We start from the raw sequence: 57,015 nt of genomic DNA on the forward strand, positions 1-57,015 counted from the left end.
TGTCCTGGCTGTCCACCAGCAGCTCCCCGGCCTGGTGCCGGTTGAAGCCGGCGATCAGGCGCAGCAGGGTGGATTTGCCCGACCCCGAAGGCCCGAGCAGCGCGAAGAACTCGCCCGGCTCGATCTTCAGGTTCACATCCCGCAGCACCGGCGTGGCGCCGTAGCTGAGGCTGATGTGGCGGCATTCGAGGGCGACTTTGTTCAGGTGCATGGCGGGTTCATCCTTGCGCTTGGGGTGCGGTGGCGCGCTGGCGCTCCACGAAACGGTGCGAGAAGTACGTGCCCAGGCCGACGACCACGACGGCCAGCACGCCCAGGGCGGCGCCGGGGCCGCGCCCGGAGATGCTCTGCATGTACAGGTAGATGCCGTAGCTCATCGGCGCCTGGCTTTCGGAAGACGCCAGCAGCAGCGTGGCCGACAGCTCGACGGCCGCGGTGATGAAACTGGTGACGAAGCCCGCCAGGATGCCGCCGGCCATCAGCGGCACCATCACGCGCCGGATGGTGGACAGGCGCGAGGCGCCCAGGCTCTGCGCGGCCTCCTCCAGCGAGATGTGCACTTGCTGCAGCGCCGCCATGCACGAGCGCAGCGCGTATGGCAGCCGGCGCACGGCATAGGCCAGCATGATCAGCACCCAGGTGGTGACCACCGGCGTGTCGGTGAACGGCAAGGTCACGCCCTTGAACAGGCGCAGGTAGCCGATCGCCAGCACCAGACCGGGAATGGCCAGCGCCGCGGAGGCCAGGTAGTCCAGCCACTGGCGCGCCGGCAGTCGGGTGCGCAGGATCAGGTAGGCGATGGCGGTGCCGATCACCACGTCCAGCCCCGCCGACAGCACGCAGTACAGCAGCGTGTTGCCGATCATGCCGCCCGCGTCCTCGAACACGGTGGCGTAGTGCTCCAGCGTGTAGGCGTCGGGCAGTACGGAAAAGCTCCAGACCTTGGAGAACGACATCAACAGGATGCCCAGATGCGGCGCCAGCGTGATGGCCAGCACGAACAGGATCCAGCCATAGGCAAGCACCGACTCCCAGGCGCCCAGGCGGCGCTTTTGCAGTGCGGCGCCGCCCTTTTGCAGGGTGGCGTAGTCCTTGCCCTTCATCACGCGGGCGGCCAGCCACAGCGCCAGGATGGAAAAACCGATCATGATCACGCTGATAACGTAGCCCAGCGGGTCGTCGATGCCCACCGAGGTGATGCGCAGGTAGGCCTGCGGTGCCAGCATGTTGGTCACGCCCATGACCAGCGGCGTGCCCAGGTCGTCGAACACCTTGACGAATACCAGGGCCGCGCCGGCCAGGTAGCCCGGCATGGCCAGCGGGAAGATCACCCGCCGAAACAGCCGCCAGCCGCGCGCGCCCAGGTTCAGGGCAGATTCCTCCATCGCGCCGTCGATGTTGCGCATGGCCGCCACCAGGTTCAGCAGGATGAACGGAAAGTAGTGGATGCTCTCGACGAAGGTCACGCCCACCAGCCCGTCCATGATCGGGACGGTGAAGCCGAGCCACTCGTCCAGCAGCAGGTTGACCGAGCCGCTGCGCCCGAAGATCAGCTGCAAAGCCACCGCGCCGACGAACGGCGGCATGATCAGCGGCAGCACGCCCAGCGTCTGGATCAGCAGGGCGCCGCGAAACTCGAAGCGCACCGTCAGGTAGGCCAGCGGCACCGCGATCAGGCTGGCGAAGAACACGCTGGCCAGCGACACCGAGAGGCTGTTCAGGAACGACTCGCGGAACACCCCCTGGCCGAAGAAGTTGCCGAAGTGCCCCAGGGTGAAAGCGCCCGTCTCGTTGATGAAGGCGGTGTAGATGACCATGCCGACCGGCACGACCAGGAAGCACAGCAGGAAAGCCAGGATGAGCCCGAAGGCCAGCCAGGGCCCCAGGCCGGTCGCGCTGCGCCAGGCAGCGCGCGCAGGCGCCGCCGGCAGCCCGGCCGCGCCGGATTGCGTGGTAATGCTGGACATGAGGAAAAACCTCCGAGAAGGGCCCGCCAGCGCGCGCATGGCGCGGCGGCGGCGGGCAGGAACCGGGTCAGTCAGCGCCGCCTGGCATCACTTGGCCAGCGCGCGTGCCTCGCCGGCCAGCTTGGTGGCGCGCTCGTAGTTGGCGCGTGCCTTGTCGGCCCACAGCTGCTCCAGGCCGGTGAGCTGCTTGGAGACCGCCACGTCGCGGCGGTTCTTGCGGAACAGCTCCAGGAACTCCTCGTCCCGGACGTTCGCCTCGCCCACCAGCGGCGTGTAGGCCAGGCTGCGCGCCTGGGCCAGCAGCTCGGCGCCCTTGGCGTTGGGCTTGGCCTTGAGCGCGCGGTCGGCTTCGTGGATGGCCTTGGTTGCGGCCTGCAGCTCCTTCAGGCGGAAGGTGACCATCTGGTCGAACAGGCTGATGACCACCTGGTAGCGCGCCTCGGACAGCTTGGCGTCGAACTGCACCTTGGCGCGCGCGGCCACCTCCTGTGGCACCGGATAGCCGGCCGGGGCCTTCAGCTGGCTGTAGGGCAGGATGGGCAGGCGGCTGATCTTCGGATCGAACAGCAGCTGCTGGCCCTGCGCCGACATGGTGAAGGCCATGAACTTCTTGGCCTCGTCGGCGTTCTTGGCGCCGGCGATCAGAGCGATGTTGGCCGGCACCACGGCGGTCATGGTCGGGTAGACGAAGTCGACGGGATAGCCCGAGTACTTGCCCGCCAGGCCGAAGAAGTCGATCACGATGCCCACGCCGTACTGGCCGTTGTTCACGCCGTCGGGCACGGCGAAGCTGCGGTCGGTGACGGCGGCGGCATTGCCCATCATGGCCAGGATCTGCGACCAGCCCTTGTCCCAGCCCTCGCCCTGCAGGATGGTCTCCACGGTGAGCTGCGTGGTACCCGAGCGCGATGGTGACGAGATCGCCACATGGCCGAAGTATTCGGGTTTGGTCAGGTCGCTCCACTCCTTCGGCGCGGGCAGCTTGTGCGCCTTCAGGTAGCGGGTGTTCCACATCATCCCGTAACCGGCCAGCGCCTGGCCGTAGTACAGGCCGTCGGGGTCGTTCAGCGGATAGTTGCCGATCTTCTTGGGCGCGGCCGGGTTCAGCGTCTCGGGCGCGGGCTGCAGCAGCTTGTTGCGCGAGAGGACCTCGAAGGCATCGGGCGCGCTGGCCCACATCACGTCGGGGCGCTGCCCTTCCGGCAGCTCGCGCACATAGGCCACGGCAGCGGTGGTGTTCTTGTTCAGGATCTCGACCTTGACACCCGGGTTGGCCGCCTCGAAGGCCTTCTGGTAGGCCGAGGTCAGCTCCTTCGGAAACGAGGTCAGCACGGTGACCGTGCCGGCCTGGGCGGCGATGTGCCCCAGCAGGGCAGCGGCGCCGAGGGCGGCCGCGAGAAGGCTGCGTCGCATAGGGTGTCTCCTGTATCGCTTGTTGTGGTGCGGGCCACTGTAGGGCGTGGTGCCACGGGCGGCCAATCATGGTTTCTGATGGGGGCCATCAGCCCCGCGGTCCGTCGGGTTAACCCTGGCGGTCCTGCACGTTCCGGGTTGGCAGCTGCTGCAGGCCTTGGTTAAGGTCGGACCTTCGCCACAGTGCCCACCTCTGTTCACGCCGCCATGTACCAGCCTCACCGCGCACCGCGCGTCGAATCCGTTCCCATCCGCACCCTGCGCTACCAGACGCGCGTGTGGCCCGCCGAGCGTCCGGACGGCAAGGCGCCGCCGCTGGTGCTGCTGCATGGCTGGATGGACGTGGGCGCGTCGTGGCAGTTCGTGGTCGATGCGTTCGATGCGCCGTTCGCCGCGGCGCGCACCATCATCGCGCCGGACTGGCGCGGCTTCGGCGGAACGCGGCCGCCCACGCGCTGCGACCATTACGTCTTCGCCGACTATCTGGCCGACCTGGATCAGCTGCTGGATCACTACGCCGGCGACCGGCCGGTGGACCTGGTGGGCCACAGCATGGGTGGCAACGTAGCGATGGCCTATGCCGGCGCGCGGCCTGCGCGCATACGCCGCCTGGTGAACCTGGAGGGCTTCGGCCTGCCGGCCACGCAGCCGGCGCAGGCGCCCGCGCGCTACGCGCAGTGGATGGAGCAGCTGCGCCAGTACGAGCGCGGCGAGATGGACCTGAAAACATACGCCAGTGCCGACGACGTGGCTGCTCGCCTGCGCAAGACCAACCCGCGCATTTCCGCCGACAAGGCTGCCTGGCTGGCGCGCCAGTGGGCCGCGCAGCAGCCGGACGGCCGCTGGGCCATCCAGGGCGACGCAGCGCACAAGATCGTCAATCCGCAGCTGTACCGCGTGGACGAGGCACTGGCGCTGCATGCCGCCATCACCGCGCCGTTACTGTCGGTGCACGCCGCGGGCGACAGCGCCAGCGGCTGGTGGCAGGGCCGCTACAGCCTGGCCGAATACCACGAGCGTCTGCGGCATGTGCCCGATGCACGCAGCGCCGAAGTGCAGGACGCCGGCCACATGCTGCACCACGACCAGCCGCAGGCGGTAGCACGACTGATCGAGGACTTCGTTTTGGCATGAAAAGCGGCCCTAGCCCTTATATTTCCTGGGCCTGCAGCTATGCTTTTTGATATGACACCTGCAAGACCCGGGCAGCCCCGTCAGTACCTGCCTGCGCATCCGGCCGCGCCGGCACGCCATGAGAAAATCCCCGGTTGTTTCTCATTCCCTTCATAAACAGGACACGCACCATGGAAGCCGAACGCATCAACCAAATCGAAGCCACCCTCGAAGACCTCGCCGAGCGCACGCGCGAGTTACGGAGGTATCTTTGACTACGATGCCAAATACGAACGCCTGCGTACGGTAAACGCCTCGCTCGAAGACCCGAACGTCTGGAACGACCCGAAGAAGGCCCAGGATCTGGGCAAGGAAAAGAAGTCGCTCGACGCCGTCGTGCTGACGCTGCAAAAGCTCACCGGCGAGCTGGCCGACAACAGCGAGCTGTTCGAGATGAGCCGCGAGGAAGATGACGAGGCGGGCCTGGCCACCATCGAGGCCGAGACCGCCAAGCTGCAGCCGCTGATCGAGGAACTCGAGTTCCGCCGCATGTTCAGCCGCGAGGCCGACCCGCTGAATTGCTACATCGACATCCAGGCCGGCGCTGGCGGCACCGAGGCGTGTGACTGGGCCGGCATGCTGCTGCGCCAGTACCTGCGCTACGCCGAACGCAAGGGCTTCAAGGCCACGGTGGACGACGAGACCCCCGGCGACATCGCCGGCATCAAGGGCGCGACCATTCACATCGAGGGCGAGTACGCCTACGGCCTGCTGCGCACCGAGACCGGCGTGCACCGCCTGGTGCGCAAGTCGCCGTTCGACTCGTCCGGCGGGCGCCACACCTCGTTCGCCTCGCTGTTTGTGTATCCGGAGATCGACGACTCGATCCAGATCGACATCAACCCGGCCGACGTGCGCACCGACACCTACCGCGCTTCCGGCGCCGGCGGCCAGCACATCAACAAGACCGACTCGGCGGTGCGCCTGACGCACATCCCCACCGGCATCGTCGTGACCTGCCAGGATGGCCGCAGCCAGCACAGCAACCGCGACGTCGCCTGGCAGCGCCTGCGCTCCAAGATGTATGAGCTGGAGATGCAAAAGCGCATGGAAGAGCAGCAAAAGCTCGAAGACACCAAGACCGACGTCGGCTGGGGCCACCAGATCCGCAGCTATGTGCTGGACAACAGCCGCATCAAGGACCTGCGCACCAACGTCGAGATCTCCGCCACGCAGAAGGTGCTGGACGGCGACCTCGACCCGTTCATCGAAGCCTCCCTCAAGCAGGGCCTGTAACCCCGTCATGCCGCGCCAGCGCCCACTGGGCCTGGCGCGGCATGGTTGAAAGCTATTGCCATGATGATGAGAGAAGGACAGGCCGCCGCCACGGCCATCCAGCGCCTGGACTACACCGCGCCCGCGTACTGGATCGACACCGTCGATCTGACGTTCGACCTGGACCCGGCCAAGACCCGCGTGCTGAACAAGATGCGCCTGCGCCGCAACCCCGATGTGCCCGCGCAGCCGCTGCGCCTGCACGGCGAGGAGCTGAACCTGGCGCGTGTGCTGGTCAATGGCGCCGGTACCTCGTTCAAGCTGGAGGGCAGCGTCCTGGTGCTGGAGAACCTGCCCGAAGGCGCCGAGCCGTTCGACCTGGAAATCTTCACCACCTGCCAGCCGGCCAAGAACACCCAGCTGTCGGGCCTGTACGTGAGCGAGGGCACCTTCTTCACGCAGTGCGAGGCCGAGGGTTTCCGGCGCATCACCTATTTCCTGGACCGCCCGGATGTCATGGCCACCTACAGCGTGCTGCTGCGCGCGGACAAGGCGGCGTACCCGGTGCTGCTGTCCAACGGCAACCTGGTCGAGCACGGCGACCTGCAGGACGGCCGCCACTTCGCCCGCTGGGCGGACCCGCACAAGAAGCCCAGCTACCTGTTCGCGCTGGTGGCGGGCAAGCTGGTCGCGCGCCAGCAGAAGATCACCAGCCGCTCGGGCAACGAGCACCTGCTCGAGATCTACGTGCGCGCCGGCGATCTAGGCAAGACCGAGCACGCGATGAACTCGCTCATGGCGTCCATCGCCTGGGACGAGGCGCGCTTCAACCTGCCGCTGGACCTGGAGCGCTTCATGATCGTCGCCACCAGCGACTTCAACATGGGCGCGATGGAGAACAAGGGCCTGAACGTCTTCAACACCAAGTACGTGCTGGCCAGCCAGGCGACGGCCACCGACGTGGACTTTGCCAACATCGAATCCGTCGTCGGCCACGAATACTTCCACAACTGGACGGGCAACCGCGTCACCTGCCGCGACTGGTTCCAGCTGTCGCTGAAGGAAGGCCTGACGGTCTTTCGCGATCAGGAATTCTCGATGGACATGGCCGGCAGCCCGTCGGCGCGCGCCGTCAAGCGCATCGAAGACGTGCGCGTGCTGCGCACCGTGCAGTTCCCCGAGGACGCCGGCCCCATGGCGCACCCCGTGCGCCCGGACAGCTACGTCGAGATCAACAACTTCTACACCGTCACCATCTACGAAAAAGGTGCCGAGGTGGTGCGCATGCAGCACAATCTGGTCGGGCGCGAGGGCTTCGCGCGCGGCATGCAGCGGTACTTCGAGCGGCACGACGGTCAGGCGGTGACCTGCGACGACTTCGCCCAGGCGATGGCCGACGCCAACCCGGACAGCGAACTCAGCCAGCGCCTGGACCAGTTCAAGCGCTGGTACTCGCAGGCCGGCACGCCGCGCGTGCGCGCCGAAGGCCATCACGACGCCGCCGCGCAGACCTACACCCTGACGTTGTCGCAAAGCTGCGCGCCCACGCCCGGCCAGCCGGACAAGCTGCCCTTCGTCATTCCGGTGGCGCTGGGACTGGTGGCGCCGGACGGCAGCGCCCTGCCGCTGCAGTTGCAGGGCGAGGCGCATGCCACGGGCACCGAGCGCACCGTGGTGCTGCACGAAGCCAGCCACACCCTCGTCTTCACCGGCGTGGCCCAGCCGCCCGTGCCGTCGCTGCTGCGCGGCTTCAGCGCGCCGGTCATCCTGGACTGCGACTACACCGATGAAGACCTGTTGCTGCTGCTGGCGCACGACAGCGACCCGTTCAACCGCTGGGAGGCAGGCCAGCGGCTGCTGCTGCGCATCGCTATCGAAAACATAGCTAAAGGCCCATATGAATCAAGGGCTGGCGGCAGTTTTGAGCAAGAAATGCTGCCGCCGGCGGTGCTGCAGGCCCTGCAGGGCGTGCTGCGCCATCCGCAGCTGGATGCCGCGTTCAAGGACCTGGTGCTGACACTGCCGTCCGAGACCTACATCGCCGAGCAGTTGCCCGAAGTCGATCCGCAGCGTGTGCACGCCGTGCGCGAGGCGCTGCGCCTGGAACTGGCCACCCGGCTGCGCAGCGACTGGGAGTGGGCGTTCGAGGCGCACCAGGACAGCGGCGCTTATCGGCCCGACCCGGTCAGCGCGGGCCGCCGCGCCCTGGCCGGCACGGCGCTGTCCATGCTGTGCCTGGCGGCGCAGGCCAGCGGCGATGTGATCTGGCCCGGCAAGGCCTACCAGCGCTTCAAGGACGCGGGCAACATGACCGACCGCTTCAATGCGCTCTCGGCGCTGGTCGCAAGCCACCATGCGCTGGCGCAGCCGGCACTAGAGCGCTTCCACGCCCTGTTCCAGGGCGACGCGCTCGTCATCGACAAATGGTTCGCCCTGCAGGCCAGCCGCCCCGACCACGGCGGCGACGTGCTGCCGGCGGTGCGCCAGCTGATGCAGCACCCGGATTTTTCGCTGAAGAACCCGAACCGGGCGCGCAGCGTCATATTCAGCTACTGCAACGGCAATCCGGGCGGCTTTCACCGCGCCGATGGCGCCGGCTACGATTTCTGGGCCGAACAGGTGCTGGTGCTGGATGCCCTCAACCCGCAGGTCGCCGCACGCCTGGCGCGCTCACTGGACCGCTGGCGCAAGCTGGCCGAGCCCTACCGCGCCACCGCGCACGCCGCACTGCAGCGCGTGGCGGCCAAGGGCGATGGGCTGTCGAGCGACGTGCGCGAGGTGATCACGCGCGCGCTGGCCGACTGACCGGCTGCCTGACGGCCAGGGGCGCCGGTGCGCCCCGCATGGCCCTGCCCGTCGGGTGAAACCCGCGCGCGGGCTGTGCACCCGAGATTTTCAAGAAAGGGGGTTTTTCATGACCGAACGCATCAGCTTCACCCGCTATCTGGTCGAGCAGCAGCGCGACCACGGCCGCATCCCGCCGCAGCTGCGCCTGCTGCTGGAGGTCGTCGGCCGCGCCTGCAAGCGTATCGCCCTGGCGGTGAACAAGGGCGACTTGGGCGACGTGATGGGCACGGCCGGCAGCGAGAACGTGCAGGGCGAGGTGCAGAAAAAACTGGACATCATCGCCAACGAGACGCTGATCGAGGCCAACGAGTGGGGTGGCCACCTGGCCGCCATGGCCAGCGAAGAGATGGAGGGCATCTACCTGGTGCCCAACCGCTACCCGCAGGGCGAGTACCTGCTGCTGTTCGACCCCCTGGACGGTTCGTCCAACATCGACGTGAACGTCAGCATCGGCACCATCTTCAGCGTGCTGAAAAAGCCCGAGGGCCACCCTGGCGTGCACGAGAGCGACTTCCTGCAGCCGGGGCACCAGCAGGTGGCAGCCGGCTACTGCATCTACGGCCCGCAGACCACGCTGGTGCTCACCGTCGGCGACGGCGTCGCTATGTTCACGCTGGACCGCGAGCAGGGCTCGTTCGTGCTGACGCGCGAGAACATCCGCATTCCCGAGGACACCAAGGAATTCGCCATCAACATGAGCAACATGCGCCACTGGGACGCCCCGGTGCGCCGCTACATCGACGAGTGCCTGGCGGGCGAGACCGGCCCGCGCGGCAAGAACTTCAACATGCGCTGGATCGCCAGCATGGTCGCCGACGTGCACCGCATCCTGATGCGCGGCGGCATCTTCATGTACCCCTGGGACCAGCGCGAGCCGAACAAGCCCGGCAAGCTGCGCCTGATGTACGAGGCCAACCCCATGGGCTGGCTGGTCGAGCAGGCCGGCGGCGCGGCGACGAATGGCAAGGAACGCATCCTGGACGTGCAGCCGACGCAGCTGCATCAGCGCGTGAGCGTCATCCTGGGCTCGAAGAACGAGGTCGAGCGCGTCACCCGCTACCACCAGGAGCCTTGAGCAACTCGTTGCAGGGCCTGCAGCGCGGTATATAATCGCGGTCTTCGCCGGTGTAGCTCAGTTGGTAGAGCAGCTCATTCGTAATGAGAAGGTCGCGTGTTCGATTCATGTCTCCGGCACCAGGACCATAAAAAACCCCGCTATCCCCAAGGTAGCGGGGTTTTTTGTTTTTCACCCCTGCACGGTTCGCGGGACAGGCCACGCCACGGCACCGTGGCCACGGCCCTGGCCCTGGCCCTGGCCCTGGCCCGCGCCGTCAGTTCACGGCAAAACAGTACAGGAGGCCGGCGCTGCCGCTCATCTTGAGCTGCTCGACGCTGCAGCCGCGCGTGCCATGCGATGAGTTCCACGACGCGTTGGCGACCGGATCGGGGTTGGTGCCCTTGCGGTCATGGTGTCCCACGATGGCAGAGCCGCCTTCGCTCCTGGTCCAGTTGCCACAAGTGGTTTCCTTGCCCGGATCGGGTATCGCCACGGTACCGTCCGGACGCGAACCGGTGAGGATGTCATGGCGATTGACCGGGTCGCCGAAGCCGGAGACTTCCTCGCCCTTCTCGGTCAGCGAGGTGTCCTTGCCGAGCTTGGCATTGGCGCTGTGCAGGTCCTGCACGCTGGTGGCAATCACAACGCCTTTGGCGTTGGCCCAAGGTCCGGTGCCGATGCGGTCGCGCGCATGCACCGCTGGCTGTCCGTTCAAGGCGGCATTGCTCAGGTAGGCATGCCAGGTGCGGTTGCCGGCGCCGACGCCCGTGGCCAGCGCCTGGCAGACGCGGTCGGCCCCGGCCAAGCCGCCGAGGTCACCGCCCTTGCCCGGATTGGCGCTGGTGATGAAAAAGCCCATGGGGGTGCCGCCGGGGCCAGGGGATCCGGGGGCACTGCAACCGCCGATCAGGGCGACGGCTGCAAGGGTAGCGCTGGCAACGCGGCGACGGGTCATGGCGAGATCCTAGGCGTGGAAGAAGATGCGCAGGCTAGCGCAACGCCGTGCCGGCAGCAATGCACGCCTGGAACTTTTTTTCCAGCGCCCCGGCAGCACGGCATGCGGCCATGTGGTGCGGGTGCAGGGACTGTCCGGAAGGACGCAATGCCTTGCGCCAAGCGCGCCCCAAGAGCCTCAGGAGGTTCAGGCTGCGGCCGCTGCGCTGGCGTGCAGGCAGATCGCCGCCGCCGCCGCCACGTTCAGCGACTCCTCGCCTCCCGGCTGCATGATGCGGATGCGCTGGCTGGCCGCCTGCTCCAGCGCCGGCGACACGCCTTGCCCTTCGTGCCCCAGAACCCAGGCGCAGGGCCAAGGCAGCGTGGCGCGGTGCAGCCAGTCGCCTTGGTGCGAGCTGGTCACCAGCAGCGGCAGGCGCAGGCTTTCGATGAGAGCTGCTGCGTCCAGCCCTTCGACCACGCGCAGCGCGAAGTGCGCGCCCATGCCGGCGCGCAGCACCTTGGGTGACCACAGCGCCGCCGTGCCGCGCACGGCCGCGATCTGGGTGAAGCCGAAAGCGGCGGCGCTGCGCACGATGGAGCCGACGTTGCCGGCGTCCTGCAGCCGGTCCAGCACCACGGTTGGCGCGTCGGGCACGAGGCTCTGCCCGTGCGCCAGTTCCAGCACGAAACCCAGGTGCGCCGGGGACTCCAGCGCGGTGATGGCAGCCCACAGCGCATCCGCCAGCACTACGTTTTTGGTAGCTGCCTGCCTATATTCCGCTGGGGCTTGAGGCCAGAAAGACTCCGAAAACACCGCCAGCGCCGGCCGCTGTCCGCGCGCCAGCGCAGCGCTGCACAGGTGCTCGCCCTCGACCCAGACGCGGCCGGCCTTACGGTAACCCGTGCTGTCGTGCGCCAGACGGCGCAGCTCCTTGACCAGCGCATTGCTGGCGGACTCGATGAAGGTCGGGGCAGGAATGGATGGAGCAGGCATCAGGCGAACAGCGGGGTCTGGGACAGGGTGCGCGCCACCGGCGCGAACGAGCGCCGGTGCTGCGGGCAGGCGCCGTGCTGCGCCAGCGCCGCCAGGTGCTCGGCCGTGCCATAGCCCTTGTGCCCGGCAAAACCGTATTGCGGATATTGCGCGTGCAGCTCCTGGCACCAGCGGTCGCGCGTCACCTTGGCCAGGATGGACGCGGCGGAGATCGCCGCCACGCGCGCGTCGCCGCGCACGATGGCCTCGGCCGGCACGTCCAGCTGCGGCAGGCGGTTGCCGTCGACTTGCACGCGCACGGGTTTCAAGCGCAGGCCGAGCACGGCGCGGCGCATGGCCAGCAGCGTCGCCTGCAGGATATTCAGCCGGTCGATTTCCTCGACGCTGGCCTGGGCGATGCTGACGCAAAGCGCGTGCGCGCGGATCTCGTCGTACAGCCGCTCGCGGCGCGCGGCGGTCAGCGCCTTGCTGTCGGCCAGGCCCGCAATGGGGTGCGCGTCGTCGAGGATCACGGCCGCCGCCACCACCGGGCCGGCCAGCGGGCCGCGGCCGGCCTCGTCCACGCCGGCCAGCAGGCCGGGCGGGTACCAGTCGAGCGAGGCTTGGCGCTCAGGCGGCCAGCAGTTGGCGGACGGCATCGGCGGCTAGGCGCGGCGTGTCGCGGCGCAGGTCGTGGTGCAGCGCAGTGAAGCGCTGCTCCAGCGCGGCGATGCGCTGGGGGTCGTGTTGGCATGCCTCGAGCCAGCTGCCCACGGCGGCGGCCAGCGCCTGCGGCGTGGCGTCGTCCTGCAGCAGCTCCGGCACGACGAAATCGCGGCACAGGATGTTGGGCAAGCCGACCCACGGTTGCAGCTGTTTGCGGCGCATCAGGCGCCAGCTCCAGGGGTGCATGTGATAGCCGATGACCATCGGGCGCTTGAACAGCGCGGCCTCCAGCGTGGCGGTGCCGCTGGCGATCAGCGTCGCGTCGCAGGCGGCCAGGGCCAGATGCGACTGGCCGTCGAGGATGGTGACGGCCCGCTCCACGCCGCACTCGCGCACCAGTTGCTGCAGGCGCACGCGCAGCGCCGGCACCGCTGGCACTATCACTCTGATAGCTGGACGCGCTTGCCGGATGAGGGCCACGGCCTGAAAGAAGGGCCGCGCGATGTAGGCCACCTCGGCGGAGCGGCTGCCGGGCAGGACGGCCAGCACCTCGCCGTCGGCGGGCAGGCCCAGCGCCTGGCGGGCGGCGGCCCGGTCGGGCTGCAGTGGGATGACGTTGGCCAGCGGATGGCCGACGAAGGTGGCGGCAATGCCGTGGCGCGCGAGCAGCTCGGGCTCGAACGGGAACAGGCACAGCACGTGGTCGCACGCGGCGCGAATCTTGTCCACGCGCTCGGGCCGCCAGGCCCAGATCGACGGACAGACGAAATGCACGGTCTTGATGCCGGCGGCGCGCAGGTCGGTCTCCAGGCCCAGGTTGAAATCCGGCGCGTCGACGCCGATGAACACGTCGGGCCGGTCCGCGCCCAGCAGCCGCGCGCGCAACGCCTTGCGGATGCGCAGGATGCCCAGCAGTTTTTGCACCAGCTCCAGGCTGTAGCCGTGCACCGCCAAACGTTCGGACGGCCACCAAGCGTCGAAACCGCGCTCCTGCATGCGCGCGCCGCCGATGCCCATGCTGGCCACCTGCGGCCACTGCGCGCGCAGGCCGTCCAGCAGCAAGCCGGCCAGCAGGTCGCCGGACGTCTCTCCGGCCACCAGAGCGATGCGCGGTGGAGGGGTCTGCTGCTGCATGGCGCGGCGCGGGACAGGGTCAGCGGACGATACCGCGCCGCGAGGCGGCGACGAAATCGCGCAACTGGTGCACGTCGCTGCCGGCTTGGCCACCCGCTTCGTCGGCCTGTCGTGTCAGCGCGTCCAGCGCCCCGTCCAGCGTCAGGCCCTGGCGGTACAGCGCACGGTAGGCTTTCTTCAGCGCGCCCACGCGCTCGGCGTCGAAGCCACGCCGGCGCAGGCCTTCGGTATTCAGGCCGCGCACCGCCAGCGGATTGCCATCGACCATCATGAACGGGGGCACGTCCTGCGAGACGTGGCTGGCGAAGCCCGCCATGGCGTGCGCGCCGACGCGGCAGAACTGGTGAATGCCAGTCAGCCCGCCGATGATGGCGTGGTCGCCCACGTGCACATGGCCGGCCAGCGTGGCGTTGTTGGCCAGGATCGTCTGGTGGCCCACCACGCAGTCGTGCGCGATGTGCACGTAGGCCATGATCCAGTTGTCGTCGCCGACGGTGGTCTCGCCCCGGTCCTGCACCGTGCCGGTGTTGAAGGTGCAGAACTCGCGGATGGTGTTGCGATGGCCGATCACCAGCCGCGTCGGCTCGCCGGCGTACTTCTTGTCCTGTGGCGCCGCGCCCAGCGAGGCGAACTGAAAGATGCGGTTGTCCTCGCCGATATGCGTCTCGCCCTCGATCACGCAGTGTGCGCCAACGCTGGTGCCGGCGCCAATGCGCACGCCGGGGCCGATGACGGCGTACGGACCGACGCTGACCGAGCCGTGCAGCTGCGCGGCGGGGTCGATGACGGCGGTGGGGTGGATGCGGTTGCTGCTGCTCACGCGGCGCGTTGCCTGTGCGGAAAAGAAAAGGACGGGCTGGGTCAGGCCACGGTGCGCATGGTGCACATGATCTCGGCCTCGCAGGCCATGCTGTCGCCCACGCGCGCGCAGCCCTTGAACTTGTAGATGCCGCCCTTGATGCGGTCCAGCTCCACCTCCAGGGTGAGCTGGTCGCCCGGCTCCACCGGGCGCTTGAAGCGCGCGCCATCGATGCCGACGAAGTAGAACACCTTGTCGTCGCCAGGTGCCTCGCCCATCATGTCGAACGACAGAAGGCCAGCGGCCTGGGCCAGGGCTTCCAGCATCAGCACGCCGGGCATGACCGGGCGCGCTGGGAAGTGGCCGGTGAAGAACGGCTCGTTGATGGTGACGTTCTTGATCGCCTGAATGCGCTTGCCGCGCTCGAGCTCCACGACACGGTCCACCAGCAGGAACGGATAGCGGTGCGGCAGGAGCTTGAGAATCTGGTGGATGTCCATTGTGGTGGTGCGAGCGGCCTAGCCGCCCTTGTGAGTCTGTTCCAGGGCCTTGATGCGCTCGCGCAGCCGGTGCAGCTGGCGCAGCGTGGCGGCGTTCTTTTCCCAGCGGGCATTGTCATCCATGGGGAAGACGCCGGTGTACTGGCCGGGACGCGAAATCGAGTGCGTGACCACCGTGTTGGTGGAGATGTGCACATTGTCCGCCAACTCCAGGTGCCCGACGATGGACGCGGCCCCGGCAATGGTGCAGTGCGCGCCGATCTTCGTGCTGCCGGCCACGGCCGAGCAGCCAGCCATGGCGGTATGGCGGCCGATATGTACGTTATGGGCGATCTGGATCAGGTTGTCCAGCTTCACGCCGTCTTCGATCACCGTGTCTTCCAACGCGCCGCGGTCGATGCAGGTGTTGGCGCCGATCTCCACATCGTGGCCGATGCGCACCGCGCCCAACTGCTCGATCTTGACCCACTGCCCGCCCTCGTGCGCGAAGCCGAAGCCGTCGGCGCCGATCACCACACCGGGGTGCACGATGCAGCGCTCGCCCAGCCGGCAGCGCTCGCCCACCGTCACGCGCGAGGCGAGCCGTGTGTGCGCGCCAATCACCGCGCCGCGCTCGACCACGCACAGCGGGCCGATGCTGGCCGTGGGGTGTACCTGGGCTTCTTCGTGCACCACGGCGCTTGGATGGATGCCAACCGTCGCGCCCAGGCCCTGCAGCCGCTTCCACAACTGCGTCACGCGCGCAAAGTACACGTAGGGGTCGGGCGCCACGATGCACGCGCCGCGTGCCAACGCCGCGTCGCGCAAGGCCGGACCCACAATGACACAGGCCGCCTGCGAGGCGGCCAGCTGTGACTGGTAGCGCGGGTTGCTCAGGAACGACAGCGCATCGCCGCCTGCTGTCTCCAGCGGCGCCAGCCGCCGGATCTCCGTTCCGGGGCTGCCACCTTGCAGTTCACCGCCCAGCGCCTCGACGATCTGGCCGAGCCGCACGGCGCTCACGCGCTGGCCGTCCTAGCGGCCACACTGGCGAGCTTATTTGCCATTGCCGGCCGAGTTCATGGCCTTGATGACCTTTTCCGTGATGTCGTGCTTGGGGTTGATGTAGACGGCTTCCTGCAGGATGACGTCGTACTTCTCGGCCTCGGCGACCTGCTTGACCACGCGGTTGGCACGCTCGAGCACTTGGCTCAGCTCCTCGTTCTTGCGTGCGGTCAGGTCTTCCTGAAACTCGCGGCGCTTGCGCTGGAAGTCCCGGTCTTGGTCGACCAGCTGGCGCTGGCGCGTCACGCGCTGGCTCTCGGCCATGGTCGGCGCCTCGCGCTCGAACTTCTCGGTGGCGGATTTCAAGGCGTTGCCCTGGTCCACCAGCTCTTTTTCGCGGCGCGAGAATTCCTGCTCCAGCTTGGTCTGTGCCGCCTTGGCGGAATTGGCCTCGCGGAAGATACGGTCGGTGTTCACGAAGCCGGCCTTGAACTCCTGCGCCTGCGCGGGAACGGTGAACGCCATGGAGCCCAGCAGGACGGCCAAGGGAAAGTGACGGGCAAACGATTTCATTAGAAGGACGTTCCGATCTGGAATTGCAGTTTCTGGATTCTATCGCCGGCGAACTTGCGCACTGGCTGGGCGTAGGCAATGCGCAGCGGGCCCAGCGGCGAGATCCAGCTCAGGCCCAGGCCGGCGGACACGCGAAGGTCGCTCAGCTCCCAGCTCTCGTTCTCGCCATAGACATTGCCGGCGTCGACGAAGGTGAACCAGCGCAGCGTGCGGTCGTTGCCGGCGCCGGGGAACGGCGCCACCAGCTCGGCGTTCAGCGTGATCTTCTTCGGGCCGCCCAGCGATGCGCCGGTCACGTCGCGCGGGCCCAGGGTGCCCTGGTCGAAGCCGCGCACCGAGCCCAGGCCGCCCGAGTAGAAGTTCTTGAACACCGGGAACGGCCGACCGTTCATACCCTTGCCCAGGCCCAGCTCACCGTTGAAGGCCAGGGTGAACTGCTTGCTCAAAGGCACGTACTGCTGGTACTGGTAGTTGGCGCGCACATAGCGCGCGTCGCCCGCCACCGACCATTCCGAATTCAAGCGCTGGTAGCGACCCGAATTGGGCGCCAGGGCGCTGTCGCGGTCGTCGCGCGACCAGCCGATGGTCAACGGCACGGCGACGCTGGTAGCACCGAACTTCTCGGCGTACGACAGGTAGGCAGCCGGAATGTTCGTGCCGGCCTTGATCTTGGTCTGCTCGGCGCCGCCGCCGAAGAACACCGTGTCGGTCTCGCTGAACGGCACGCCGAAACGCACGCTGGCGCCGGCGGTGACGAGCTCGTAGTTGCCGCCCTGGTCCTCATAGGGCTTGGCGGTGCGGTAGTACAAATCCAGTGTGCGCGACACGCCGTCCTGGGTGAAGTACGGGTCGGTGGTGGAGAACACCAGCGTGCGGCGGTACTTGCTGGTATTCACGTCGATACCCAGGTAGTTACCCGAGCCGAAGACGTTTTCCTGCTTGATGGCGAAAGACAGCGAGATCTTCTCGGCGCTGGAGAAACCCGCGCCCAGCTGCAGCGAGCCGGTGGGCTTTTCCTGCACGTTCACCACCAGGTCCACCTGGTCGGGCGCGCCCGGCACTTCCTGGGTCTCGACGTTCACCTCGGTGAAGTAACCCAGGCGGTCCACGCGGTCGCGCGACAGCTTGATCTTGTCGCCGTCGTACCAGGAGGACTCGAACTGGCGGAACTCGCGGCGGATGACTTCGTCGCGCGTGCGGTTGTTGCCCGAGACATTGATGCGGCGCACATAGGCGCGGCGCGATGGCTCGGCGCGCAGCACCAGGGCCACGCGGTTGTGCTCGCGGTCGATCTCCGGCACCGCCTCGACGCGCGCAAAGGCGAAGCCGAAGTTGCCGAAGTGGTCGCTGAAGGCCTTGGTGGTCGCGGCCACCTGGTCGGCGTTGTAGGGCTCGCCCGGGCGGATGGTGATCAGCGACTTGAACTCGTCGTCGCGGTCCAGGTAGTTGCCCTCCAGCTTGACGCCCGAGACCACATAGCTGGGTCCTTCGGTCACGTTGACGGTGATGGAGATATCCTGCTTGTCGGGCGAGATGGCGACCTGCGTGGAGTCGATGCGGAACTCCAGGTAGCCGCGTGCCAGGTAGTACGAGCGCAGCGTCTCCAGGTCGGCGTTGAGCTTGGCACGCGAATAGCGGTTGCTCTTGGTGTACCAGCTGAGCCAGCCGCCCGTGTCCTGGTCGAACAGGCCCTTGAGGGTCGATTCGCTGAAGGCCTGGTTGCCGACGATGCGGATGTCCTTGATCTTGGCCGGTTCGCCTTCGGTCACGGTGAAGGTGAGGTTCACGCGGTTGCGCTCGATCGGCGTCACCGTCGTCACCACCTCGGCGCCATACAGGCTGCGGTTGATGTACTGGCGCTTGAGCTCCTGCTCGGCGCGGTCGGCCAGCGCCTTGTCGAAGGGCCGACCTTCGGTCAGGCCGACATCACGCATGGCTTTTTTGAGCGTGTCCTTGTCGAATTCCTTGGTGCCCGCGAACTCCACGTCGGCAATCGTCGGGCGCTCCTCGACCACCACCACCAACACATTGCCGGCTGCCTCCAGGCGCACGTCCTTAAAGAGGCCCAGCGCGAACAGCGCGCGGATGGCCGCGGCGCCCTTGTCGTCATCGTACTCATCACCCACGCGCAGCGGCAGCGACGCGAAGATGGTGCCGGGCTCGACGCGCTGCAGGCCCTCCACGCGAATGTCCTGCACCTTGAAGGGCGTGAGCGCCCAGGCGGCATTGGCGGCCAAAGCCAGTGCGGCGGCAGCCGCGGCAGTGCGAACGCCCAGGCGATTGATGGTTTTTCTCATGTGTGGAGTGAAGCTGGCACCGGCTGGCTGCAGCGCAGGTGCGGCAATGAAAGGTCAGCCAAAAAGCCGGGTGATGTCGTTGAACAGGGCGATGGTCATCATCATGAGCAGCAGCGCGACGCCGCCGCGTTGCAGGCGCTCCATCCAGGCTTCGGACACGCCCCGCCCGGTGACCCCCTCCCAAAGATAATACATCAGGTGCCCGCCATCGAGGACCGGCAGCGGCAGCAGGTTCAGCACCCCCAGGCTGACGCTGATCAGCGCCAGAAATGCCAGATATTGCGACAGGCCCATGCTGGCCGAGCGGCCGGCATAGTCGGCAATGGTCAGCGGCCCGCTCAGGTTCTTCAGCGACGCCTCGCCGATCACCATGCGGCCCATCATGCGCAGCGTCAGCACCGAGACTTCCCATGTGCGCTGTGCGCCCAGCACCAGGCCCTCTATCGGTCCGTAGCGCACCTGCAGCATCTCCGGCGCTGCGCCGACGTAGGCGCCGACGCGGCCGACGCTTGCCTCGCCCTCCTGCACCACGTCGGGTGTCACGGTCAGCTCCAGCGTCCGGCCTCCGCGCTCGATGCGCCAGGAGCTCGCCAGTGACTGGCCATCGCGCACCTGGGCGCGGATGGTCTCGCGCAGCTGCACCCCGTCGACAATGTCCACAGTGCCCACGCGCAGCACCAGGTCCCCGGACTGCAGGCCTGCGCGCTCGGCTGCACCTCCGGGCGCCACGCCCCCGATCACCGGACGGGTCCACGGCCCGGCGATACCGATGCGGCGGAACAGCGACGCGTCAGCCTCGCTCACGTCCATGCCGGACAAAGGCAGCACCACTTGCTGCTCGGCCGCGCCCGGGCGGCGCTGCACCGTCAGCTGCAGGTTCTCGCCATCCAGCGCAGCGCGCGTCAGCGCCCAGCGCAGGTCTTCGAACGAACGTACCGGCGTCACCTCCTCGCCTTCACCGCCCTGCGCCAGCACCAACTCCCCGCCGCGCAGGCCTGCCTGCTGGGCGATGGAGCCGGCGACCGGGCTGGCCAGCACGGCACGCGGCTCCTGCACGCCGCTCCAGTTGACCAGCGCGTACAGCAGCACCGCCAGCAGCAGATTGGCCAGCGGTCCGGCGGCGACGATGGCCGCGCGTGCGCGCAGCGGCTGGGTGTTGAAGGCCAGGTGCCGCTCGCCCTCGGCCACCGGCGCCTCGCGCTCGTCCAGCATGCGCACGTACCCGCCCAGCGGCAGTGCGCTGATGGTGAACTCGGTGTCCGAGCCGGGGCGCTTCCAGCGCAGCAGCGGCTTGCCGAAGCCGATGGAAAAGCGCAGCACCTTCACCCCGCACGCCACGGCCACGCGGTAGTGGCCGTATTCATGCACGGCGATCAACAGGCCCAGCGCGACGACGAAGGCAACGACGGTCAGCAGCATGTGCCTGCTCCTTCACCTGATCCGAGCCACCTGCATGGCAGCCCGTTTTTGTATCAAAAAGGCTTTCAGCCCTTATAGGTAAAGGGCTGGCAGCTCACTTATTGGAAGCGGCGCACTGCCTGCTCGGCGGCGGCGCGCGTCTGCGCGTCCAGCGCCAGCAAGGCATCGACGCAATCCGGGTTGGAGGGCAGCACCCCCTCCAAAGTTGCCAGATTCACGGCGTGGATCTGATCGAAGCGGATACGCCCGTCCAGGAAAGCCGCCACGGCGACTTCGTTGGCGGCGTTCAGCACCGCCGTGGTGCCGGGCGCGGCGGCCAGTGCCTGCCACGACAGGTGCAGGCCGGGGAAGCGCCGCGCGTCCGCCTCCTCGAAGGTCAGCGCCGCCAACTGCGTGAAGTCCAGCGGCGCGGCACCGCTTGGCACGCGTTCGGGCCAGGCCAGACCGCAGGCGATCGGCACGCGCATGTCGGGGGTGCCCAGCTGGGCGATGATGGACGCATCCACGAACTGCACCATGGAATGGATGATCTGCTGCGGGTGGATGACCACCTTGATCTGCTCGGGCGCCAGGTCGAACAGCCAGCGCGCCTCGATCACCTCCAGCGCCTTGTTCATCATCGTCGCCGAGTCGATGGAGATCTTGCGACCCATGGAGAAGTTGGGGTGCGCACAGGCTTGGCTCGGCGTCACGTCGCACAGCGTGGCCGGATCGCGCGTGCGGAACGGCCCGCCCGAGGCCGTCAACAGCACGTGCTGCACCCGGCGCGGCCAGGTGGCCGGGTCTTCAGGCAGGCTCTGGAAGATGGCCGAGTGCTCGCTGTCGATGGGCAGCAGCGTGGCACCACCCTCACGCACCGCTCGCATGAAGACTGCGCCGCCGACGACCAGCGCCTCCTTGTTGGCCAGCAGCAGGCGCTTGCCGGCGCGTGCGGCGGCCAGGCAGGGCGCGAGGCCGGCAGCGCCGACGATGGCGCCCATGACGGCGTCCACCTGCTCGTGCGACGCTATGGTTTCAAGAGCATCAGGCCCATGCAAAACCTGGACTTGCAGGCCATTGTCCTTGATTTTCTGCTCCAGTTCGCGGGCGTGCGCGGCGCTGGCCATGACGGCGTAGCGCGGCGCGAAGCGGGCGCATTGCGCCAGCATCAGGGCCACCTGCGTGGCTGCGCTCAGGGCGAAGACCTGGTAGCGGTCCGGGTGGCGCGCGATGACGTCCAGGGTGTTGGTGCCGATGGAGCCCGTGGAGCCGAGCACCGTGATGTGTTGTGTCATGCAGCAGTCTAGGAAGCCAGGCGTGTCAACATCAGCGCCAGCGGCAAGGTGGGTAGCAAAGCGTCGATGCGGTCCAGCACACCGCCGTGTCCGGGCAGCAGCTGGCTGGAATCCTTGGCGCCGGCGCTGCGCTTGACCAGGGATTCGACCAGGTCCCCCACCACGCTCATGGCGGCCATGAACACCACGCCGACCAGCAGCAGCCACCAGCCAGCGCGCGCCAGCACGCTGTAGAAACTCGGCACCTCGGCACCGCGCGTGCCGTCGGTCCAGACCCAGACCAAGGCCAGCAACAGCACGCCCGCCATGCCGCCCCACACGCCCTCCCAGCTCTTGCCCGGGCTGATGGACGGAGCCAGCTTGCGCTTGGTGAAACGCAGGCCGAAGGCGCGGCCGGAAAAATACGCGAAGGTGTCGGCCGCCCAGACCAGCGCCAGTACCGACAGCAGAAAGTTGACGCCGATGGCGCGTGCCTGCGCCACCGCCAGCCATGCCAGCCACAGCGCCGCCACGCCGCCGGCCAGGCGCAGTGCGCGCGGCACGCCGGGCCAGCCGGCCACGCCGGCGCGCAACAGCAGCGCGCCGCCCAGTACCCAGGCCGCGCCGCCGGCGATCCACAGCCCGGTCAGGGGCCGCTCCAGCCAGCCCGCGGCCCAGCTGGCGCCGCACAGCAGCACGCAGACAGCGCCCACGCCTAAGCTGGCGCCGCCGCCCAGGCTGTTCAGCCGCCCCCATTCCCAGGCGGCCGCCGCCATCATGACCAGCGCGAGTGCGGCGAACGGCTGCGGCGCCGGGTACAGCAGTGCCGGCAGCAGAATGGCCAGCAGGACCAAGGCGGTGATAACACGTTGCTTGAGCACCTGAACGCCCCTTTCGCTGGCGGTGAGGGGATTGGAAAAAGAAAGCCTGAGCCGCAGTGCAGCGCGTCAGGCGCGCAGTGCGACCGGCTGGACCTTAGGCGCAGGGCTGCGCACCTGTTCGGAGGTGCGGCCGAAGCGCCGCTCACGGGCGCCATAGCTGGCAATCGCCTCGTCCAGCGCGGCCTCGTCAAAGTCCGGCCAGAATCGCGGACTGAAGAAAAATTCGCTGTAGGCCGCCTGCCACAGCAGGAAGTTGCTGATGCGCATTTCGCCGCCGGTGCGGATCACCAGATCGGGATCGGGCACATGCGCCAGTCCCATGGCGGCGTGCAGGCTGGCCTCGGTGATGGGTTCGCCACGCGCCGCCAGGGCGGCGGCAGCCTGGGCGATGTCCCAGCGCCCGCCGTAGTTGAAGCAGACATTCAGCACCAGGCGCGTGTTGCCCGCGGTCAGCTGCTCGGCCTGTTCCAGTCCGCGCCGCACGCTGTCGGACAGGCCGGCCTTTTCGCCGACGAAACGCACGCAGACGCCGTCGCGGCTGAGCTCGGGCACTTCACGCGCCAGCGCCTTGGCCAGCAGGCCCATCAGGCCGGAGACCTCGTCGGCCGGCCGGTTCCAGTTTTCCGAGGAAAATGCGAACACCGTCAGCACCCCCACCCCGCGCGCCGCGCAGGCACGCACGCAGCGGCGCAGCGATTCCACGCCCTGCGCATGTCCCGCCAGGCGCGGCAGGAAGCGCTGGCGCGCCCAGCGGCCGTTGCCATCCATGACGATGGCGATATGGTGTGGAATGTCTGCCGTGGTGGGCTGCATGGCGGGGACCGGGGAACTGCGCGCCGGCATCAGATGGCCATGATCTCCTGCTCCTTGGCGGCGACCAGGGAGTCGATCTCGGCGATGTGCCGGTCAGTGGTCTTTTGCACGTCGGCTTCGGAGCGCTTTTGCTCGTCCTCCGACGCCAGCTTGTCCTTGACCAGCTTCTTCACGCCGTCGTTGGCGTCGCGGCGCAGGTTGCGGATGGCGACCTTGGCGGCCTCGCCCTCGGTGCGCGCCAGCTTGGTCATTTCCTTGCGGCGCTCCTCGCTCATGGGCGGCATGGGCACGCGGATCAGGTCACCCAGCGACGCCGGGTTCAGGCCCAGGTCGCTCTCGCGGATGGCCTTCTCGATCTTGGCGGACATGTTCTTTTCCCACGGCTGCACGCTGATGGTGCGCGCGTCCAGCAGCGCCACGTTGGCGACCTGCGACAACGGCACCATGGAGCCGTAGTACTCGACGTGGATGGTGTCCAGCAGCTGCGGGTTGGCGCGGCCGGTGCGGATGCGGGACAGATGGTTCTTCAGGGCAGCGATGGACTGCTCCATCTTGCCTTCGGTGTTTTTCTTGATGTCGGCGATGGTCATGGAATTTCCTTCAACTCGGGCGCGGAGCGCGGGCCGGATGGTGCCACGCCGGCACGGCGCGGCAAAGCCGTCAAGCGTACACCAGCGTACCCTCGTCCTCGCCCATCACCACGCGCTTGAGCGCGCCTGGCTTGTTGATGGAGAAGACGCGGATCGGCAGCTTCTGGTCGCGGCACAGCGCGAAGGCGGTGGCGTCCATGATGCCCAGGTTGCGCACCATGGCCTCGTCGAACGTGAGGCGGGCGTAGCGCGTGGCAGCCGGGTCCTTGTACGGGTCGGCGGTGTAGACGCCATCGACCTTGGTCGCCTTCAGCACCAGCTCGGCGCCGATCTCGGCGCCGCGCAGCGCCGCAGCGGTGTCGGTGGTGAAGAACGGGTTGCCGGTACCGGCGGCGAAGATCACCACCTTGCCCTCTTCCAGGTACTGCAGGGCCTTCGGGCGGACATAGGGCTCGACCACCTGCTGGATGTCGATGGCCGACATGACGCGGGCCGTGACGCCCTGGCGGTTCATGGCGTCGGCCAGCGCCAGCGCGTTCATCACGGTGGCCAGCATGCCCATGTAGTCGGCCGTCGCCCGGTCCATGCCGACCGAGCCGCCGGCCACGCCGCGGAAGATGTTGCCGCCGCCGATGACCACCGCCACCTCCACTCCCATGCCGGTGACCTCGACCACCTCGGCCACCATGCGCTCGATGGTCGCGCGGTTGATGCCGAAAGCGTCATCGCCCATGAGCGCCTCGCCGGACAGCTTGAGCAGGATGCGCTTGTGGGCTGGGGTGGCGGTGGCGGTCATGGCAGGGTCTCCGTAAGGCGGTGAAGGAACAGGGGCAGGCAACAGGCAGCGGTGTCGGGGTCAGCCGGCCTTGGCGGCGGCGACCTGGGCAGCGACTTCGGCGGCGAAGTCGTCGGTCTTCTTCTCGATGCCCTCGCCCACCACATACAGCGTGAAGCCCAGCACCTGGGTGCCCTTGTCCTTGAGCATCTGACCCACGGTCTGCTTGCCGTCGGCGGCCTTCACGAACACCTGATCGGACAGCGAGACTTCCTTGAGGTACTTCTGCACCGCGCCGTCGATGCGCTTGGCGGTGATCTCGGGGCTTTGCGCGGGCTTGCCGGCAGCTTCCAGCTCCTTGTTGGCCTCGTCGGCCTTGCCGGCGGCCACGGCGCGCTCCTTCTCGATCAGGTCGGCGGGCACGTCGGCGCTGGTCACCGCCACGGGCTTCATGGCGGCGACGTGCATGGCCACGTCCTTGGCGGCGGTGGCGTCACCCTCGTACTGCACCACCACGCCGATGCGCGTGCCGTGCAGGTAGGAGGCCAGCGGCTTGCCGTCGAAGCGCTGGAAGCGGCGGAACGACATGTTCTCGCCGATCTTGCCGATCAGGCCCTTGCGCACGTCTTCCAGGGTGGGGCCGAAGCCGTCCTGCTCATAGGCCAGCTGGCCCAGGGCTTCGATGTCGGCCGGGTTGTGCTCGGCCACCAGCTTGGCAGCGGCGTTGGCTATGGCGATGAAGCTGTCGTTCTTCGACACGAAGTCGGTCTCGCTGTTGACTTCGATCAGCGCGCCGGTGTTGCCTTCGATGCTGGCGGCGATCACGCCCTCGGCGGTCACGCGCGAGGCGGCCTTGCCTGCCTTGGTGCCCAGCTTGACGCGCAGCAGCTCTTCGGCCTTGGCCATGTCGCCGCCGGCCTCGGTCAGGGCCTTCTTGCACTCCATCATCGGCGCGTCGGTCTTGGCGCGCAGCTCACCCACCATGCTTGCGGTAATAGCAGCCATTGCAAATTTCTCCGTTGATTGCAGTTGTTCGTTGTCGGGGCGCCAGCGATGCGCCGCACAAATGAAAAAGCGGGCGCATGCAACGACCCGCTTTTTTGCAGGCCCGGGCAGCCGCCAGACGGGCGGGCCGGGCATTCGGGCCGTGCTGGGAAATCAGGCGGCGGTGTTTTCCACTTCGACGAACTCGTCGTCGGAGGTGCCTTCAGCGGCAGCGGCACGTGCCACGTCGTTCACGGCGTTCTCACGGCCATCGATGATGGCGTCGGCCATGCCACGGGCATACAGCGCCACGGCCTTGGCCGAGTCGTCGTTGCCGGGGATGACGTAGTCGATGCCCTCGGGCGAGTGGTTGGAGTCCACCACGCCGATCAGCGGAATGCCCAGCTTCTTGGCCTCGGCCACGGCGATCTTGTGGAAGCCCACGTCGATCACGAAGATGGCGTCGGGCAGCGCATTCATGTCCTGGATGCCGCCGATGTCCTTCTCGAGCTTTTCCAGCTCGCGCGCGAACATCAGCTGTTCCTTCTTGCTCATCGACTCCAGGCCGGCTTCCTGCTGGGCCTTCATGTCCTTCAGGCGCTTGATGGAGGTCTTGACGGTCTTGAAGTTGGTCAGCATGCCGCCCAGCCAGCGCTGGTCGACGTAGGGCATGCCGGCGCGCTGCGCCTGCTCGGCCAGCAGCTCGCGGGCCTGGCGCTTGGTGCCGACCATCAGGATGGTGCCGCGGTTGGCGGCCAGCTGCTTGGCGAACTTCTGCGCCTCCTGGAACATCGGCAGCGACTTTTCCAGGTTGATGATGTGGATCTTGTTGCGATGGCCGAAGATGAAGGGGGCCATCTTGGGGTTCCAGAAGCGGGTCTGGTGGCCAAAGTGGACACCGGCTTCCAGCATTTCGCGCATGGTCACGGACATGAAAATTGCTCCGAAGGTTGGGTCTAAAATCCAGCCCGACATCGCGGCCCGCTGCGCGCCACAGGGCACGCGGGACGCAACACCTCGAGAGGGCTGGTTTGCGATTTGTTCTGCCGCGCACATCCCCTGCACTCGCAAGGGCCGTGATCGGCAAAACCGCGGGATTCTACCATGGACAGGGCGGCATCCAGCCCGGCCGACTTTCCAGAAATCTCCCAGAGCGGCCCGTCCGCACTCATGAATTCATAGCTGCAAGCCCATGTTCCATATGGGTTGCCGCGGGTTTTTCCTCTCAGTTCGCATGCGCATCCTGATCGTCGGCGCCGGCATCGTCGGCACCGCCACCGCTTATGAGCTGGCCCGCGACGGCCACGAAGTCTCCGTGCTGGAGCAGGCGGCATCCGCCGCCGAGCAGGCCAGTTTCGCCAGCGCCGGGCTGCTGGCGCCGGCGCTGCTGATTCCGTGGGCGACGCCCACGGCCGAGGGCGCCTGGGCACGCCGCGCCGGCGGCCGCCCGGCCGCGATGCGACTGGTGCCGGGCGCGGGGCTGGCGGGCCGTGGCTGGCGCTGGCGCTGGCGGCGTGCGGCACGCACTGCACAGGCCGCGGCGCGGCTGCAGGCCCTGGCCGCGCTGGGCCAGGCCAGCCTGGAGCGCACCCGCGACATCACACAGGCGCTGGACGCCGACATCGAAGCCAGCCGCGGCACGCTGGTGCTGCTGCGCAACCCGGCGGAGCTGCAACTGCTGCAGCCGGTGCGCGCGGTGCTGGAGGGCGCAGGCGTGGCGCTGCAGGAGGTGGATGCCGCCACGGCGCGGCTGATCGAGCCCGGCCTGGCGTCCGACGTGCCCCTGGCCGGCGCCCTGCACGCGCCCGATGGCGCCAGCGCCAACTGCCGCCTGTTCGCGCAGCTGCTGCGCCAAGCGGCGCAGGAACTGGGAGCACGCTTTCACTTCCATACCCGGGTGCAGGCGCTGGCGCGCGATGGCGCCGGCGTGCAGGTCGCCGGGCGCCAGGAGCCGGTGCGCGCCGACGCGGTGGTGCTGTGCTCGGGCCTGGCCAGCGCCGGGCTGCTGCGACCGCTGGGCCTGCGCCTGCCGCTGGCGCCGGTGCACGGCTACTCGATCACCGTACCGGTGCGCGACGAGATGCACGCGCCGCAGGGCAGCGTGATCGACCCGCAGCACCGCATCACCATCACGCGCCAGGGCCAGCGGGTGCGCGTCTCCGGCGGCGCCGAGCTGGGCCACGCGCGCGGCGCCCATGACGAGGCCACGCTGCGCACGCTGTACCTGGCGCTGTCAGGCTGGTTCCCCGGCGGCGCGCTGGCCTCTTCGCCGCAGGTGCAGGTCTGGCGCGGCGCCCGCCCCACCCTGCCGGACGGCGCGCCGGTGCTGGGCGCCGGCCCGATGCCCGGCCTGTGGCTCAACATCGGCCACGGCGCCAGCGGCTGGGCGCAGGCCTGCGGCAGCGCCAGCGCCATCGCCGACCTGATCGGCGGCCGGGCACCGGCGCTGGACCTGTCGCCCTTCGCGCCGGCACGCTTCTGACACTCCGGGGCGGGCGCCCTGGCGCCGCACAATGCGGGCATGCAGCGCATCACGCCCGACCTCCGCCAGCCCCTGTTTCGCACGCAGTCCACGCGCACCGTCGAGGCAGAGGCCGCCGCGCGCCTGCCGCCGCACACGCTGATGCAGCGCGCCGGCGCGGCCACCGCGCGGCTGGCCCGCGCGCTGGCGCCGCACGCACGCCAGGTCTGGCTGGCCTGCGGTGCGGGCAACAACGGCGGCGACGGACTGGAGGCCGCGGCCCTGCTGCAGGCAGCCGGCCTGCCGGTTGCCGTGACCTGCCTGACCGATGACCCAAGCCAGTTGCCAACGGACGCGCGCGCCTCGTGGCAGCGCGCGCGCAATGCGGGCGTGCGCTTCGTAGGCCAGCCGCCGGCGCTGGGTGCGCAGGACCTGGCGGTGGATGCGCTGCTCGGCCTGGGCCTGACTGCGGCGGCGCGCCCTGTGCCGCCCGATTCCCGCCTGCTGGCTTGCCTCGCGGCGCTGCGCGGCAGCGCGGCGACGGTGCTGCACGTCGATCTGCCGTCCGGGCTGCTGGCCGATACCGGGCAGTACGCGCCCGGCCTGGAACCCGACGCGCCGCCCGGCCGCGGTGCGCGCCATACGCTGGCGCTGCTGACCCTCAAACCCGGTCTGTTCACCGCACTGGGGCGCGATGCGGCCGGCGACATCTGGCTGGACACGCTGGGCGCAGCGCCGCCGACTGCGGGCCCCGACGCCTGGCTGGCCGGCCGGCCCGACACCCCACCACGTCCGCATGCCAGCCACAAGGGCCGCTTTGGCGACGTGGCCGTGGTCGGCGGCGAGGCGCTCGCGCAGCGCGGCATGGGCATGACCGGCGCCGCGCTGCTGGCCGCCAGCGCCGCGCTGCACGCCGGTGCCGGGCGGGTGCTGATCAGCCTCCTAGGCGACGCTGCCGATGCCGACCCCGCCCTGGCGCTGCAGCCCGAATGCATGCCGCGCCACTTCGACGCGCTGCCGCTGGACCGCGCCACGCTGGTCGCCGGCTGCGGCGGCGGCACGGCTATCGCCGGCGTGCTGCCGGTCCTCCTGCAACAGGCACCGCGCCTGGTGCTGGATGCGGATGCGCTGAACGCCATCGCCGGCGAAGCGCGGCTGCAGCGGCTGCTGGCGGCGCGCGCCAGCCAGGCTGACTGGGCCACGGTGCTCACGCCGCACCCGCTGGAGGCAGCGCGGCTGCTGCAGTGCAGCACCGAGGCGGTGCAGGCCGACCGCCTGGCGGCGGCACAGGCGCTGGCCGAGCGGCTGGCCTGCACCGTCGTGCTCAAGGGCTCGGGCAGCGTGGTGGCCGCGCCGGAGCGCGTGCCACTGGTGAACCCGACCGGCAACGCCCGGCTGGCAACGGCCGGCACTGGCGACGTGCTGGCCGGACTGCTGGGCGCGCGCCTGGCCGCGCTGCCGCCGGCCACCGCCTTCGACGCCGCGGCCGGCGCCTGCTGGCAGCATGGCCAGGTGGCCGATGACTGGCCGCAGGAAAGAGCCTGCACTGCCTTGGCGCTGGCCCGGGCATTGACCCCCGACGCAGCGCGGACCGTGTGACTGGCTGTTGTCCGACACCCGGCACGGCGCCGGCAGGGTGCAATCACCCTCCAGGATCTTTTGCCACCTGCCCGTTTCGCCACCCAACCGAGGAAACGCCATGAAACGCCTACTGAACTCCAGCACACCCGCCTTTGCCGCCTTCGTGGTCACTGTGCTGCTGGCAGTGGCCGCCAGCGTCACCACCCTCTGGCCGCACCAGACCGTGCAGGTGGCCGATTCGCAGGTGCACCCGCAGATCGACCAGCTCATTCCGACTGGCATGCTCGACTGAGCCGGCCCGGCCTGCATTTGCCCCACCAACCGCCTTCGGGCGGTTTTTCTTTGCGCGCCTTGGCGCTTCAGGATTGAGGCGCCGTGCCGGCGGGCGGCTTGCCGTGCGAGCGCACCAGGGCGATCCGCCGCTCCAACGCCTGGGCCAGCGCTTCGTCTCCCAATACCCGCGCGCGCTGCGCTCGCGCCTGCAGCCAGGCCAGCAGCGGCCGGCTCCAGCCTTGCGCGGAGGCGGTATCGGTGGCGCTGACCAGGACTTCCGGCGTGGCCCGGCCGGCCTGCAGCGCGGCGCCGGCGGCGACCAGCCGTGCCAGCGGATCCTGGATGGCGGCGATGGCGGCGGGGTCGGTGGCGGCGCTGCGCTGTGCCGGCGGCAAAAGCGTCCTGTCGGCCGCGCTGGCGCGCCCTGCCAGATAGGCCGCATAGGCCCGCTCCGGCGCTTCGGCGTCGGCACGCAGCGCCTCGAACGCCGGACAGCCGTCGCCGTCCAGGCTGGCGACCTCGGCGGCGCAGCGCATCAGCTCCAGCCGCGCCAGCAGCGCCGGGCTGCCGGTGCGCGCCACCTCGGCGCGCGCGTTGCGCCATTCCTGCCGCGCGACGCGGTCGTCGCCTTTCAGGTAAGCCTGGGTGGCGCGCTCGGCGGCGTCGTGCGCACTACGCTGCCAGTCGGGCGGCACCGGCTTGGCGGCGCAGCCGGCCAGGGCCAGCAGGACGGCCAGGGCCGATGGCCAGATGCGGGCGGTGGTGCGGCTCATGGCAGTTTCAGCTCCGATTCGTGCGCGAAGGGCCATTTGCGGTTCAGCTGGTCGATCATGCTCTCTACCTTGCGCAGGTTGGTCTCGACCTCGGCGCGCAGCGTGCTCAGGTCGGTGGTGGCCTCGCGCGCGTTGGCGCCCACGGCCTGGGCCTCGGCCAGCACCGCGTCCACCCGGGTCAGGCTGCGCCGGGCGTCGCCCAGCAGCCCGTTGAGCTGGACCACGGCGCTGCGCACCTCGGGCACCAGCCCCGGGTCCTGGCCGTGGCCGAAGACCTGCCGGTCGGCTTTCGCGGCGATGCCGTCCAGGCGCGCCAGCAGCTGGTTGGTCCGTTCCAGCGTGGCCATGATCTTCTTCGCATCGCCGCCCTCCCCGGTCAGCACGCCCAGGGCGCCGCCAGGGCCGTTCAGCCGCTCGGTCAGGGTGCGCACTTGGCCCAGCGAGGCGCCCAGGGCCGAGTCGGCATCGGTCAGCTGCGTCAGGTTCTCCAGCAGCTGGCGCGCATCGGCCATCAGGCGCGGGATCTCGGCGGTGGCGTCGCCACGCAGCACCGGGCGCTGCGCGCCGTCCGGCAGCGGCGGGTCGGTCAGCACGCCGCTGTAGGCCTTGATGGTGGTGCCGCCGACGATGCCGCGCACCAGCGTGAAGACGCTGGACTCGCGCAGCCAGTGCGCCTCGCGCTGGGCCACGTCGACGACGATGCGCACCTCGCCGCCCTCGGCCAGCCCTAGGCTGCGCACGCGGCCGATGGGAAAGCCGGAGAACGTCACGTCCATGCCCACGCCCACGCCCTCGGAGTCGTCGGTCACCAGCACCAGGCGCTGGGTGGGTTCGAACACGCCGCGCGCATACATCAGGTACAGCGCCGAGCCCACCACCAGCGCCAGCGTGAAGATCAGCAGCGCGGCAGCCTTGGCGCGCAAGTGCGGCACCGGGCGCAGCAGTTCGTCGTCGGGCAGGGGAGACCGGGGTTCGGACATGGGGTTGGGCAGTCAGTAGTAATAGTTGCTCATCAGCGAGAGCACCTCGATCAGCAGCAGCACGGCGAACATGCGCGCCAGGCCGCCCATCTCGGAGGCGGGCTGTTGCGCGCGGCCGGGCACGCGGCTCTCGTACAGCCCCGAGGCCATCGGGATCAGCGAGATCGCCATGCCGAACAGCAGCGTGCGCAGCGCGAACACCAGCGTGATCTGCGGCGTGAAAACGTGGCCGAACATGCGCGTGTAGCCGGGCAGGCCGGCCAGCGTGAAGCCGTACACGCCCAGGTAGGCCATGACCAGCGCCACCACGCACGACAGCGCCGCCAGGGTGACGCTGGCGTACAGCCCGGCGATCACGCGCGGCAGCAGCTCCATGCGCACCGGGTCGGCGCCGCGCTCGGTCAGCGCCTGCAGGTGCCCGCTCTGGCGCAGCAGCGCCAGCTGCGTGCCGCTGGGGATGGTGGCGCGCATGGCGACGAACAGCGCGGCGGTCAGCGGGATCAGCTCCAGCACCAGCACGCGGATGACCATCTCCAGCGCATAGCGCGTCAGGCCGTAGCTCTCGGCGGTCACCACCACGATGCGGGTGATGACCACCGCCAGCAGCGCTGCCAACAGCGTGAAGCCCAGCAGGATGGGCGCCGTGCTCTGCACCAGATGCCGCGCCAGCCGCCCGCGCGTGCCGCGCGAGTAGGTGGATGGCGAGAGCATCAGCACCAGCACCACCGCGCCCAGATAAAAGATGCGCGCCCAGGCCAGCCCCAGGCGCCGGGCGGTGAACGCCAGCCGGGCAGGCAGGTGCAGAGAGGAGCGCAGGGCGGTCATGCGCGGATCATAGAAGACAGGCCCCGTTTTTCAGCCAAAAACGGCTGCAGCCCTTTGTTTATACAGATTTCCAGCTATTGAAAACATAGCTTTACACATGCCGGCGCGCGCCTGTGACGGGCTCGGGCACGGGGTCGGCATCGGCGCGCGCGTGCAGCGCCTCGATCACGTGGCAGTGTCCGCCAGTGCCGTCGCAGCGCGCGCGCAGTGCCTGCAGCTCGCGCTCCAGCACGCGCAGCTCGCGCAGCCGCGTGCGCACATGCGCCAGGTGCTCGTCCAGCGTGGCGCAGGCGGCGTGGTCGGCGGCGCCGCCCGGCGCCTGCAGACCGCGCGCGTCCAGCTGCAGCAGGGTGCGCACCTCGTCCAGCGACATATCCATGGCGCGGCACAGGCGCACGAAGCGCAGGCGGTGCACCTCCTCGTCGCTGTACAGGCGGTAGCGGTTGTCCGCGCGCGCCTGGCCAGGCAGCAGCCCTTCCTTCTCGTAGTAGCGGATGTTGGCCGCCGGCACGCCGGACAGGCGCGCGGCGTCGCCGATGCGGTGCTGGGCAGTGGTCATGCTTGACATTGAAGCGGCTTGAAGGTTTCCAATCATCGCATGAGCCATTCGCATACCCACCCGCATCCACCTTCCGCGCCAGCGCCAGCGCCCGCCAGCGCCTGCGCTTCCTGCGCCTGCGCGCCCGCTCCCTCACAGGCTCACGGCCAAGGGGACGACCAACACCACGACCACGGCGCCCTGCCCGGCTGGCCGCGCATCACCGCCGCGCTGATTCTGGCCTTGCTGGCCGAGGCCGCGCACTGGCTACAGCACGACGCCGCCGGCATGGCGCTGGCGCTGCTGGCCATCGCCTTGTCGGGCCTGGGGGTGTACCGCGCCGGCCTGGGCGACCTGCGCCATCTGCGTCTGGGCATCAACGCGCTGATGGCAGTGGCAGTGACCGGCGCCGCGCTCATCGGCCAATGGCCCGAGGCGGCGATGGTCATGGCGCTGTTCGTCGCCGCCGAGCGCCTGGAGCACGCCGCCGTGGACCGCGCCCGCCACGCCATCCGCGACTTGCTGCAGCTGGCGCCGGAGACGGCCGACGTGCTGCAGCCGGATGGCGGCACCGCGCGCCTGCCGGCGGCCGGGGTGGCGGTGGGTGCGCTGGTGCGCATCGCCCCCGGCGCGCGCGTGCCGCTGGACGGCCAAGTGGTGCGGGGGATGAGCGCCGTGAACCAGGCGCCCATCACCGGCGAGAGCGCCCCGGTGGACAAGGCCGCCGGCGACCCGCTGTTTGCCGGCAGCGTGAACCATGAGGGCGAGCTGGTGATGCGGGTGACGGCGCCGGCCGCCGGCACGCTGCTGGCGCGCATCGTGCAGGTCGTGGAGCAGGCGCAGGCCAGCCGCGCGCCCATCCAGCGCTTCGTGGACCGCTTCGCCGCCATCTACACGCCCATCGCCTTCGCGCTGGCGCTGGCGCTGGCGCTGCTGGCGCCCTGGCTGCTGGGCTGGAGCTGGCACCAGGCGGCGTACCAGGCGCTGGCGCTGCTGGTCATCGCCTGCCCCTGCGCGCTGGTGATCTCCACGCCGGTGACGCTGGTCAGCGCGCTCACCGCCGCGGCGCGGCGCGGCATCCTGATCAAGGGCGGTGCCGCGCTGGAGGCGGCGCGCGGGCTGCGCGCCGTGGCGCTGGACAAGACCGGCACCCTGACCACCGGCAGCCCGGCGCTGGTGCACTGGCAGATGCTGGACGGCGCCGACCCGCTGGCCACCTCGATCGCCTGGCAGCTGGCCAGCCGCTCCGACCACCCGGTGTCGCGCGCCATCGCCGCCGGGCTGCCGGCCGCCTGCGCCAGCGCCGCCGATGACGTGCGCGCCTTGCCCGGGCGCGGCGTGCAGGCGCATATGGACGGCCGCGCGTGGACCCTGGGCAACCTGCGCCTGGCGCGCGAACGCGGCCTGGACACGGCGCCGCAGCTGGCGGACCTGTTGGCGCGGCACGAGCAGCAGGGCCACACCGTCACGCTGCTGGCCGACGACACGCGCGTGCACGCCCTGTTCGCCGTGGCCGACCCGCTGCGCAGCCACGCTGCCGAGGCGGTGGCGCAGCTGCGGGCGCTGGGCGTGCGCAGCGTGGTGCTGAGCGGCGACAACGCCGCCACGGTGCAGGCCGTGGCGCGCGCCGCCGGCGTGCCGGACGCGCGCGGCGGCCTGCTGCCCGAGGACAAGCTGGCCGCCCTGGCCGCGCTGCAGGCCGAGGCCGGCGCCACCGCGATGGCTGGCGACGGCATCAACGATGCGCCGGCGCTGGCGCGCGCCGACCTGGGGTTCGCCATGGGCGGCGCCCACGCCACCGGCATGGCGATGGAAACCGCCGACGTGGTGCTGATGCACGACGACCTGCGCCGCATCCCCGACACCGTGCGCCTGGCGCGGCGCGCGCACCGCGTGCTGGCGCAGAACATCGCGCTGGCGCTGGGCGTGAAGGCGGTGTTCTTCGGTCTGGCCCTGTCCGGGCAGGCGACGATGTGGATGGCCGTGGTCGCTGACATGGGCGTGAGCCTGGCGGTGGTGGCCAACGGCCTGCGCCTGCGCCGCGCCCTGCCGGATGACCGCACTGCGGCTGCTGCCGCGCGATCTCGGGAACAATCGCGGCCATGCCCCGCTACGTGAAGACCGCCCCCAACCCTGCCGGCCACCAGCGCCAGGCGGCAGCGTTCGACTATCTGCTGGCCGCCTTCCAGGCCAGCGCCGGCCAGCCGCCGGCGCAGCGCTGGCCGTGGCTGGAGGCGGCGCACGTCGTCGGCCTGAACCGGCTGGCGCTGCAGTGGCGCGCGCACTGGCACATGCTGGCCTACGCCCGCGCGCTGGGCGACGGCTTCGAGGTGCGCGGCCAGTGGGCGCGCCTGGGGCTGACGGTGCTCGGCCACCTGGTGCGCCGGCTGCCACAGGGCAACACCGGCCGCGCCATCGTGCCGGCGTTCCGCTCGATGGTGCCAGGCCCGCTGGTGCGCGAGCGCATCACCCAGGCCATGGCGGCGGTGGCGCCGGCATCCGCCCAGCCTGGAGCCGGGGTTTCCGTAGATTCGGGGCCAAAACACCCCTGAGCCAGCACGGAACATGGGCCGGCAGCTATCATTTTCATCAATTCCCGCAGCACCTTCGCTGCCCTTGATGCACGTCAACGCCGCCGCGCCGCGCTGGCGGCCCAATCGCGGCTGGACTGCGGCCGCGCCGCCCATTTTTCCTTTTCCGCAACCATGAACCCCACCGCCCCCACCCCCACGCCCGTGCTGCACTCGCGCGTCGAGGATGGCGTGGCGCTGCTGGTCGGCGTCACGCTGGTGTCGGTGGGCATCGCCTTCCTGGCCAGCACCGGGCTGCTGACCGGCGGCATGGCCGGTCTGGCCTTCGTGCTGCACTACGCCACCGGCATCGGCTTCGGCAAGTGGTTCTTCGTGCTGAACCTGCCGTTCTACTGGCTGGCGCTGCGCCGCATGGGGCTGGCCTTCACCGCCAAGACCTTCGCCGCCGTGGCGCTGCTGTCGCTCTTGACCGAGCTGCAGGCCAGCATGCTGCACATTGACCGGCTGCAGCCGCTGTACGCGGCGCTGACCGGCGGGCTGCTCATGGGCATGGGCTTCCTGGTGCTGTTTCGCCACCGCTGCAGCCTGGGCGGTGTCGGCATCCTGGCGCTGTACCTGCAGGACCGCCATGGCTGGCGGGCGGGCAAGGTACAGATGGCTATCGACTGCGGCATCGTCGCCGCGGCACTGGCGGCGGTGGAGCCGCAGCGCGTCGCCTGGTCAGTGCTGGGCGCGGTGGCGCTGAACCTGGTGCTGGCGATGAACCACAAGCCGGGGCGCTACCTGGCCAGCTGAAAACCCGGCCCGCACGGCCGGGAACCTTGGGCGGCGCACCCGTATCCACCACCGCACATGCCGCGCCCGCTTCTGCTGCTTACCCTGACCCTGCTGCTGCTCCTGCGCGGGCTGCTGGGCGACGCCATGGCGCTGGCGCAGGCACCAGCGGACGTACAGGCCGCGCCGGCGCAGCTGACGGCCATGCAGCACGCGAGCGGTTCGCATGACCAGCATGCGGCAATGCCGGCAGCCGCCCATTGCACCGGCGACGCGGCCGGCGACTGCGCCCACACCGGCCACGTGGCTTGCGCCTCTTGCGGGCTGTGCCACATTGCGGCCTGCACCCTGCCAGCGCCGCAGGCGACGCCGGTGCTGCGCGCCGCGCCGCCGCCCGTCGCCGCCAGCGCACGTTTCGCCAGCGCCGGCGTGGCGCGCGCCACCCGCCCGCCCATCGCCTGAGAGTGCCCCTGCGCGCGCCGCGTCGCGCGCTCCTGGCCGCCGCGTGCCTGCCCGCGGCGCGGCAGCCGTTGCCGACATCCTTTCTCGCGATCCATGAAAACTCTCAAATACATAGCAGCCGGCGCTTTGCTTGTCTGCGCTGGGGCCACTTTTGGCCATGAAAGCGGTGCCCATGCCGCACACGCCGGCCATACGGCCGCTGCCGCCGTCCAGCAGCCCTGGGGCATCGCCGCGCCAGCCGGCATCGCCAGCCGCACCATCACCTTGCGCATGACCGACGACATGCGCTTCACGCCGGCGCAGGTCTCGGTGCGCCAGGGCGAGGTGGTGCGCCTGCGCGTCGAGAACCACGGCCAGGTGCTGCACGAACTGGTGCTGGGCACGCCGCAGACGCTGGACGAGCATGCTGCGGCGATGCTGGCGCACCCCGGCATGCCACACGACGCGCCGCACATGGCGCACGTGGCGCCGGGACAGGTGGGCGAGTTGGCCTGGCGCTTCAACCGCCCCGGCCGCTTCGACTTCGCCTGCCTGATCGCGGGCCACTACCAGGCCGGCATGCGCGGCAGCGTCACCGTCGCGCCCTGAACCCTTTTTCCCCTCTTTTCACGACAATCACGCCATGAATACCATCGCCCGCTCCCTCACCCGCCGCCAGTGCCTGTCTGCCGGCGCGGCCCTGCTGGCCGCCTGCGCCCTGCCCTCCCTGGCGGCCGGCCCGGCCGCGCTGCCCGCCATGGAGGTCTGGAAGGACCCCAACTGCGGCTGCTGCAAGGACTGGATCGCGCTGATGCAGCAGGCCGGCTTCCAGGTCACCGTGCACGACAGCGGCAACGCCGCCGTGCGCGCCAGGCTGGGCCTGCCGCAGCGCCTGGGCTCGTGCCACACCGCGCTGGTCGGCGGCTACCTGGTCGAAGGCCATGTGCCGGCGCAGGACGTGCGCCGGCTGCTGCAGGAAAAGCCGCGCGCGCTGGGCATCACCGTGCCGGGCATGCCGGTGGGCAGCCCGGGCATGGACGGCCCGGAATACGGCGGCCGCAAGGACCCGTACGACGTGCTGCTGGTGACGCTCGGACAGGCACAGCACGATGTCGCCACGCAGGTCTTCAGCAGCCATCGCTGAAGCATGCCCGCCGGCGGTTGTCGGCCCCGTGCCGATGACGGTGGGCGCCCGCGGCTGGGATATGGTGGCGCCCTGGTTCTTTCAGCAGCAGGACACGCCATGCCCCATCCGCTCGCCGACGACTCTGCCGGCGCCATCACCGACGTCCCCGGCATCGAGGTCGGGCACCACACCGACCCACGCCGGCCTACCGGCTGCAGTGTGGTCATCGCACGCCAGGGCGCGGTGGCCGGGGTGGACGTGCGTGGCGCGGCGCCCGGCACGCGCGAGACCGACCTGCTGGCGCCCGGCAACCTGGTCAACGAGGTGCACGCCGTGCTGCTGGCCGGCGGCAGCGCCTTCGGCCTGGACGCCGCCAGCGGCGCCGTGCGCTGGCTGGAAGACAACGGCGTCGGCCTGGAGCTGGGCATGGCGCGCCTGCCCCTGGTGCCGGCCGCCGTGCTGTTCGACCTGGCGGTGGGCGACGCGCGCATCCGCCCCGCCGCCGCCGCCGGCCACGCCGCCTGCGCCGCCGCCGGCACGCAGCCGCCCGCCGAGGGCAACGTCGGCGCCGGCGCGGGCGCTGTGGTGGGCAAGATGTTCGGCATGGAGCATGCGATGAAGGGCGGCATCGGCAGCGCCAGCGTGCGTGTGGCCGGTGTGACGGTGGGCGCGCTCGTCGCCTGCAACGCCGTGGGCGACGTGGTCGATCCGGAGAACGGCCGGCCGCTGGCTGGCGCGCGCACGCCGGATGGCCGCGCGCTGCGCGACACGCGCCGCGCGCTGCTGGCGGGCGAGGTGCCGCACCCGCTGCTAGCCGGCAGCAACACCACCATCGGCGTCATCGCCACCGACGCCCGGCTGACCAAGGTGCAGGCGCAGCGCCTGGCAGTGGCCGGGCACGACGGCCTGGCGCGCAGCATCAACCCGGTGCACACCATGAGCGACGGGGACACGCTGTTCACCCTGGCCACCGGCCGCGCGGCGCAGCACCCCGGCATGATGGTGCTGGCCACCATGGCGGCCGAGGCGGTGGCGCGCGCCACCGTGCGCGCGGTACTGGCGGCGCGCGGCCTGGCGCTGCCCGACGGCCTGCAGCTGCCGGCGCATGCCGACCTGCATCCGCCGATCTGAGTCAACGTCCGTGCGTCAGCCCGTCTGCGCGCTCGCCGGGCGAAAGCGCTGCTCGGCCACGAGCCGGTCGATCATGCGCCGCGTCATCGACTGGCTGCTGCCATCGGCGCCAGTGAACAAGAACAGGCTGCGGTTCGGGCTGACCCAGGTCAGCTGGCGCCGCACGCTACCGCGTTCGCCTCCCAGCTCGAACCACAGGCCCGGCTCCAGTGCCAGTCCGCGCGTCTGCCGCGCGGACGCAGTCGGGGGTGTGGTGGCGCCATCGTCGGCCACCGCAGGCGGCGGCAGGCCAGCCGCGCTGCTCGACGGCAAGGGGGCCGCCGGTTCGTCCGGCTGCCCCTCGCCGGCTGCGGGCAACGCCACGCCGTCCTGCGGTTGCGCCGCAACGGTGCTGGCCGGCTCGATGGCTGAGGCGCTCGGTGCACGCGGAGCCGGCCCGCCGCCGGACTGCGGTGGCGGCCTCTCGGCCGCGACGCTGCCCGGCCAGGCGGCGACCTGGTCGCGCGCCTGCTGCTGGCGCAGCGCCAGCGCCTGCCAGTCGCGCAGGCGCTGCAGCACCTGAGCCACCGCCTCGTCCGGCTGGCCCGAGCCGCGCAGCGCCTGCTCCACCACCGGCAACGCCTGGCGCACTGCTGCAGCCAGCGCCTGCGCGTCGTCGCCCGCCGCGGGGGTGCCGCATTCCAGCAGCAGCGGCGCCAGCGCCATCAATCGGCTGGCCCCGGCCTCGCCGGCTGCGTCGTCCAGCTGCGCATGCGCCACCGCCTGCGCCCAGGGTCCGGTGACCCAGGCCAGCATCTCGGGCCTGGCGGCCTGCGCTTGCGGCAGCCTCCGGAAGCTGGCAGCGATGCGCTCGGCCAGCAGCGCGCGGCGCTCACGCTGCGCACGCGCCTCCTGCCACTGGCGCAGCTTGCGGTCCTGCTCGTCCCAAGCACGGTTCAATGCACGCAGCGCGCGGGCGAACGGCCGGGCGTTGTCGATGCGCGCATCGGCCAGGTAGGCGATGGCCTCGTCCACCTGGCGCATGAAGCGCTGGCACTCGGGCGCGTGCGGGTCGGCGAAGGTCAGGCTGCGTTGGGTCAGCTCGTCCAGCAGGCGTCGTGCCGGGTGGTCCTCGTCGTGGAAGAAGCCGGTGTCATGGCGCACCAGCTGGCGCAGTGCCGGCGCCAGGCGCTGCACGGCACGCTGCATCGGCGCGGGCAGCCGCTCGTCGCGGGCAATGTTGTCCATCATGCGGCTGACCACGCCCAGCGCTGCCTGGTCCGTCGAGGAAAGAGAGCTGCCCGCCAGCGCTGCGGCGGGACCCGCACCGGACGTGCCGGCCAGGCGTCCCACGAGCACCTCCAGCTGCGCCAGGTCGTCGATGGCCTGCTGCCCCGGCACCGATGGCGGGTCGCCCGCAGCGTGGGGCCCACCCGGCCAGCCTGGCTCGGCCCCGCCGGTCAGCATTTGCTGCAGCAGATTCACCGTGAGCAACGCTTCCTCGGCATGCGCCGCCAGGGGCGCCCCGGAAGACATGCCGGCCCAGATCGACGCGCCTGGCCCGGCATTCCAGCCCGTGGTCGGCGGGTAGCCGTGCGCTCCGGTCGTGCCCCCCCAGGCAGCGGCCACCGGCGCACGCGCTGCCGGGGCATAGCCCACCGGCCGCACGCCTTGCTCGCGCAGCATGGCGGCCGCACGCTGGTACTGCCCCACCAGCAGCCGGGCCAGCGCCTCGCGCATGTGCGCCATCCAGCGCTGGCGCAGCGTGTCGTCCACGCCGGTGTCGGCCACTACGCGCTGCAGGGCCCGCACGTAGTTCTCCGGCCGCAGCGGGTTGCGTTCGGCCTGCACGCTGGGCAGCCCCTGGGCGGAGCTGACCAGCGCATCCAGTTCGGCCAGGGCCGCCTCGGTCGCGTGCTGCGCCAACTGCTGGGCGCGCGCCAGCTCCACCTGCGCCTGCATGTCGGCGTCGTCCACCAGCGCCAGCTCGCCGAAGTCGATGGCCGAGTCCTGCGCGCCAGCCGCTGCACGCGGCCTGGCCGGGCCATCGGCGAAGACCTCGAGCAGCGCCAGCGGGTAGGCCCGGGCCAGCTGCGCTTGGTGCTGCGTCAGCTGGCGCTGCGCGTCAGCGGCCAGCTGGCGCTGCCAGAGTTCGCGGCCGTCGGTCTCGTCCTGCACCAGCCCGGCAAGCGCCGCAGCGCACAGCTGTTGCATCAGCACCTCTCCCTCGCGGATGGCGCTGACGACGCAGGCGCGAAACACCGTTCTGGCGCGGGACGCTGGCAGGGTCATGAGCGGATACAAAAAAGGGCGGCAACAGGCCGCCCCATGGTACTACCCGCGCCGCGCTTACTTGAGCGCCTTGTAGCGCATGCGCTTCGGCGCCGCGCCCTCTTCGCCCAGGCGTTTTTTCTTGTCGGCCTCGTACTCCTGGTAGTTGCCATCGAAGAACACCCACTGGCTGTCACCTTCGGCGGCCAGGATGTGCGTGGCGATGCGGTCCAGGAACCAGCGGTCGTGAGAGATCACCATCACCGTGCCGGCGTATTCCAGCAGGGCGTCCTCCAGCGCACGCAGGGTTTCCACGTCCAGGTCGTTGGATGGCTCGTCCAGCAGCAGCACGTTGCCGCCCTGGATCAGCGTCTTGGCCAGATGCAGGCGGCCGCGTTCGCCACCCGAGAGGTTGCCAACCTTCTTCTGCTGGTCCTGGCCGTTGAAGTTGAAGCGCCCAGCGTAGGCACGCGAGGCCATGGTGAACTTGCCGACGTTGATCATGTCGAGGCCACCGGAGATGTCCTCCCACACGGTCTTGTCGTTGGCCAGTTCGTCGCGGTGCTGGTCCACGAAGGCCATCTTCACGGTCTGGCCAATCTCCACGGTGCCCGAGTCGGGCTGCTCCTTGCCGGCGATCAGCTTGAACAGCGTGGACTTGCCAGCGCCGTTCGGCCCGATGATGCCGACGATGGCGCCGGCCGGGATGTTCATGGAGAGGTTGTCGATCAGCAGGCGGTCGCCGAAAGCCTTGGAGACGTTCTTGAACTCGATGACCTTCGAGCCCAGGCGCTCGGCCACGGGGATGAAGATTTCCTGCGTCTCGTTGCGGCGCTGGTATTCGTAGTCACTCAGCTCCTCGAAGCGGGCGATACGCGCCTTGGACTTGGCTTGGCGGCCCTTGGCGTTCTGGCGCACCCAGTCCAGTTCTTTCTTCAGCGCCTTGGCGCGCGCTTCCTCGCCCTTTTGCTCGGCCTCCAGGCGATTGCCCTTCTGCACCAGCCAGTCCGAGTAGTTGCCCTTGTAGGGAATGCCGTGGCCGCGGTCCAGCTCCAGGATCCACTCGGCGGCGTTGTCCAGGAAGTAGCGGTCGTGGGTGATGGCCACCACCGTGCCCGAGAAGCGGTGCAGGAACTGCTCCAGCCAGTCCACGCTCTCGGCGTCCAAGTGGTTGGTGGGCTCGTCCAGCAGCAGCATGTCAGGCTTGGACAACAGCAGCTTGCACAACGCCACACGGCGCTTCTCGCCACCCGACAGCTGGCCGACGATGGCGTCCCACGGCGGCAGGCGCAGCGCGTCGGCGGCGATCTCCAGCTGGTGCTCGGAATCGGTGCCGGCAGCGGCGATGATGGCTTCCAGTTCGCCCTGTTCCTTGGCCAGGGCGTCGAAGTCGGCGTCCTCCTCGGCGTAGGCGGCGTAGACCTCGTCCAGGCGCGCCTTGGCGTTGTTTACCTCGGCCATGGCCTCCTCGACCGCCTGGCGCACCGTGTGCTCGGGATTGAGCTGCGGCTCCTGCGGCAGGTAGCCGATGGACAGGCCGGGCATGGGCAGGGCGTCGCCCTCGTATTCCTTGTCCACGCCGGCCATGATCTTCAGCAGCGACGACTTGCCCGAGCCGTTCAGGCCGAGCACGCCGATCTTGGCGCCGGGGAAGAAGGACAGGGAGATGTCTTTCAAGATCTGCCGCTTGGGCGGCACGGTCTTGGTGACGTGGTTCATCGAGAAAACGTACTGGGCCATGTAAGGATGTCCGGGACTGGAAGATTGAAAAAAATAGCAACAAACCGGCGCCCATCAAGGCGCGCGCAACCCATGATTATCGGCGCATGCGACAATGGCGGTCGCCACGGGCTCCAGTCACCCTTGGCAGCAGCACTGAAGCTGGGGACGAAGGACGCATCGCCGCTCCGGGCTCCCGCTCTTGCAATCTCCGATCCCTCAGGCACTGGTTCGGCAACACGCATGTTGCCGGCGGCGGATCGGAACCCCGCGCCCAGGAAGGGCGCATCCACCAAAGATGACATTTGACGACCTCTCTCTCGCACCGGCCATTCTGCGCGCCGTGCAGGAACAGGGCTATGACAGCCCCACCCCCATCCAGGCCCAGGCCATTCCTGTCGTCCTGGAGGGCCATGACCTGCTGGCCGGCGCCCAGACCGGCACCGGCAAGACGGCGGCCTTCACGCTGCCGATGCTGCAGCGCCTGAGCAGCGGCCAGCCGGCCACCAGCCGTTTCGGCGGCCGCGGCGTGCGCGCCCTGGTGCTGACCCCCACGCGCGAACTGGCCGCGCAGGTCGAGGAATCGGTGCGCAGCTACGGCAAGCACCTGGACATCAAGTCCACGGTGATCTTCGGCGGCGTCGGCATGAACCCGCAGATCGAGCGCATCAAGCGCGGCGTGGACATCCTGGTGGCCACCCCGGGCCGCCTGCTGGACCTGCAGCAGCAAGGCTTCCTGGACCTGTCCACCGTCGAGATCCTGGTGCTGGACGAGGCCGACCGTATGCTGGACATGGGCTTCATCCACGACGTGAAGAAGGTGCTGGCGCTGGTGCCCAAGGACAAGCAGAGCCTGCTGTTCTCGGCCACCTTCAGCGACGAGATCCGCGAACTGGCCGGCAGCCTGCTGAAGAACCCCAAGAGCATCCAGGTCACGCCGCGCAACACCACCGTGCAGCGCATCAGCCAAGTGATCCACCCAGTTGGCCGCGCGAAGAAAAAGCAGGTGCTGCTGCACATCATCCAGCAGCACGACTGGAGCCAGGTGCTGGTCTTCACCCGCACCAAGTTCGGCGCCAACAACGTCGCCGATTACCTGACTAAGAACGGCGTGTCGGCCATGGCGCTGCACGGCAACAAGAGCCAGAGCGCGCGCACCCAGGCGCTGGAAGGTTTCAAGACCGGCCAGATCCGCGCCCTGGTGGCCACCGACATCGCGGCGCGCGGCATCGACATCGACGACCTGCCGCACGTCGTGAACTACGAGATCCCCAACGTCCCCGAGGACTACGTGCACCGCATCGGCCGCACCGGCCGCGCCGGCCGCGAAGGCCAGGCGGTAAGCCTGGTGTGCATGGACGAAGAGGGCTTCATGATGGAGATCGAGCGCTTCACCAAGCAGGAGATCCCGGTGCAGGTCATCGACGGCTTCGGCCCTGACGAGGGCGAGCAGGCCGAACCCATCGCCATGGGCCGCCAGACCATCTGGGGTGGCGCCGGCAAGCCGCCGGGCCGTGACGTGATGCAGGCCGCGGCCCGCGCCGCGCGCCAGGAGATGATGGACCGCATCCGTACCAACAAGGCCGCCCAGGGCGGCGGTGGCGGCCAGCGCGGCCGACAGGGTGGCGAAGGCCAGCGCAAGGAAACCGCGGCAGGCGCTGGCGAGGGCGGCGGTCGTGGGCGCAACGCCGGGCACGGCAACGGCCAGGGCCAGGGCCACCGCTCGGCCGCGCGCGGCCAGCAGCCCCAGGGCAACGCCGCTGGCACCGGGCGCCGCCGTGGCCCGTCCGGCGGCGGCAACGCCGGCGGCATGGGCGGCGGCGGCCAGCGCCGGCACGACGACAGCCAGCCGCGCAGCGAGAACGCGCACATGCTGACCCAGACCGGTCACTCTCTGGTGCCGCGACGCGCCGGCGGCGGCGGCCAGCCCGATCCGATGCGCACCAGCGTCGACATGATGGCCGGCAGCGGCCGCCGTGGCGGCGGCTTCCGCAGCGGCGGTGGCGGCGGCTCGCGCGGCCCGCGCGGCGGTGGCGGCGGCTATCGCTGATCCATCCCGCTCTGCAAGCCCAGGCCCTGGTGCCTGCGGCTTCGCTCCCAGCCCGGCCCGTGCCGGGCTTTTTTCTGTCACGGCCGCACGCCTGCGGCCGGCTAACATCGGCCGCGAATCCGTTCAAGCTCATCCGCCATGACGACCACGCCCCCCACCGCCCGCCGCACCCGCTTGCTTCGCCCCGCCCGGCTGTCGCTGCTGACGCTTGCCAGCGTGCTGCTGGCCGCATGCTCCAGCACGCCGCTGCCGCCCTGGCCAGGCCAGCCGCCGGCCCGCTCGGTGCCGGGGCGGGTGGTGCCGCCGCCGCTGAGCCAGCCAGCGCCGGACGTGGGGGCCCAGGTCACCGTCACCCCGATCGACCCGGCCACGCCGCTGCCGGACGCAGTGGCCCCGCAGCCGGCTTCGCCGCTGGATGCGCGCTTTCCCGCGCCCACGGTGCGCTACGACACGCCCGGCCTGGCCGATGGCCGGGGGGCCTTCACCACCAACGCCGAGCTGCAGCAGTGGCTGCGCCAGCTCGCCGCGGAAAGCCGTGGCGTGAACCGCTCGCAGGTGCTGGAGTACGGCCGCTCGCAGCGCGGCCAGCCGCTGCTGGCGCTGGTGCTGACGCGCGCCCCCGGCACCGACGTGGCGGCGCTGGAGGCCAGCGGCCGGCCGACGGTGCTGCTGATGGGCCAGCAGCATGGCGACGAGCCGGCCAGTGCCGAGGCGCTGCTGGTCATCGCGCGCGAGTTGGCCACGGGCCCGCTGCAGAAGATGCTCGACGGCATCAACGTGATCGTGGTGCCGCGCACCAACCCCGACGGTGCCGAGGCCGGCCAGCCGCTGACGGTCAGCGGCATCGACCTGGACCACGACCACCTGCTGCTGCGCACGCCCGAGGCCCAGTCCCTGGCGCTGCTGGTGCGCAACTACCGCCCCATCGCCCTGCTGGACGCACACGAATACCCGGTGCGCGGCCTGCTGGCCGAGCGCGCCGGCGTGCTGCCGCGCGCCGACCTGCTGGCCCAGCCGGCCAGCACCGCCAATTTGCCCGAGTTCATGACCCGCGCCGCCATGGAGTGGTACCACCAGCCGATGGTGCAGGCGCTGCAACAGGCCGGGCTGACGCAGGACTGGTACTTCCGCCCGGTCGAGGCCGAGGGCGGCCTGCACCTGGCCATGGGCGGAACGGGCGCGGACAGCGCACGCAACGTCAACGGCCTGAAGAACGCCGTCAGCCTGCGCATCGACAGCCGCGGCTCGGACCTTGACCGCCAGCAGCTGCAGCGCCGCGTGCACGCCCAGGTGACAGCCATCGCCAGCATGCTTCGCAGCACTGTCGAGCGCGCCAGCAATCTGGAGGAGGTGCGCTCGTACGAGGCACGCGAGATCGCCTCGCAGGCCTGCCGGGGCGAGCTGGTGGTGCGCGCGCAGGGCACGCCGCTGCAGCGCGAGCTGCTGGCCATCGACCCGCAGACCGGCGCCGATCGCCCGCTGCACCTGCAGTGGGACTCGACGCTGCAGCTGCGCCCCACCCTGCGCCGCGCGCGCCCCTGCGGCTACTGGCTGTCGGCCAGCGCTGGCGACGCCGTACAGCGCCTGCGCTGGATGGGCCTGCAGGTGCTGCGCGTGGCCGAGCCGGGGTCGGTGCTGTCCGACCTGTACGAGCAGCAGCCGGGCAGCGACCGTGGCGAGGGCCTGCGCCTGACCACGCGCCGCGCCGCCATCGACGTGCCCGAGGGCAGCTACTACGTGCCCATGAACCAGCCCCTGGCCAACCTGGCCGCCGCCGCGCTGGAGCCCGACACGCGCGGCAGCTACTACGCGCACCAGCTGATCGGCGGGCTGCAGGACACGGCGCGGGTCATGGTGAACCCGCCGTTGGTGTTCGAGGAAATGGACTGACCGTGGGCTACCCGGCAAGGGCGTTATGCTATACTTTAAGTAGCATCATGCCCTTTGTCCATATGGGCTACGGGCACATTTTCCTCAAAACCGATGGTTCCAGCCCTGCCCCTCAGCTGATTCTTCCCGACCGCAGCAGCGCCACCAGCTCGGGCACCAGCGTCTGCGCTCCGCCCTGCTCCACGGCATCGGCGAAGGTCTGACGTACGGCGGCGGCGATGGCGTGTGCCGCCCCGCCCTCGTCCGCCATGGCACCGTAGTAGTCTAGGTCCTTGAGCGCATTGCCCATGGCGAAGCGCAGCGCCGAGGCATCGTGCTGCAGCAGGAACGGCCGCAGCCGGTCCAGCGCCGCACCGGCACCACCGCCATTGGCCAGCACATCGACGAAGACCTCGGGCGCCACGCCGCCGTCCAGCGCGCAGGCCGCCGCCTCGGCGATCAGCGCCACACTGCCGAGCGAGACGTAGTTGTGCAGCAGCTTCATGCGGTGGCCGGTGCCCACCGGGCCGACATGGGTGATGTTCTCGGCGAAGCACTGCAGCACCGGCCGGCAGCGCGCCAGCACCTGCGCGTCACCGCCCACCAGCAGGTTCAGGCGGCCTTCGCGTGCCTCGCGCGGCGTGCGCGTCATGGGCGCATCCAGGAACTGCGCGCCAGCGGCCTGCACGGCCGCGGCCAGGCGCTGCGTGGACGCGGGCAGCGAGGTCGAGCAGTCGATGACCACCGCGCCGGGTGCCAGCGCCGCCAGAGCGCCGCCTTCGCCCAGCAGCACTGCCTCGACCTGCGGCGAGCCGGTGACACACAGGATCAGCAGGTCGCTGGCACGCGCCAGCGACGGCACGTCCGGGGCGGTCGCCACGCCCAGGGCGCACAGCTCGTCCAGCGGCTGGTTGCCGGGATGCTCCAGCACGGTGAGCGCCTGGCCCTTGCGCGCCAGGTTCAGGGCGATGCCGTGGCCCATCAGGCCGACGCCGATCAGGCCGATGCGGGGAGAACTGCTCATGGCGGATGCGCTGCTTGGTTGGGTGGGTGGGAGAACGTGGCGCCGATTGTGCGCCGCTCAGCCGGCCTGTCGGTAGACCAGCACCTTCAGCGCCCGGTCCTCGTCCACGTCGGCAAACGCCGCCGGGTTGGGCACGCGGCCCACGAACGCCAGCCCGGGCGCTGCCTGGCGCACCTGCTCGTGTAGGAAGCGGGCGCCCAGCTCCGGCGCGTTCAGGCACAGCAACGCCTGGCCGCCGGGTGCCAGCAGCTCGGGCAGCCGGCGCAGGATGCGCGCGTAGTCCTTGCCGGCGACGAAGCTGCCGCGCTGGTAGCTGGGCGGATCGGCGATCACCAGGTCGTAAGGCCCGCCGCGTGTGATCTTGCCCCAGGAGCTGAAGATGTCGTGCGGCAGGAAGCTGGCGCCCGCTGACAGGCCGTTGAGCCGGTGGTTCTGCTGGCCCGTGGAAAGGGCCCCCTTGCCCATGTCCACGTTCACCACCTGCGCCGCGCCGGCCTGCAGCGCGGCGACGGAAAACGCGCAGGTGTAGGCGAACAGGTTCAGCACCCGCGCGCCCTGCCCCGTGCGTTCGCGGTGCGCGGCCACCTGCGCGCGCACCCAGCGGCGGCCTTCCGCCATGTCCAGGAACAGGCCGTGGTTCTGCCCGCGCAGCGCCTGCACCAGCAGGCGCGCGCCGTCCTCGGTCACCACATGCGGCTCGGGCACACTGCCGGCCATCAGCCGGGTGTCGCTGCGGCCTTCGATGCGCAGCGCCGTGCCGCGTTGCTGGAACACCCAGTTCAACGGCTGGCCGTCGCCGATCTGCTGCCAGCGCGCCTGCAGCGCCGCGCCAATGGCGGCCAACTCGTCGTCCGACGCGGACGCGAAGCTGGTGAGCACGAAGACCGGCGGATAGGCGTCGAGCGTCCACTGCTCGCAACCCGGATAGCGGCCGCCCCGGCCGTGGAAGATGCGGCACGCATCGGTGGTGCGGGGCATGGTGGCGATGGCGTCGAGCAGAGCGTGCATGGATTTGGAGTGTTTTTGCCCTTCGGCCCTTTTTCTGTCCGGGCTTCCAGCTATTAATTTTGCAGCAAGCCACCTGCCGGTGAACGCTCGTTGCGCAGGGGGAGCCGGTGCAGCCCGCACGGCACGGCCGCAGGGGCAGTGCATGGCGCTGTCCCCAACAACAAAGGCAGCCGGATGGCTGCCTTTGTTCAGGGATGGCGAAGCAGGTTACTTCTTCTGCGGCGGCACGTCCGTGCACGAGCCGTGCGCCACCTCGGCGGCCATGCCGATACTCTCGCCCAGCGTCGGGTGCGGGTGGATGGTCTTGCCGATGTCCACGCTGTCCGCGCCCATCTCGATGGCCAGGGCGATCTCGCCGATCATGTCGCCGGCGTGCGTGCCGACGATGCCGCCGCCCAGGATGCGGCCGTGGCCGTGCGCCTCGGGCGAATCGTCGAACAGCAGCTTGGTGAAGCCTTCGTCGCGGCCGTTGGCAATCGCCCGGCCCGAAGCCGCCCAGGGGAAAAGGCCCTTCTTAACCTTGATGCCCTGCGCCTTGGCCTGGTCCTCGGTCAGGCCCACCCAGGCCACTTCCGGGTCGGTGTAGGCGACGCTGGGGATCACCCGCGCGTCGAACACCGCCTTGGCCAGCTGGTCGTTGCCCTGCAGCTCGCCGGCGATGACCTCGGCCGCCACGTGCGCCTCGTGCACCGCCTTGTGCGCCAGCATGGGCTGGCCGACGATGTCGCCGATGGCGAAGATGTGCGGCACGTTGGTGCGCATCTGCACGTCCACGTCGATGAAACCGCGCTCGCCGACAGCCACGCCGGCCGCCTCGGCACCGAGCTTCTTGCCGTTGGGCGTGCGGCCCACGGCCTGCAGCACCAGGTCATACACACCTTCGGACTGCGTGCCGTCCAGGCCCTCGAAGCGCACCTTGATGCCTTCGGCCGTGGCTTCGGCCCCCACCGTCTTGGTCTTCAACATGATGTTGTCGAAGCGGTGCTGGTTCATCTTCTGCCAGACCTTGACCAGATCGCGGTCGGCGCCCTGCATCAGGCCGTCGAGCATCTCCACCACGTCCAGGCGTGCGCCCAGCGTGGAGTACACCGTGCCCATCTCCAGGCCGATGATGCCGCCGCCGACGATCAGCATGCGCTTCGGCACCTCCTTCAGCGCCAGGGCGCCGGTGGAGTCCACGATGCGCGGGTCGTCGGGCAGGAACGGCAGGCGCACGGCCTGGCTGCCGGCGGCGATGATGGCGCGCTGGAACTGCACCACCTGGCGCTGGCCGTTGGTCTGCTGGCCGCTACCCTCGGTCGCCTCGACCTGCAGGTGGTGGCTGCCGACGAACTGGCCGACGCCGCGCAGCACCGTCACCTTGCGCATCTTGGCCATCTGCGCCAAGCCACCGGTCAACTTGGAGATGACCTTGTCCTTGTGGCCGCGCAGGGTGTCCAAGTTGACCTGCGGCGCGCCGAAGTCGATGCCGGCGGCCTTGAGGTGGTCCACCTCGTCCATCACGGCCGCGACGTGCAAGAGCGCCTTGGACGGGATGCAGCCCACGTTCAGGCACACGCCGCCGAGCGTCGCGTAGCGCTCGACCAGCACCACCTTGAGGCCCAGGTCGGCGGCGCGGAACGCGGCCGAGTAGCCACCCGGGCCGCCGCCCAGCACCAGCACGTCGCACTGCACGTCGGCGCTGCCGGCGTAGCTGGACGCCTGCGGCGCGGGCGCGGCGCTGGCGGGCGCCGGCGCTGGCGTAGGTGCCGCGGCGGGCGCAGCGGACGCGGCCGGTGCAGCAGCAGCAGCCGGCGCGGGCGCCGGTGCTGCAGCGCCTTCGGCCGCCTCCAGCGCAAGCAGCACGCTGCCCTGCTTGACCTTGTCGCCAAGCTTGACCTTGAGCTCCTTGACCACGCCGGCGTGGCTGGAGGGAATCTCCATGGAGGCCTTGTCGGACTCCACCGTCACCAGACTCTGCTCGGTCTCGATGCGGTCGCCGGGTTGCACCAGCACCTCGATGACGGCCACTTCGTCGAAGTCGCCGATGTCGGGCACCTGGATGTCGATCACTGCCATGTTCTGCTCCTTGCCGTTCACAGCACGATGCGGCGGTAGTCCGCCAGCACCTGACCCAGGAATGCGTTGAAGCGCGCGGCAGCGGCGCCGTCGATCACGCGGTGGTCGTACGACAGCGACAGCGGCAGCATCAGGCGCGGCACGAACTGCTTGCCGTCCCACACCGGCTTCATCGCGCCCCGGGACAGGCCCAGGATGGCGACTTCCGGCGCGTTGATGATCGGCGTGAAATGGGTGCCACCGATGCCGCCCAGCGACGAGATGGTGAAGCAGCCGCCCTGCATGTCGGCGCCGCTCAGCTTGCCGTCGCGTGCCTTCTTGGCCAGCTCGCCCATTTCCTCGCTGATTTGCAGGATGCCCTTCTTGTCGGCGTCTTTCAGTACCGGCACGACCAGCCCGTTGGGCGTGTCGGCGGCGAAGCCGATGTGGAAGTACTGCTTGTAGACCAGCGCGTCGCCGTCCAGCGAGGCGTTGAACTCGGGGTACTTCTTCAGCGCCGCGACCACGGCCTTGATGACGAAGGCCAGCATGGTCACCTTGACCGCGCTCTTGGCCTTCTCGCCTTCCTTGTTGGTCTGCACGCGGAAGGCTTCCAGCTCGGTGATATCCGCCTCGTCGTTGTTGGTGACGTGCGGGATCATGACCCAGTTGCGCGACAGGTTGGCGCCGCTGAGCTTCTTGATGCGCGACAGGTCCTTGCGCTCCACGGGGCCGAACTTGGCGAAATCCACCTTCGGCCAGGGCAGCAGGTCGAGGCCTGCACCACCGCCGGCCGCGCCCTTGGGCGCGCTGGCGGCCTGGGCCTGCGTCTGCACGCTGCCGGACATGACCGAGCGGGTGAAGGACTGGATGTCCTCCTGCGTGATACGGCCCTTGGGACCGGAGCCCTTGACCTCGGCCAGCGGCACGCCCAGCTCGCGGGCGAACTTGCGCACCGACGGGCTGGCGTGCGGCAGGCCCGGCGCGGGCGTGCCCGGCTGGTGCGCGGGCTGTGCGGCCGGTGCCGATGCGGGCGCAGCCACCGGTGCGGCAGCGGTCGCGGCCTGGGGCGCGGCGGCCGCAGCCGGCGGCGAGACCTGCGGCGACTGCACCTGCGCCGCCGGGGCGGCGCTGCGCTCGCGCTGGCCTTCCACGATGGCGACCAGGTCACCCTTGTTCAGCTTGTCGCCGATGGCCACGCGGATTTCCTTGACCACGCCCTCGGCCGACGACGGAATCTCCATCGAGGCCTTGTCGGACTCGACGGTGATCAGCGACTGCTCCAGCGTCACCGTGGCGCCGACGGCGACCAGCATCTCGATGACGGCCACGTCGGCGAAGTCGCCGATGTCGGGCACGCGCACCTCGATCATCTCGGCGGCGGCCGGGGCGGCGGCAGGAGCCGGCGCCTGGGCCGCCGCGGGCGCCGGGGATGCTTCCTTTTCAGGAGCAGCAGGCGCTTGCGCGGTGGGGGCCGGGGCCGGTTTTGCCTCCGAAGCAGCAGCGCCTTCGGTCTCGAGCACGGCGATCACCGTGCCCTGCTTGACCTTGTCGCCCAGCTGCACCTTCAGCTCCTTGATGGTGCCCGCCTGGTCGGACGGGATCTCCATGGAGGCCTTGTCCGATTCGACGGTGATGAGCGACTGCTCGACGCGCACCTTGTCGCCGGGGGCGACCAGCAGCTCGATCACGCCGACTTCGTCGAAGTCCCCGATGTCCGGGACCTTGATGTCTACCAATGCCATTGTGTGTCTCCGGTATGTGTCAGGCGTACAGCGGGTTGATCTTGTCGGTCTTGATGCCGTACTTGGCAATCGCCTCGGCGGCCTTGGACGCGGGCAGCTTGCCCTCGTCGGCCAGGCCCTTCAGGGCCGCCAGCACGATGTAGTGGCGATTGATCTCGAAGTGCTCGCGCAGCTTGTAGCGGAAGTCCGAGCGGCCGAAGCCGTCGGTGCCCAGCACGTGGTAGGCGCGGCCCTGCGGGATGAACGGGCGGATCTGCTCGGCGAAGGCCTTCATGTAGTCGGTCGACGCCACCACTGGCCCTTCCGAGCGCGACAGCTGCTCGGTCACGAACGGCACGCGCGGCGCCTCGGTCGGGTGCAGCAGGTTCCAGCGCTGGGCGTCCTGGCCGTCGCGCGTCAGTTCGTTGAAGCTCGGGCAGCTCCACACGCCGGCGGCCACGCCCCAGTCGTCTGCCAGCAGCTTCTGCGCGGCCAGCGACTCGCGCAGGATGGAGCCGCTGCCCAGCAGCTGCACCGTGGGCGCGCCCGCGGCCAGTGCAGGCGCCTGGCTGCACAGGTACATGCCCTTGAGGATCTGCTCTTCCGTGCCGGGCTGCAGGCCGGGCATGGCGTAGTTCTCGTTGAGCAGCGTAATGTAGTAGTAGACGTTCTCCTGGCGCTCGACCATGCGCTTGAGGCCCTTCTGCATGATCACGCCGACTTCGTGCGCGAAGGTCGGGTCGTAGCTGACGCAGTTGGGGATGGTGTTGGCCAGGATCTGGCTGTGGCCGTCCTCGTGCTGCAGGCCTTCGCCGTTCAACGTGGTGCGGCCCGAGGTGCCGCCCAGGATGAAGCCCCGCGCCTGCATGTCGCCGGCGGCCCAGGCGAAGTCGCCGAAGCGCTGGAAGCCGAACATCGAGTAGTAGACGAAGAACGGGATCATGATCCGGTTGTTCGTCGAGTACGACGTGGCCGCGGCGATCCATGAGCAGATGCCGCCGGCCTCGTTGATGCCTTCCTGCAGGATCTGGCCGGCCTTGTCTTCCTTGTAGTACATGACCTGGTCACGGTCGACCGGGGTGTACTGCTGGCCCAGCGGGTTGTAGATGCCGACCTGGCGGAACATGCCTTCCATGCCGAAGGTGCGGGCCTCGTCCACCAGGATGGGAACCACGCGCGGGCCCAGCGCCTTGTCGCGCAGCAGCTGCGTCAGGAAGCGCACGTAGGCCTGGGTGGTGCTGATCTCGCGGCCCTCGGCCGTGGGCTCCAGCACCGCCTTGAAGGTCTCCAGCGACGGCACGGTGAAGCTCTCGTCGGCCTTCTCGCGGCGCTTCGGCAGGTAGCCGCCCAGGGCCTTGCGACGCTCGTGCAGGTACGTCATCTCCGGCGTGTCGTCGGCCGGCTTGTAGTAGGGCAGCTCGTCGAGCTGGCTGTCGGGGATCGGGATGTTGAAGCGGTCGCGGATGTAGCGGATGTCCTCATCGGCCAGCTTCTTGGTCTGGTGCACGGTGTTCTTGGCCTCGCCGGCCTTGCCCATCCCGTAGCCCTTGACGGTCTTGACCAGCAGCAGCGTCGGCTGGCCCTGGTGCGAGTTGGCGGCGTGGAACGCGGCGTAGACCTTCTCGGGGTCATGGCCGCCGCGGCGCAGCTCCCACAGCTCGTCGTCGGTCATGTGCTCGACGAGTTTTGCCGTCTCTGGGTAGCGGCCGAAGAAGTGCTTGCGCAGGTAGGCGCCGTCCATGGCGCGGTAGGTCTGGTAGTCGCCGTCCAGCGTCTCCATCATCAGCTGCTTGAGCTTGCCGCTGGTGTCGCGGCGCAGCAGCTCGTCCCAGCCCTTGCCCCACAGCAGCTTGATGACGTGCCAGCCGGCACCGCGGAAGTCGCCTTCCAGCTCCTGGATGATCTTGCCGTTGCCGCGCACCGGGCCGTCCAGGCGCTGCAGGTTGCAGTTGATGACGAAGATCAGGTTGTCCAGGTTCTCGCGCGCCGCCAGGCTGATTGCGCCCTTGCTTTCCGGCTCGTCCATCTCGCCGTCGCCCAGGAACACCCAGACCTTGCGATTCTCGGTGTTGGCGATGCCGCGCGCATGCAGGTACTTCAGGAAGCGTGCCTGGTAGATGGCCATCATCGGGCCCAGGCCCATGGACACCGTCGGGAACTGCCAGAAGCCGGGCATCAGCTTGGGGTGCGGGTAGCTGGACAGGCCCTTGCCGTCCACTTCTTGGCGGAAGTTCTCCAGTTGGTCTTCGCTGATGCGGCCTTCCAGGTAGGCGCGGGCGTAGATGCCAGGCGCGCTGTGGCCCTGGAAGTAGATGCAGTCGCCGCCGTGGTCTTCGCTCTCGGCGTGCCAGAAATGGTTGAAGCCGGCGCCCCACATGGACGCCAGCGAGGCGAACGAGCCGATGTGCCCGCCCAGGTCACCGCCATCGTGCGGGTGCAGGCGGTTGGCACGCACCACCATCGCCATGGCATTCCAGCGCATGAAGGCGCGCAGGCGCTTTTCGATCGCGATGTTGCCGGGGCAGCGCACTTCCTGCTCGGGCTCGATGGTGTTCACATAGCCGGTGGTGGCCGAGAACGGCAGGTCGATGCTGTTCTGGCGCGCGTGCTCCAGCATCTGCTCGATCAGGAAGTGCGCGCGCTCGGCGCCCTCCCGGTCGATGACGGCGGACAAGGCGTCCAGCCATTCACGGGTTTCCTGCTGGTCGGCATCTACCGGTACCAGGTTCTTGGTGGGGTCAGACATGCCCTGTCTCCTTTAGATTGGTGGCGCTTGGGGGTGATATTGACGCAAGTTTCGCATAAATTGGGTGCATTTCAAATGGCGCTTTGTGATTTCTTATTATGATATTTTGTTGCAATCGCACATTATTTCTTCTCATGAAATCGCACGGCCGTGCGTAGATAAACTCCGCGTCCATGACCACGCCGGCCCCTGACCTGCCCCTTTCTGCCGCTCGCCAGCCGCTGCGCTGGTGGCGCTCCTGGTGGAGCAGCCTGTCGCCCACGCGCCAGGACCGTTTCGCGGCGCTGGCGCCGTTGGTGGCGGTGTTCCTGTTCCTCACCGCCATCGTGGTGTCTTTCTGGTATCTGCGCACCGAGGAGGTCGAGCGCGAGAAGGAAGCCCTGCGCCGCGACGTGGAATACGCCCAGCAGCGCCTGCGCCTGCGGCTGCTGGAGCGCCAGGAACAGGTCATGCGCCTGGCGCGCGACCTGTCCAACGATGAGTTGGCGCGCAGTGACTTTGTGGCCCGTGCCGAGGCGCTGATCAGCCAATACCCTGAACTGCACGCACTGACCTGGATCGATGCCAGCCGTCGCGTGCGTGCCACACATGCCGCGCCCACCGTCACCAGCAGCCAGATCCGCGTGAATGGCGAGGTGCTGCGCAAGGGCGAGACGGCCGACCTGTTCAGCCTCGCGCGCGACACCCTGCAGCCGGTGTATTCACAGCCCGCCGTGGCCTCCGGCGACGCCATGCCGCTGCTGCAGCTGCAAGTGCCGCTGGCGCCCGAGCGCCAGTTCGACGGCGTGGTGCTGGCCGAATACTCCATCGACAGCCTGCTGCGCTATGGCCTGCCGACCGAGGTGCTGGCGCGCTACGCCGTGACCCTGCTGGACGCCAGCCACCACGTGCTCGCCGGCACGCCGCTGGCGCCGCGCAACAGCGAGCTGCTGCCCTGGATGGGCGGCAAGGCAAATGCCTACCAGGTGCCGGTGGCGCCAGTGGGCAACGGGCTGGTGCTGCGCGCACAGGCGTACCGCACGTCGCTGGGCGTGGTTGGCAGCGGGCTGTTCTGGATGGTCGGCACGCTCAGCGTGCTCACCGCCTGGCTGCTCATCGCCACCTGGCGGCACACGCGCCGGCGCGTGCAGGCGCAGCAGGCGCTGGTGGCCGAGACCAACTTCCGCCGGGCGATGGAAAACTCGGTACTCACCGGCATGCGCGCGCTCGACATGGAGGGCCGCATCACCTATGTGAACGCTGCGTTCTGCCAGATGACCGGCTGGAGCGAGGCCGACCTGGTCGGCAAGCTGCCGCCCTATCCCTACTGGCCCGAAGGCGAATTCGAAACCCTGCGCGCCAAGCTGTTCGAGGAGCTGTCCGGCCGGACCGTCTCCGGCGGCTTCCAGGTGCGCGTGCAGCGCAAGGGCGGCGGCATGTTCGACGCGCGACTGTACGTCTCGCCGCTGATCGACGCGCGCGGTCAGCAGACCGGCTGGATGACGTCGATGACCGACATCACCGAGCCGAACCGGGTGCGCGAGCAGCTCACCGCCTCGCACGAGCGCTTCACCATCGTGCTCGAGGCGCTGGACGCCTCGGTGTCGGTGGCGCCGCTGGGCAGCGAGGAGCTGCTATTCGCCAACCGGCTGTACCGCCAGTGGTTCGGCTCGCAGACCGGCGGCCACCTGCAGCTGGTGGCGCAGGCCGGCGTACTGCCGGCCGATCGCGGCGTGGCCAGCGAGGAAGGCGAGGACGGGCTGATGGGTCTGCCCACCGACCCGCTGACCAGCGTGCGCAGCAACAACGCCGAGATCTACGTGCCGTCGCTGAACAAGTGGCTGGAGGTACGCTCGCGCTACCTGAACTGGGTCGACGGGCGCCTGGCACAGATGGTGATCGCCACCGACATCACGCCGCGTCGCC

47 protein-coding genes, 1 tRNA gene and 1 pseudogene (2 of these 49 cut by a window edge) are annotated in these 57,015 nt (G+C 69.6%); 18 read left to right on the top strand and 31 right to left on the bottom strand.

The genetic code is table 11. The features are described from left to right. The 3 genes from BLQ61_RS09495 to BLQ61_RS09505 form a co-directional block, all read right to left on the bottom strand. Positions 1–205, bottom strand: partial view of an ABC transporter ATP-binding protein gene (locus tag BLQ61_RS09495; RefSeq protein WP_175488270.1) — the beginning only. 881 nt of this gene lie to the left of the window's left edge; only the first 205 of its 1,086 coding nucleotides appear in the window; it begins with the start codon at positions 203–205; its stop codon lies off the left edge, out of view. A gap of 13 nt (positions 206–218) precedes the next feature. After that, positions 219–1,967, bottom strand: coding sequence for an ABC transporter permease (locus tag BLQ61_RS09500; RefSeq protein WP_245703954.1), 1,749 nt, complete (start codon positions 1,965–1,967; stop codon positions 219–221). An 87-nt stretch (positions 1,968–2,054) separates the two neighbouring features. Further along, entirely contained in the window at positions 2,055–3,380 is a 1,326-nt protein-coding gene (locus BLQ61_RS09505) for an ABC transporter substrate-binding protein (protein ID WP_091569236.1), read from the bottom strand. Between the two features lie 207 nt (positions 3,381–3,587). Between BLQ61_RS09505 and BLQ61_RS09510 the strand changes: the two genes are divergently transcribed. From BLQ61_RS09510 to BLQ61_RS09530, 5 genes are all read left to right on the top strand, one after another. Continuing rightward, positions 3,588–4,514, top strand: coding sequence for an alpha/beta fold hydrolase (locus BLQ61_RS09510; protein WP_091569239.1), 927 nt, complete (start codon positions 3,588–3,590; stop codon positions 4,512–4,514). Between the two features lie 170 nt (positions 4,515–4,684). Continuing rightward, positions 4,685–5,789 (top strand): peptide chain release factor 2 gene (prfB, locus tag BLQ61_RS09515; RefSeq protein ID WP_096348913.1). Its coding sequence is split into 2 segments (ribosomal slippage): positions 4,685–4,765 and positions 4,767–5,789, totalling 1,104 coding nucleotides; the frame shifts between segments, so codons are not numbered across the junction. A 66-nt stretch (positions 5,790–5,855) separates the two neighbouring features. Beyond that, positions 5,856–8,573 carry an aminopeptidase N gene (pepN, locus tag BLQ61_RS09520; protein ID WP_091569842.1) on the top strand — a complete coding sequence of 906 codons (2,718 nt, stop codon included), beginning with the start codon at positions 5,856–5,858 and terminating at the stop codon, positions 8,571–8,573. 109 nt (positions 8,574–8,682) lie between these two features. Then, positions 8,683–9,690, top strand: a complete 1,008-nt coding sequence (locus tag BLQ61_RS09525; protein ID WP_091569242.1) for a class 1 fructose-bisphosphatase — start codon at positions 8,683–8,685, stop codon at positions 9,688–9,690. Between the two features lie 46 nt (positions 9,691–9,736). Next, positions 9,737–9,812 (top strand) — tRNA-Thr (locus BLQ61_RS09530). Between the two features lie 134 nt (positions 9,813–9,946). On the opposite strand, the gene BLQ61_RS09535 is transcribed toward BLQ61_RS09530, so the two are convergent. From BLQ61_RS09535 to rpsB, 17 genes are all read right to left on the bottom strand, one after another. Further along, on the bottom strand, positions 9,947–10,627 hold the full coding sequence (locus BLQ61_RS09535; RefSeq protein ID WP_091569245.1) for a hypothetical protein: 681 nt from the start codon (positions 10,625–10,627) through the stop codon (positions 9,947–9,949). Between the two features lie 186 nt (positions 10,628–10,813). Next, positions 10,814–11,602 carry a TrmH family RNA methyltransferase gene (locus tag BLQ61_RS09540; protein WP_091569247.1) on the bottom strand — a complete coding sequence of 263 codons (789 nt, stop codon included), beginning with the start codon at positions 11,600–11,602 and terminating at the stop codon, positions 10,814–10,816. Further along, a complete protein-coding gene (gene rnhB / locus BLQ61_RS09545) occupies positions 11,602–12,240 on the bottom strand; it encodes a ribonuclease HII (protein ID WP_091569250.1) in 639 nt (212 codons plus the stop codon). The genes BLQ61_RS09540 and rnhB overlap by 1 nt, the downstream gene beginning before the upstream one ends. Continuing rightward, on the bottom strand, positions 12,212–13,381 hold the full coding sequence (lpxB, locus tag BLQ61_RS09550) for a lipid-A-disaccharide synthase (RefSeq protein WP_091569253.1): 1,170 nt from the start codon (positions 13,379–13,381) through the stop codon (positions 12,212–12,214). Before lpxB ends, rnhB begins: the two co-directional genes overlap by 29 nt. A 19-nt stretch (positions 13,382–13,400) precedes the next feature. Continuing rightward, positions 13,401–14,201 carry an acyl-ACP--UDP-N-acetylglucosamine O-acyltransferase gene (lpxA, locus tag BLQ61_RS09555; RefSeq protein WP_091569254.1) on the bottom strand — a complete coding sequence of 267 codons (801 nt, stop codon included), beginning with the start codon at positions 14,199–14,201 and terminating at the stop codon, positions 13,401–13,403. Between the two features lie 41 nt (positions 14,202–14,242). Further along, positions 14,243–14,680 (bottom strand): 3-hydroxyacyl-ACP dehydratase FabZ, encoded by a 438-nt coding sequence (gene fabZ, locus BLQ61_RS09560; protein ID WP_091569257.1) that lies wholly within the window; start codon positions 14,678–14,680, stop codon positions 14,243–14,245. Between the two features lie 18 nt (positions 14,681–14,698). Next, entirely contained in the window at positions 14,699–15,682 is a 984-nt protein-coding gene (gene lpxD, locus BLQ61_RS09565; protein WP_091569259.1) for a UDP-3-O-(3-hydroxymyristoyl)glucosamine N-acyltransferase, read from the bottom strand. Between the two features lie 33 nt (positions 15,683–15,715). Continuing rightward, positions 15,716–16,237 carry an OmpH/Skp family outer membrane protein gene (locus BLQ61_RS09570; protein WP_091569262.1) on the bottom strand — a complete coding sequence of 174 codons (522 nt, stop codon included), beginning with the start codon at positions 16,235–16,237 and terminating at the stop codon, positions 15,716–15,718. Continuing rightward, entirely contained in the window at positions 16,237–18,534 is a 2,298-nt protein-coding gene (gene bamA, locus BLQ61_RS09575) for an outer membrane protein assembly factor BamA (RefSeq protein ID WP_091569264.1), read from the bottom strand. Before bamA ends, BLQ61_RS09570 begins: the two co-directional genes overlap by 1 nt. A gap of 54 nt (positions 18,535–18,588) precedes the next feature. Then, positions 18,589–19,953, bottom strand: coding sequence for an RIP metalloprotease RseP (gene rseP / locus BLQ61_RS09580; protein WP_091569267.1), 1,365 nt, complete (start codon positions 19,951–19,953; stop codon positions 18,589–18,591). A 98-nt stretch (positions 19,954–20,051) separates the two neighbouring features. Next, on the bottom strand, positions 20,052–21,227 hold the full coding sequence (gene ispC, locus BLQ61_RS09585) for a 1-deoxy-D-xylulose-5-phosphate reductoisomerase (RefSeq protein ID WP_091569270.1): 1,176 nt from the start codon (positions 21,225–21,227) through the stop codon (positions 20,052–20,054). Between the two features lie 8 nt (positions 21,228–21,235). After that, on the bottom strand, positions 21,236–22,087 hold the full coding sequence (locus BLQ61_RS09590; protein WP_091569272.1) for a phosphatidate cytidylyltransferase: 852 nt from the start codon (positions 22,085–22,087) through the stop codon (positions 21,236–21,238). A 66-nt stretch (positions 22,088–22,153) separates the two neighbouring features. Further along, entirely contained in the window at positions 22,154–22,900 is a 747-nt protein-coding gene (uppS, locus tag BLQ61_RS09595) for a polyprenyl diphosphate synthase (protein WP_091569274.1), read from the bottom strand. Positions 22,901–22,929: 29 nt separating this feature from the next. Beyond that, positions 22,930–23,490 carry a ribosome recycling factor gene (gene frr / locus BLQ61_RS09600; protein WP_091569277.1) on the bottom strand — a complete coding sequence of 187 codons (561 nt, stop codon included), beginning with the start codon at positions 23,488–23,490 and terminating at the stop codon, positions 22,930–22,932. A 70-nt stretch (positions 23,491–23,560) separates the two neighbouring features. Then, positions 23,561–24,286, bottom strand: coding sequence for a UMP kinase (pyrH, locus tag BLQ61_RS09605; protein WP_091569279.1), 726 nt, complete (start codon positions 24,284–24,286; stop codon positions 23,561–23,563). A gap of 60 nt (positions 24,287–24,346) precedes the next feature. Further along, positions 24,347–25,270: a translation elongation factor Ts gene (gene tsf / locus BLQ61_RS09610; RefSeq protein ID WP_091569281.1), complete on the bottom strand. Its 924-nt coding sequence runs from the start codon at positions 25,268–25,270 to the stop codon at positions 24,347–24,349. Between the two features lie 153 nt (positions 25,271–25,423). Further along, positions 25,424–26,182, bottom strand: a complete 759-nt coding sequence (rpsB, locus tag BLQ61_RS09615) for a 30S ribosomal protein S2 (RefSeq protein ID WP_091569284.1) — start codon at positions 26,180–26,182, stop codon at positions 25,424–25,426. Between the two features lie 301 nt (positions 26,183–26,483). Here rpsB and BLQ61_RS09620 point away from each other — a divergent pair, with 301 nt between their 5' ends. From BLQ61_RS09620 to BLQ61_RS17370, 3 genes are all read left to right on the top strand, one after another. After that, positions 26,484–27,731 (top strand): FAD-dependent oxidoreductase, encoded by a 1,248-nt coding sequence (locus BLQ61_RS09620; protein ID WP_091569286.1) that lies wholly within the window; start codon positions 26,484–26,486, stop codon positions 27,729–27,731. Positions 27,732–27,770: 39 nt separating this feature from the next. Next, positions 27,771–29,309 (top strand): NAD(P)H-hydrate dehydratase, encoded by a 1,539-nt coding sequence (locus tag BLQ61_RS09625; protein WP_091569289.1) that lies wholly within the window; start codon positions 27,771–27,773, stop codon positions 29,307–29,309. Positions 29,310–29,409: 100 nt separating this feature from the next. Further along, on the top strand, positions 29,410–29,583 hold the full coding sequence (locus BLQ61_RS17370) for a hypothetical protein (protein ID WP_175488265.1): 174 nt from the start codon (positions 29,410–29,412) through the stop codon (positions 29,581–29,583). 67 nt (positions 29,584–29,650) lie between these two features. On the opposite strand, the gene BLQ61_RS09630 is transcribed toward BLQ61_RS17370, so the two are convergent. The 4 genes from BLQ61_RS09630 to BLQ61_RS09645 form a co-directional block, all read right to left on the bottom strand. After that, complete coding sequence (locus BLQ61_RS09630; protein ID WP_091569291.1) at positions 29,651–30,337, bottom strand: hypothetical protein; 687 nt, start codon at positions 30,335–30,337, stop codon at positions 29,651–29,653. Beyond that, positions 30,334–31,317 (bottom strand): MlaD family protein, encoded by a 984-nt coding sequence (locus BLQ61_RS09635; RefSeq protein WP_091569293.1) that lies wholly within the window; start codon positions 31,315–31,317, stop codon positions 30,334–30,336. The genes BLQ61_RS09630 and BLQ61_RS09635 overlap by 4 nt, the downstream gene beginning before the upstream one ends. 12 nt (positions 31,318–31,329) lie before the next feature. Further along, complete coding sequence (locus BLQ61_RS09640; protein ID WP_091569296.1) at positions 31,330–32,142, bottom strand: MlaE family ABC transporter permease; 813 nt, start codon at positions 32,140–32,142, stop codon at positions 31,330–31,332. Positions 32,143–32,233: 91 nt separating this feature from the next. After that, positions 32,234–32,701: a Cd(II)/Pb(II)-responsive transcriptional regulator gene (locus BLQ61_RS09645; protein ID WP_091569298.1), complete on the bottom strand. Its 468-nt coding sequence runs from the start codon at positions 32,699–32,701 to the stop codon at positions 32,234–32,236. Positions 32,702–32,740: 39 nt separating this feature from the next. Here BLQ61_RS09645 and BLQ61_RS09650 point away from each other — a divergent pair, with 39 nt between their 5' ends. The 7 genes from BLQ61_RS09650 (at position 32,741) to BLQ61_RS09680 (ending at position 38,683) form a co-directional block, all read left to right on the top strand. Continuing rightward, positions 32,741–34,798, top strand: coding sequence for a heavy metal translocating P-type ATPase (locus BLQ61_RS09650; RefSeq protein WP_091569301.1), 2,058 nt, complete (start codon positions 32,741–32,743; stop codon positions 34,796–34,798). Next, positions 34,783–35,232 (top strand): DUF3703 domain-containing protein, encoded by a 450-nt coding sequence (locus BLQ61_RS09655; protein WP_091569304.1) that lies wholly within the window; start codon positions 34,783–34,785, stop codon positions 35,230–35,232. Before BLQ61_RS09650 ends, BLQ61_RS09655 begins: the two co-directional genes overlap by 16 nt. A 153-nt stretch (positions 35,233–35,385) precedes the next feature. After that, entirely contained in the window at positions 35,386–36,006 is a 621-nt protein-coding gene (locus BLQ61_RS09660) for a YitT family protein (RefSeq protein ID WP_091569307.1), read from the top strand. A 57-nt stretch (positions 36,007–36,063) separates the two neighbouring features. Further along, the gene (locus BLQ61_RS09665; protein ID WP_091569309.1) at positions 36,064–36,447 is read left to right on the top strand and encodes a hypothetical protein; all 384 of its coding nucleotides are present in this window, start codon (positions 36,064–36,066) and stop codon (positions 36,445–36,447) included. A gap of 93 nt (positions 36,448–36,540) precedes the next feature. Then, on the top strand, positions 36,541–37,035 hold the full coding sequence (locus BLQ61_RS09670; RefSeq protein ID WP_091569312.1) for a cupredoxin domain-containing protein: 495 nt from the start codon (positions 36,541–36,543) through the stop codon (positions 37,033–37,035). A 34-nt stretch (positions 37,036–37,069) separates the two neighbouring features. Beyond that, on the top strand, positions 37,070–37,570 hold the full coding sequence (locus BLQ61_RS09675) for a DUF411 domain-containing protein (RefSeq protein WP_091569315.1): 501 nt from the start codon (positions 37,070–37,072) through the stop codon (positions 37,568–37,570). Between the two features lie 99 nt (positions 37,571–37,669). Then, entirely contained in the window at positions 37,670–38,683 is a 1,014-nt protein-coding gene (locus tag BLQ61_RS09680) for a P1 family peptidase (RefSeq protein ID WP_091569318.1), read from the top strand. A gap of 15 nt (positions 38,684–38,698) precedes the next feature. On the opposite strand, the gene BLQ61_RS09685 is transcribed toward BLQ61_RS09680, so the two are convergent. After that, a complete protein-coding gene (locus BLQ61_RS09685; RefSeq protein WP_091569321.1) occupies positions 38,699–40,954 on the bottom strand; it encodes a DUF1631 family protein in 2,256 nt (751 codons plus the stop codon). A gap of 57 nt (positions 40,955–41,011) precedes the next feature. Next, positions 41,012–42,673, bottom strand: coding sequence for an energy-dependent translational throttle protein EttA (ettA, locus tag BLQ61_RS09690; protein ID WP_091569323.1), 1,662 nt, complete (start codon positions 42,671–42,673; stop codon positions 41,012–41,014). 277 nt (positions 42,674–42,950) lie between these two features. Here ettA and BLQ61_RS09695 point away from each other — a divergent pair, with 277 nt between their 5' ends. Then, positions 42,951–44,702: a DEAD/DEAH box helicase gene (locus tag BLQ61_RS09695; RefSeq protein WP_091569326.1), complete on the top strand. Its 1,752-nt coding sequence runs from the start codon at positions 42,951–42,953 to the stop codon at positions 44,700–44,702. 138 nt (positions 44,703–44,840) lie between these two features. Beyond that, positions 44,841–46,592: a M14 family zinc carboxypeptidase gene (locus BLQ61_RS09700; protein WP_091569328.1), complete on the top strand. Its 1,752-nt coding sequence runs from the start codon at positions 44,841–44,843 to the stop codon at positions 46,590–46,592. A 112-nt stretch (positions 46,593–46,704) separates the two neighbouring features. On the opposite strand, the gene BLQ61_RS09705 is transcribed toward BLQ61_RS09700, so the two are convergent. From BLQ61_RS09705 to aceE, 5 genes are all read right to left on the bottom strand, one after another. Further along, on the bottom strand, positions 46,705–47,595 hold the full coding sequence (locus tag BLQ61_RS09705; RefSeq protein WP_091569331.1) for an NAD(P)-dependent oxidoreductase: 891 nt from the start codon (positions 47,593–47,595) through the stop codon (positions 46,705–46,707). 57 nt (positions 47,596–47,652) lie between these two features. After that, entirely contained in the window at positions 47,653–48,603 is a 951-nt protein-coding gene (locus BLQ61_RS09710) for a class I SAM-dependent methyltransferase (protein ID WP_091569334.1), read from the bottom strand. Positions 48,604–48,810: 207 nt separating this feature from the next. Continuing rightward, positions 48,811–50,661, bottom strand: coding sequence for a dihydrolipoyl dehydrogenase (lpdA, locus tag BLQ61_RS09715; RefSeq protein WP_091569845.1), 1,851 nt, complete (start codon positions 50,659–50,661; stop codon positions 48,811–48,813). Positions 50,662–50,678: 17 nt separating this feature from the next. After that, positions 50,679–52,385 (bottom strand): dihydrolipoyllysine-residue acetyltransferase, encoded by a 1,707-nt coding sequence (aceF, locus tag BLQ61_RS09720; RefSeq protein WP_091569336.1) that lies wholly within the window; start codon positions 52,383–52,385, stop codon positions 50,679–50,681. 19 nt (positions 52,386–52,404) lie between these two features. Further along, entirely contained in the window at positions 52,405–55,110 is a 2,706-nt protein-coding gene (gene aceE, locus BLQ61_RS09725) for a pyruvate dehydrogenase (acetyl-transferring), homodimeric type (protein ID WP_091569339.1), read from the bottom strand. A 173-nt stretch (positions 55,111–55,283) separates the two neighbouring features. On the opposite strand from aceE, the pseudogene BLQ61_RS09730 reads away from it, so the two are divergent. Next, a pseudogene (locus tag BLQ61_RS09730) lies at positions 55,284–57,015 on the top strand (PAS domain S-box protein) (it continues 819 nt past the right edge of the window).

Source organism: Oryzisolibacter propanilivorax (assembly GCF_900103645.1).
GTDB classification, from domain to species: domain Bacteria; phylum Pseudomonadota; class Gammaproteobacteria; order Burkholderiales; family Burkholderiaceae_C; genus Melaminivora; species Melaminivora propanilivorax.

Excerpts from the sequence above, each read along its gene's own strand:
- BLQ61_RS09660 (WP_091569307.1), top strand. The coding sequence starts at position 35,386 with ATGAACCCCACCGCCCCCACCCCCACGCCCGTGCTGCACTCGCGCGTC.
- ettA (WP_091569323.1), bottom strand. The coding sequence starts at position 42,673 with ATGGCCCAGTACGTTTTCTCGATGAACCACGTCACCAAGACCGTGCCG.
- BLQ61_RS09710 (WP_091569334.1), bottom strand. The coding sequence starts at position 48,603 with ATGCACGCTCTGCTCGACGCCATCGCCACCATGCCCCGCACCACCGAT.
- lpxB (WP_091569253.1), bottom strand. The coding sequence starts at position 13,381 with ATGCAGCAGCAGACCCCTCCACCGCGCATCGCTCTGGTGGCCGGAGAG.
- tsf (WP_091569281.1), bottom strand. The coding sequence starts at position 25,270 with ATGGCTGCTATTACCGCAAGCATGGTGGGTGAGCTGCGCGCCAAGACC.
- fabZ (WP_091569257.1), bottom strand. The coding sequence starts at position 14,680 with ATGGACATCCACCAGATTCTCAAGCTCCTGCCGCACCGCTATCCGTTC.
- BLQ61_RS09665 (WP_091569309.1), top strand. The coding sequence starts at position 36,064 with ATGCCGCGCCCGCTTCTGCTGCTTACCCTGACCCTGCTGCTGCTCCTG.
- BLQ61_RS09650 (WP_091569301.1), top strand. The coding sequence starts at position 32,741 with ATGAGCCATTCGCATACCCACCCGCATCCACCTTCCGCGCCAGCGCCA.
- BLQ61_RS09620 (WP_091569286.1), top strand. The coding sequence starts at position 26,484 with ATGCGCATCCTGATCGTCGGCGCCGGCATCGTCGGCACCGCCACCGCT.
- BLQ61_RS09705 (WP_091569331.1), bottom strand. The coding sequence starts at position 47,595 with ATGAGCAGTTCTCCCCGCATCGGCCTGATCGGCGTCGGCCTGATGGGC.
- BLQ61_RS09635 (WP_091569293.1), bottom strand. The coding sequence starts at position 31,317 with ATGTCCGAACCCCGGTCTCCCCTGCCCGACGACGAACTGCTGCGCCCG.
- BLQ61_RS09535 (WP_091569245.1), bottom strand. The coding sequence starts at position 10,627 with ATGACCCGTCGCCGCGTTGCCAGCGCTACCCTTGCAGCCGTCGCCCTG.
- BLQ61_RS09655 (WP_091569304.1), top strand. The coding sequence starts at position 34,783 with ATGCCCCGCTACGTGAAGACCGCCCCCAACCCTGCCGGCCACCAGCGC.
- BLQ61_RS09695 (WP_091569326.1), top strand. The coding sequence starts at position 42,951 with ATGACATTTGACGACCTCTCTCTCGCACCGGCCATTCTGCGCGCCGTG.
- BLQ61_RS09510 (WP_091569239.1), top strand. The coding sequence starts at position 3,588 with ATGTACCAGCCTCACCGCGCACCGCGCGTCGAATCCGTTCCCATCCGC.
- BLQ61_RS09570 (WP_091569262.1), bottom strand. The coding sequence starts at position 16,237 with ATGAAATCGTTTGCCCGTCACTTTCCCTTGGCCGTCCTGCTGGGCTCC.
- pyrH (WP_091569279.1), bottom strand. The coding sequence starts at position 24,286 with ATGACCGCCACCGCCACCCCAGCCCACAAGCGCATCCTGCTCAAGCTG.
- BLQ61_RS09505 (WP_091569236.1), bottom strand. The coding sequence starts at position 3,380 with ATGCGACGCAGCCTTCTCGCGGCCGCCCTCGGCGCCGCTGCCCTGCTG.
- bamA (WP_091569264.1), bottom strand. The coding sequence starts at position 18,534 with ATGAGAAAAACCATCAATCGCCTGGGCGTTCGCACTGCCGCGGCTGCC.
- BLQ61_RS09680 (WP_091569318.1), top strand. The coding sequence starts at position 37,670 with ATGCCCCATCCGCTCGCCGACGACTCTGCCGGCGCCATCACCGACGTC.
- BLQ61_RS09700 (WP_091569328.1), top strand. The coding sequence starts at position 44,841 with ATGACGACCACGCCCCCCACCGCCCGCCGCACCCGCTTGCTTCGCCCC.
- frr (WP_091569277.1), bottom strand. The coding sequence starts at position 23,490 with ATGACCATCGCCGACATCAAGAAAAACACCGAAGGCAAGATGGAGCAG.
- BLQ61_RS09685 (WP_091569321.1), bottom strand. The coding sequence starts at position 40,954 with ATGACCCTGCCAGCGTCCCGCGCCAGAACGGTGTTTCGCGCCTGCGTC.
- BLQ61_RS09625 (WP_091569289.1), top strand. The coding sequence starts at position 27,771 with ATGCAGCGCATCACGCCCGACCTCCGCCAGCCCCTGTTTCGCACGCAG.
- pepN (WP_091569842.1), top strand. The coding sequence starts at position 5,856 with ATGAGAGAAGGACAGGCCGCCGCCACGGCCATCCAGCGCCTGGACTAC.
- lpdA (WP_091569845.1), bottom strand. The coding sequence starts at position 50,661 with ATGGCAGTGATCGACATCCAGGTGCCCGACATCGGCGACTTCGACGAA.
- aceE (WP_091569339.1), bottom strand. The coding sequence starts at position 55,110 with ATGTCTGACCCCACCAAGAACCTGGTACCGGTAGATGCCGACCAGCAG.
- aceF (WP_091569336.1), bottom strand. The coding sequence starts at position 52,385 with ATGGCATTGGTAGACATCAAGGTCCCGGACATCGGGGACTTCGACGAA.
- BLQ61_RS09675 (WP_091569315.1), top strand. The coding sequence starts at position 37,070 with ATGAATACCATCGCCCGCTCCCTCACCCGCCGCCAGTGCCTGTCTGCC.
- rpsB (WP_091569284.1), bottom strand. The coding sequence starts at position 26,182 with ATGTCCGTGACCATGCGCGAAATGCTGGAAGCCGGTGTCCACTTTGGC.
- rnhB (WP_091569250.1), bottom strand. The coding sequence starts at position 12,240 with ATGCCGTCCGCCAACTGCTGGCCGCCTGAGCGCCAAGCCTCGCTCGAC.
- BLQ61_RS09670 (WP_091569312.1), top strand. The coding sequence starts at position 36,541 with ATGAAAACTCTCAAATACATAGCAGCCGGCGCTTTGCTTGTCTGCGCT.
- BLQ61_RS09640 (WP_091569296.1), bottom strand. The coding sequence starts at position 32,142 with ATGACCGCCCTGCGCTCCTCTCTGCACCTGCCTGCCCGGCTGGCGTTC.
- BLQ61_RS09525 (WP_091569242.1), top strand. The coding sequence starts at position 8,683 with ATGACCGAACGCATCAGCTTCACCCGCTATCTGGTCGAGCAGCAGCGC.
- rseP (WP_091569267.1), bottom strand. The coding sequence starts at position 19,953 with ATGCTGCTGACCGTCGTTGCCTTCGTCGTCGCGCTGGGCCTGTTGATC.
- uppS (WP_091569274.1), bottom strand. The coding sequence starts at position 22,900 with ATGCAGCCCACCACGGCAGACATTCCACACCATATCGCCATCGTCATG.
- BLQ61_RS09500 (WP_245703954.1), bottom strand. The coding sequence starts at position 1,967 with ATGTCCAGCATTACCACGCAATCCGGCGCGGCCGGGCTGCCGGCGGCG.
- BLQ61_RS09540 (WP_091569247.1), bottom strand. The coding sequence starts at position 11,602 with ATGCCTGCTCCATCCATTCCTGCCCCGACCTTCATCGAGTCCGCCAGC.
- BLQ61_RS17370 (WP_175488265.1), top strand. The coding sequence starts at position 29,410 with ATGAAACGCCTACTGAACTCCAGCACACCCGCCTTTGCCGCCTTCGTG.
- ispC (WP_091569270.1), bottom strand. The coding sequence starts at position 21,227 with ATGACACAACACATCACGGTGCTCGGCTCCACGGGCTCCATCGGCACC.
- BLQ61_RS09645 (WP_091569298.1), bottom strand. The coding sequence starts at position 32,701 with ATGACCACTGCCCAGCACCGCATCGGCGACGCCGCGCGCCTGTCCGGC.
- BLQ61_RS09630 (WP_091569291.1), bottom strand. The coding sequence starts at position 30,337 with ATGAGCCGCACCACCGCCCGCATCTGGCCATCGGCCCTGGCCGTCCTG.